Genomic DNA, 49,307 nt, shown 5'->3' with positions numbered 1-49,307 from the left:
CCCCTCCTGGGCCATCCGACACGGCTGGGCAGGACGCTCATAGCCCCAGCACAACACCCCACAACCCACCCATCCCAACCCCTGAAAAAGCACACATTTTGTCACTTAAGTCGACACGCCGAGAAAAGCACACATTTTGTCGCTTAACCCGTGGTGCGCGGGTCCCAAGCCCACCTGAGCAACGCGAAACCCCGCCGCGAAAGCGGCGGGGTTTTCATTGGTCGGGATAACAGGATTTGAACCTGCGACCTCTTCGTCCCGAACGAAGCGCGCTACCAAGCTGCGCCATATCCCGTGGGCACCTGGTTACTTTACTCCTGTGCCCGCGAAAAACAAAAGCCGTGGTCAGGACCGCTCCGTGATGTGGAGGAGCGCTGCGGATGGCGGGCAGAAGATCCGTACGGGGGCGTACTTGGAGGTGCCCAGCCCGTTGGAGACTTCCATCCACATGCGGCCGAAGCGGTGGAGGCCGGAGGCGCGCTCGCGGTCGATGTCGGCGTTGGTGACGATGGCGCGCTCGCCAGGTAGGCAGATCTGGCCGCCGTGGGTGTGGCCGGACAGCGCCAGTTGGTAGCCGTCGCGCTCGAAGGCGTCGAGGACTTCCCGGTAGGGGGCGTGGAGAAGCGCGATGGAGAGGTCGGCGTCGGGGTTGGGGGCGCCGGCGATGGTGGAGTAGTCGTGCAGGTTGTGGTGTGGGTCGTCGACGCCTGCGAGGGCGAGGCGGACGTCGTTAATTTTGAACTCGAGCCTGCGGTGTGTGGCGTCGTGCCAGCCGTGCTCCTGGAATGCGGCGCGCATGCCTTCCCAGGGGAGGTCGACGTAGGAGGGCTCGCGCTTCGTGCCGAGGAGGTATTTGAAGGGGTTGACGGGGCGGGGTGCCCAGTAGTCGTTGGTGCCGAAGACGAAGGCGCCCGGGATGTCGAGGAGCGGGCCGAGGGCCTGGAAGACCCAAGGCACGCCCTTGGGGTCGGAGAGGTTGTCGCCGGTGTTGATCACCAGGTCGGGTCGGAGTTCGGCGAGGCTGGAGACCCAGGCGACTTTTGCGCGTTGGCCTGGGATCATGTGGAGGTCGCTGACGTGGAGGATGTCGAAGGAGTCGCGTCCGTTGAGGGTGCCGGGCGGGAGGAGGGGGAGGGTGTATTCCTTCAGTCGGTAGTTGTTGAGTTGGCTCACGCCGTACGCGGCGGTGGCCATGCCGGTCGCAGCGATGACGCCGGCGGCACGCGTGAGGCGTTTGAGGGAAGTATTCACGCGTCCTAGCGTACAGATGGACTACGCTTTCCCACATGAGTGAATTGAAAGCACAGCTGCGCGCAGACCTGAAAACCGCGATGAAGGCGAAGGAGAAGGAACGCACCGGCACGATCCGTATGTTGCTGGCCGCCATCCAGACCGCTGAGACCGAGGGTACGAAGCACGAGGTGGATGATGCGGAGATCCTGAAGATCATTGCCCGCGAGGTGAAGAAGCGCCGCGAGTCCGCGGAGATTTACGCCACGAACGGCCGCCAAGAGCTTGCCGACGCCGAACTCCACGAAGCCGAAATCCTCGAAGCGTACCAGCCTGCCCAGCTCACGGACGAGGAGGTTGACGCCCTGGTGGAGGAGGCCGTCGCCGAGGTCGGCGCTGAGTCCATGGCGCAGATGGGGCAGGTCATGAAGGCTGCGAACGCGAAAGCCGCCGGCCGTGTTGACGGCAAGCGGCTCTCCACGGCGGTCAAGGCTCGCTTGAGCTAGGGATGAACTAGGAACCAGCCTTATTGGAAGACGTTCGTGAGCGCATCGCGGGCGTCGTTCAGCGACTGCTGGATGCCGTCGAAGTCGACGGCGGGGGCCTGCGTGCTCGTTGGTGGCGGGGTGGACGCCGACGGCGACGCAGTAGGGGAGGCGGCGCTGCCGTCGGACACGTTGAGGGTCACCATGGTGCCCTGCGTGAGCGCGGGGTTGGCGGGGATCGCTGCGATGACGTTGCCGGCGGGTGCCCCGTTGCCGAAGACGGTTTGGGTGGTCACGTTGAACCCTTGCGCCTGGAGCTGCTGCTTCGCGGTGGCGGCCGGGAGGCCGACGACGGCGTCGAGCGCCGACTGCTTCGTGCCGCGCGTGTAGGTCGCGTTCGTCGGCGGCAGGCCTGCTGCCGCGGCGCCTGGGACGCCGTGGGCGGCTTGGAACCAGGTGCGCGCGGCCTCGTTGCCGCCGAACAGGTTGCCTGCGGAGCACTGGCGCACCGGGCCGGTGCACAGCGGGGTGGTCTGGGTGCCGTCATTGAAGATGTATGGCGCGCCGGCCATTCCGCGGGTGAACCCGAGGAACGCGGAGGACTGGTGGGACTCCGTGGTGCCGGTCTTGGCCGCGACGGGTGCGGTCCACCGGGAGGCGGCGGCTGCGTCCTTGGCGGTGCCGTCGATAGTGTCGTGTGACATGCCGAGGGCGAGCGCGCCTGCGATGTCCGGGTCGATGACCTGCTCGCACGGCGGGCGCTGGATGAACACTTCCTGCCCGTGCTTATCCACGACGCTCTTGATCGGGTTCGGCTCGCACCAGCGGCCGCCGGCGGCGAGCGTGGCGCCCACGTTGGACAGTTCGAGCGGGTTCACAGCCGTGGGGCCGAGCACGAAGGAGCCCATGTTCTCTTCCTTCGCGGCTTGGGCGACGGAGCGGCCGTCGCCAAACGTATTGGGTTCGGTGTAGGAGCGAAGGCCCAGGCGCACCGCCATATCCACTGTTGGGGTGACGCCGACGCTCTGGATGAGCTCGATGAACGAGGTGTTCGGGGACTGAGCTAAGGCGTCGCGTAGCGTCATCTGCGGCGGGTAGACGCCGGCGTTCTCCACGCAGTAGGCGCCCGGCGGGCAGCCGGCGGCACCGCCCTTGCCCATGCCGTAGACCACGGAGCGCGCCGGGGTGTTCAGCATGGAGTCGAGGCCGTAGCCCTGCTCGAGCGCTGCAGCCGCCGTGAAAATCTTGAACACGGAACCGGCGCCGTTGCCCACCATGGAGGTCGGCTGCGGCATGATCGTCTGGTGCTTCTCCAGCTCGAGGCCGTAGTAGCGCGAGGATGCCATCGCGAGGATGTCGCGGGAGTCCGTGCCAGGCCGGATCACGTTGAGGACCTCGGCCACGCCGTGGGTGGCTGGGTTGACGTTGTTACGCACCGCCTGCACCGTCGAGGCCTGCACCGCCGGGTCGAGGGTGGTGGTGATGGTGTAGGAGCCGCGCTCGATCTCGTCGAGGCTCAGGCCCTTGCTTTCCAGGTACTGCAGGGCGTAGTCGCACATAAAGCCTGCGTCACCGGCGGTGATGCAGCCGTCCGGCAAACCCTTCGGCTTGTCCACCACGCCCAGTGGGGTCGCCGCGTAGCGGTCCGCTTCCGCCTGCGTGAGGTGGCCTTCGTTCACCATGTTCTGCAGCACGGTGTTGCGGCGCTGCGTCGCGCCCTCCGGGTTCGTGTACGGGTTCAGGTACTCCACGGACTGCAGCAGCCCCACCAGCAGCGCCGCCTGTGGCGGGTTCAGTTCAGCGGCCGGGATGTCGAAGTAGATGCGGGCTGCGGCTTCGATGCCGTAGGCGTGGTTCCCGAAGGAAACTAGGTTGAGGTAGCGGGTGAGGATCTCGTCCTTCGTCAGCGTCTTGTCCAGGTCGGAGGCCATGCGCATTTCGCGCAGCTTCCTCGGGATCGACTGCTCGGTCGCCGCCTGCGCCTCCTCGTCGTTACCGGCCTCGACGAGCCACAGGTAGTTCTTCACGTACTGCTGATTAATTGTCGACGCCCCCTGCTCGACACCACCCGCGAGCACATTGGTCACCATGGCCCTCGCGAAGCCCTGCATATCAACGCCGTCGTGCATATAAAAGCGTCGATCCTCTGTGGAAACCAGCGCATGTTTTACATGCGCTGAAATTTTTTCGCTTGGAACCTCGTATCTACGCTGTTTGTATAACCACGCAATGGGGGTGCCGTTGACGTCCGTAACGGTCGTGACACCGGGGACATCGCCGTGTGTCAGGTCGAGCAGATTCGACTGCATTGTATTCGCGGTGCGCGCAATCGCGAGGCCCGTCAGGCCTGCGACCGGCGCCAAACACAGGGCAATCGCCAGCGCAACGGCGCAAAGGCCGAGCAAAAGGTTTCCAAAGGAACGAAGTGCAGTCACACCGTTACCTTAAATGAAACGCGGGGGAGAGTGAATAGGACGCCCCCACCTTTCATGTGATGCATTTTACAAGGTGCATACCCTGTGAATACACTTACAAGCGCTTAATGGGTCTAAGTATTATACTTTGCCTCCGCTTGAAAGGAGACCGATTCATGACTGCCACTCTTGGAACCGCGACGTACGAGGACACCCGCGCCATTCCGCGCCGTGTGAACTCTGCTGGGGATCTTGTGTTTGATCGTGGGGAGTGGATTACTCGTGCAATCTGTCGCACAGGTGACCCAGACGCTCTCTTCGTGCAAGGTGCCGAGCAGCGCAAGGCCGCAGAAATTTGTCGACGCTGCCCCGTCCAACTCGAGTGCCTCGCCGAGGCCCTCGAAAACCGGGTCGAGTTCGGCGTGTGGGGCGGCCTGACCGAGCGTCAGCGCCGCGCCGTCCTGCGCAAGAACCCACAGGTCAACGACTGGGGCGAGCACCTCGTCGCCGGCCGCGAGATTATCGGCCTCTAGAATTCGTCTAGGGTAGTGGCCATGACGAAATGGGAATACGCAACGGTTCCGTTGCTCACACACGCCACGAAGCAAATCCTGGACTCCTGGGGCGAGGACGGCTGGGAACTGGTCACCGTCACCCCAGGGCCGACGCCGGACAGCGTCGTCGCTTACATGAAGCGCCCGCTGGAGTAGGCCATGGCACACACTGATTGGGCCGCGCGCCTTACCGAACTCGGCATCACCCTGCCCGCCGTCGCCGCGCCCGTCGCGGCCTACGTTCCCGCGGTGCAGACCGGCAACTACGTGCACACCTCCGGGCAGCTCCCATTTATCGACGGCACCCTGCCCGCCACCGGCAAAGTCGGCGCGGACGTCTCCGCCGAGGACGCCTACGGCTACGCCCGGCAGGCCGCCCTCAACGCGTTAGCTGCCGTCGATAATTTGGTGGGCCTCGAGCGCATCAAGCGCGTGGTGAAAGTTGTGGGCTTCGTCGCCTCCGACCCGGCCTTCACCGGCCAGCCCGGCGTGATCAACGGCGCCTCCGATGTCATCGGCGACATTTTTGGCGATGCCGGCGCCCACGCCCGCTCCGCCGTCGGCGTTGCCGTGCTGCCGCTCGACAGCCCAGTCGAAGTGGAGATCATCGTCGAGCTGCAGTGATACCGCGCGGTGCCCCTAAGCGGGGGAATCGCGTTGTTTCGCAGCAAATTCCGCGCGCAAGGCGGTAGGGTGGGTGGCATGCAGCATCCCGCTTATAGTCAGTTGCGTCCTGTAACGGCATCCGTCGCGGTCGTTCTTGCGCCCAATCCAAGCTACGCGGCGCTCGAAGGCACAAACTCCTGGGTTGTGCGCGACCCCGAAGATGAATACAGCATCGTCGTCGACCCGGGTCCAGAAGACGAAGGCCACCTCAACGTCCTGCAGTCCAAAGCGGACAAGGTTGCCCTCATCCTCCTGACTCACCGCCACCACGACCACGCCGACGGCGCCCGCCGCTTCTCGCAGCTCACCGGCGCCCCAATCCGCGCTCTTGACGCCCGCTACACCCACGGCGCCGAACCGCTCACCGATGGCGAAATCATCTCCATCGAAGGCGTCTCCCCCAAGATCCAGGTCGTTGCGACCCCGGGCCACACCGCGGACTCTACCTGCTTCTTCGTCTACACCCACGACGTCGAAGACGACCAGCTCGAAGGTATCATCACTGGCGACACCATCGCCGGCCGCCACACCACCATGATCTCCGAAACCGACGGCGACCTCGCCAAATACCTGGAGACGCTCTCCATGCTGGAGCGTCGCGGCAAGAACATCCCACTGCTGCCAGGCCACGGACCTGATGCCCCGGACCTCTCCGCGTTCGCCCGCAAGTACATCGACCGCCGCGAGCAGCGCCTCGACCAAATCCGCGAGGCCTTGAAGAAGTACGGTGAGGACGTAGACATCAACACCCTCGTCGACGCCATTTACGACGACGTTGACCCCGTCCTCCGCGGCGCCGCCGAACAGTCCACGCGCGTCGCCCTGCGTTACCTGAAGGAACACTAGTTGTTGGTGTTTTGAGTTCTAGAGCCCTAGTTGCCTTAGTTGTGGATGCTGGCAACTAGGGCTTTTGTGTTGCCTTTGGTGCTTGGCTCAATCTGCTCGGCACCAGATTCCCGGTTTTGGGCAGGCCGGTCTGCAAAGGCCCAGGTCGCTGAAACCGAGTGTGGGAATTTGGTGCACACTCCCAGGGCTCCAGTACCAAGGGACGCAATCCAGAAGAAACTAGACATTCAAACAGCCTGGTAGTAAAAGGTCTACCTAAAAGAGGGTGCGTCCTTTGGCACTGACGGTGAAGGAGAACTTCACAAGTGCAGAAGAAAACCCCGGGGAAGGCCCGGGGGCTCACAAAACAGGCAAAAACTAGAAAAGCAGCCTACCGCGCGCGGCGGGCGAGGTGCTCCGTGTTTACGATGACCACGGACTTGCCTTCGAGGCGGATCCAGTCGCGGTGGGCGAAGGTTGCCAGGGCTTTGTTGACGGTCTCGCGGGAGGCGCCGACAAGCTGGGCGATTTCTTCCTGGGTGAGGTCGTGGTTGACGCGGAGGACGCCGCCTTCCTGGGTGCCGAACCGGTTGGCCAGCTGGAGGAGGGTTTTGGCAACGCGGCCGGGGACGTCGGTGAAGATGAGGTCGGCGAGGGACGCGTTGGTGCGGCGGAGGCGGCGGGCCAGGACGCGGAGGAGCTGCTGGGAGATTTCAGGGTGGTTGTCGATCCACTTCTTCAGCAGCGTGGAGTCCATGGTGGCCGCGGTGACTTCGGTGACGCACACTGCGGAGGAGGTGCGTGGTCCTGGGTCGAAGATGGACAGTTCGCCGAACATGTCGGAGGGGCCCATGACGGAGAGGAGGTTTTCGCGTCCGTCGGGGGCGTGGCGCGCGAGTTTCACTTTGCCGCTGATGATGATGTAGAGGCGGTTGCCGGGTTCACCTTCGTCGAAAATAGTGGTGCCGCGGTTGAATGTGACTGTTTCCATGTCTTGGATCAGTGCTGCGACGGCCGCGGGATCCACGCCTTGAAATATGCCCGCGCGGGCGAGAATTTCGTGTGCGCCTTCCATGAATCCTCCTTGTGGACGGGTGTGACAGTCCGTGTCGGTTGTCACGTTAGCTCTTGAAGTGTGCGTGAGTCACACCACACTGGAACTGTACCACTAGTCGACGACTGCGGACTCTAGGTGTTCCATTCCTATGGTGAACAGCCCGAGAATGAGGGGAATCGCGACGACTAAGAGTACTGCCATGCGTCCATCGTATCGCTTACCCCGTTAAGGTGAGAAAGCATGTCTGGTTCGTTGACGCCGCAGCAGCGGCGGGTCCCTGGTAAGCATCCGGTGTTGAAGGGGGAGGAGTCGCCGTTGGCGCGGAAGCGTCGTGCGCGGAGGATTAATCGTACGCTGGCGAAAGCGTTCCCTGATGCCCATGCGGAGTTGGATTTTTCGAACCCGCTGGAGCTGCTGGTGGCGACGGTGTTGTCGGCGCAGACGACGGATGTGCGGGTGAATCAGGTCACCCCCGCGCTGTTCCGGGCGTACCCGACGGCGGCGGATTATGCGGCGGCGGCGCAGGCGGAGGTAGAGGAGATCATTCGCCCGACGGGCTTCTTCCGCGCGAAGGCTGCGAACTTGATTGGGTTGGGGCAGAAGTTGGTGTCGGATTTTGGGGGTGAGGTGCCGGTCGCGTTGGAGGACTTGGTGAGCTTGCCGGGTGTGGGGCGCAAGACGGCGCACGTTGTGCGGGGGAATGCGTTTGGGAGGCCGGGGCTGACCGTCGATACGCATTTTCAGCGTTTGATGCACAGGCTGAAGCTTATCGACGCCTCCTTGGGCTCGAACGCGGTGAAGATTGAGCATGCTGTGGCGGAGTTGATTGAGCCTTCGGAGTGGACGATGTTTTCGCATCGGATCATTTTTGAGGGCCGGAGGGTGTGTCATGCCAAGTCGCCGGCGTGTGGTGTCTGCCCTATCGCGTACGATTGTCCCAGCTTTGGTCTGGAGGGTCCGACGGATCCTGCTGAGGCGGCGAAACGTGTCAAGGGCGAGATGGAGCAGGTGTGAGCGCGAGTAGGTCGGTGGTTGCGAGCGTCGCTGCGATTGTGGTGGTGTCGGCGCTGGTGGTTGGGGGTGCGTGGCAGTTGTTGCGCCCTGGGGAACCGGCGCAGCCGGATAACCAGCCCGCCACGACGGCGCAGGTGGCGCAGCGCCCGGATTGTCCTGGGCCGACTGTGGCTGGTGTCGCGTTGCCGTGTTTGGGTGGGGAGTCGGGCCAGGAGTCGGAGTCGGGCTTGACGGTGGTGAACGTGTGGGCGTGGTGGTGCGAGCCGTGCCGCGCGGAGTTGCCGTTGTTTGACGCGCTGGCGAAGGCGCACCCGGACGTGCGCGTGGTGGGTGTGCACGCGGATGGCAACGCTGCGAATGGGGCGGCGTTGTTGGGGGATCTGGGTGTCGATGTGCCGAGTTACCAGGACGGTGAGAATGCGTTCGCGGGCGCGTTGGGGCTGCCTGCGGTGGTGCCGTTGACGTTGGTGTTGCGCGATGGGCGGCAGGTGGGGTTGTTCCCGAAGGAGTTCCACTCGCTGGAGGAGCTTGAGGAAGCGGTGGGGCTCTAGTGCTTATCGACGTCCTCATCCTCATCATCGTGCTCGCCGCCTGTGTGAGTGGTTGGCGGCGCGGTGCGTTTTCGGCGGTGCTGTCGGCCCTGGGGATCGTGGCTGGCCTGACGCTCGCGGTGGTGGGGGTGCCGCCGTTGATTCAGCGCGCGGAAGCGCAGTGGGTGCGCGTGGCGGTGCTTATTGTGGTGGTTGTGCTGGTGGTCTGCCTGGGGTCCTTCGCGGGATCGACGGTGGGTGACTGGGTGCATGACCGGTTCCGACGGAAGGCGGCGCAGCGTCTCGATTCGCTGTTCGGTGCCCTGTTCCAGGGGGCCGTGGCGGTGGCGTTGGTGTGGTGCGTGTGTATGCCGTTGGCGGCGTCGTTGCCGGGTGCGTGGGCGAAGCACTTGCAGAGCTCGCGGGTGCTCACGCAGATTGATGCTGCGATGCCGGCGGCGGGCAAGCAGTTGCCGTCGCAGGTGGCGGCGGTGCTGGCGGATTCGGGTCTGCCGCCGCTGATTTCCCCGTTTGCCTCGGATGGGCATGCGGAGGTCGACGCCCCGGACCCGTCGGTTGCGCGCCCCGAGCTTGTCGACGCCGTCCGCGCCTCCGTGGTGCACGTGATGGGGGACGCGGAGTCCTGCAGTCGGCGGCTGATGGGCTCCGGATTCGTGATCGAGGACGGCTACGTGCTCACCAACGCGCACGTGGTGGCGGGTACGGAGACGGTGTCCTTGGACACGGTGCTTGGGGTGAAGAAGGCCAAAGTGGTCTTCTACGACTCGGAGGCGGACATCGCGGTGCTGCACGCGGAGGCGCTGGGGATCGCGCCGCTGCGCTGGGCCGAGGGCACGCTGCGCACCGGCGACAGCGCCCTGGTGATGGGTTTCCCGGAGTCCGGCCCGTTTGAGGCGATGCCGGTGCGGGTGCGCAACCAAGTCAGCCTGTCTGGCCCCGATATTTACGCGAAGCGGCACGTGCAACGCCAGGTGTATACGATCCGCGGCAATATCCGTCAGGGCAACTCGGGTGGGCCGATGCTGACCCCGTCCGGCGGTGTCGCGGGCATGGTGTTCGGTGCCTCTGTGGACGCCACGGAGACCGGTTACGTGCTCACCGCGCAGCAGATCCTGGAGCGTACGGGCGAGATCGCTGGGCTGCGTGAGCAGGTTGGTACGGGGGCGTGCGTCGGGCGCTAGCTACATGCGGGCTTCGATGCGCGCGAGCTCCAGAATGTAGGGCAGCGCGTTGGTGATGTGGGTGCCGTCCCGGCGCAGGCGCAGGTGGTCGGCGGTGGCGTCCTCGGGCTGATTACGCAGCAGGTCACGCAGCCACAGCTGGTCAAAGAGGGCCGGGAAGTGGCGGTAGAGGGGCGTCGGCAAGAAAGCGGCTTTGCTGCCGGTCCATGGTGCTGAGGTGTGGCACGTGACCAGGTGCGGGGAGCGCTCCCGCAGCGTGTTCGTGATCACGGTGGAGGCGCCCGCGCTGATCACCTCCGCGGAGTCGTGGCCCAGCGTGTGGATCGCGCCCTTCAGGTCACCGGCGTGCAGCAGGAGGGCGTCGCCGCTGCGGCGCACCGGCTTGTCGGACAGGCCGCAGCCACGCAGGTCGAGGGCTGCAACGTGGTAGCCGGAATCGGCAAAGTCGGCGATGCGGTTGCGGTAGTCGTACCAGCCGCCGAACGCGCTGTGCAGCAGCAACAGCAGCGGATTCGTAGGGTCGCCTGCGACGGCCGCATGCAGACGCAACCCACGAGTGTGCAACCACTCGTGGGTGAAGGGACCAGGTAGGTCGATGGCCGAAGGGGACGTCGAAAAGTGTGGCACGCCCTAGTTCGAGCCGGTGTAGAGCCCGGAGCTGTCCTTGGCAAGGTTCTTCTGTGCCTGGCCTGGGCGCAGGTTCTTCAGCTCGTTGACGGAATCGATGGTCTTCTTCGGCGCGCGGATCTTCTTCAGGCTCTTCACGCCGACCAGTGCCAGGATGCCCGCCAGGGCGATCATGATGGCGAAGACAATCAGGAACGCCCAACCCCGGTGCATCCAGGAGGACAGCATCTCGGCGAATGCGAAGAAGAGGAAGAAGGAGGAGTACAGGGCGATAACCCCTGCGACGCCCAGCAGGCCGCCGCCAACAGCGCCCTTCTTGGCCTCGCCGATGACCTCGGCCTTGGCCAGCTCAATCTCGCCGCGAACAAGCGTGGAAACCTGCTCGGAGGCGTTCGAAATCAACGTACCGATGGAGTCCTTGCCCGGGTGGGTGACATCGGTGTCGTGCAAAGGAATCGAGTTAACCTTTGCGGACACTCCGGACGTTCCACTGGTGTACAGACCTTCGTTGCTCACTGTATTTTCAACCTTCCTGCGATTATTGAATGCACTCAACCCTAGCAACCATTGATGGGATTTGTCGCACACCCTCAGGGTCTAGGCAGACTTATCTTTCTTAATGGCCTTCGCCAGCAGCGTCCCTGCCACGGCCAACGCGGTCACGCCCGCGATGACGGACGCCCCGATACCGACCTCTTTCGCGTTCGGCATCTGGATCAGCGGCTCCGGGTTCTTGAACGTCTGCACGTCCCAGCCCTCCGCCTGCGCGTGCTTGCGCAGCGCCCGGTCCGGGTTGACGGCGACGGGGTTGCCCACCAGCTCCAGCATTGGGATGTCGGTGGCGGAGTCGGAGTAGGCGTAGCTTCGCTCCAGGTCGTAGCCGTGTTCGGCGACGAATTCGCGGATGGCTTCGGCTTTAGCGTCGCCTTTGAGGTAGCGGGTGATGCGGCCGGTGAGGGTGCCGTCGACAACCTCGACCTCGCTGGCGACAATCATGTCGATGCCCAGCTCCTTCGCAATCGGCGCCACCAGAATATTTGCCGACGCCGAAATAATAATGACGTCGTGGCCGAGCTCGCGGTGCGCCTCGATGAGTTCGCGGGCCTCCGAGTAGATCGCCGGGGTGATCACGTTGTGCATGGTCTCGGTGGTCACAGCGGTGACATCCTCGACGCTCCAGCCGGTGATCATGTTGGCCAGGTTGTCGCGGGTGGTGTCCATCTTTTCGCTGCTCTGCCCGATGAGCATGTAGGCGGCTTTGGTCAGGTAGAGGTCCAGCGCTTCCTGGCGCGTGATCATGCCGTTGTTCAGGAACTCTTTGCCGAAGGCGAACACGGACGACGTGGCGATGATCGTCTTATCCAGATCAAAAAACGCCGCTACCGGTGCCGAGTTCGAAGCCATGAGGCACATTCTAACGCCACATACACGAACGCGTTGGGCTGTGCAGAATGTTATCCACAAATCAGGGTCGAGCGTTCAGGGAACAGCGGAGTTATCCACAGGCGCGTTCCAAATCGTTGTAGGGCGGTTGTGGCGTGGGTGATGCTCGAAGCCATGAGCACGCACAACATCACCATCGCCGTCAACGACGCGGCACTGCACCCCGAGGCCATGCACCTCGCGGCGGCAACAGGTATGCCCGTCACCGACCTCAGTGGCACCGAGCCGGCGGAGGTCGCCCGCCGCTGTGAGCAGGCCTTCGCCATACTTATCGACGCCCACTTCGCCACCCACCTGCCACCCGCAGTGCTGCGCCGCCCGAATTGTTTCGAGCTCGGCCAGCAGCGTGGCGCCTACGACGTCCCGGACCAGTCCGGGCAGCTGCTGCGCGCGATTGGGGCGCTGCGGACACCGAAGGAACGCGGCAGGGTCATCGGCGTGGTGGGCGCGTCCGGCGGCGTGGGCGCCTCGACGTTTGCGGCGGCGTGCGCCAGGGCCGCGGCGCCCTCGACCCTGGTTGATGGGCACGCGCACTCCGGCGGGCTGGACTTGCTGCTCGGTATTGAGGAGGAGATCGGCGCGCGGTGGGGCGAGATCGCGATCGGGGAGGGCGCGGTCGCCCGCGAGGACGTGCGCCGCGCGCTGCCCGCCACCCCGGACGGCGTGGCGGTGATGACGTGTAGCAGGGAGGTCTCCGGCGCTGGTTTCGGGGCTGATGTGGGAGATCTTGAGGCGCTGGTGGAGGTGCTCGGCACCGGCGGGGTGACCGTGGTGGACGCCCCGTGCGCGCAGCTGCCCGCGCGCTGCGACGTAGTGGCGATCCTGGTCGCCCCGCAGGTCAGGGCGGTATCGGCGGCGGCGCAGCTGGTCGCCGAGTGCGAACGAGCAGGGCTGCGGCACGTGCTGGTGGTCAGGGACATCGGGTGGGCCGGCATCGGGGTGGACGAGATCGCCGCCATTGCGGGCTCGCGCGTGGTGGCCACCATCGGCCAGGTCCGCGGGCTGACGAAGCGCGTTGAGCAGCGTGGCCTACCGTCGCGCTTGCCTACTGGGCTTGCGAAGGCGGCGAAGGCTGTGCTCGAGGAGGTGGCCTCATGAGCTTCATCGACCGCGACTTGCTGCTACGCGTGCAGCGTCGCATGGCCGACGAGCCCGGGGAGATCGATGCCACCCGGCTTGCGGCGCTAATCCGCGAAGAGGCCGTCGTCATCAGTGACGTGGACGTGCTGGCCGCGATGCGCCAACTTCGCGACGACACCTCCGGCGCCGGGCCCCTGGAACCGCTGCTCGCCGGCGGGGAGGTGACCGACATCTGCGTCAACGCCCCCGACCGCGTGTTCGTGGACCGCGGGCACGGCCTCGAGCGCAGCGAGATCCGCTTCGACTCCGAGGAGTCCGTGCGCCGCCTGGCCACGCGCCTGGCGCTGCGCTGCGGGCGCCGCCTTGACGACGCCCAACCCTACTGCGACGGCCATTTCCGCAGGCCGGACGGCTCGATTATCCGCTTCCACGCGGTGCTGGCACCCACGGCCGTGGCAGGCACGTGCCTGTCGCTGCGCGTGCTGCGCACCACCACCGCCACCCTCGACGAGCTGGTGGCTAGCGGCACGATGGACGAGGAACGCGCCGAGATGCTGCGCGAAATCGTGCGGGCCCGGCGCGCCTTCGTCATCGTGGGCGGGACCGGGTCGGGCAAGACGACGTTGCTCTCCGCGATGCTCGCAGAGGTGGCGCCGCACGAGCGGATCCTGGCGATCGAGGACACCCTGGAGCTGACCCCGAACCACCCGCACGTGCTGAACCTGAATACGCGGGCGGTGAACACGGAGGGTGCCGGCCAGGTGACGATCGCGGACCTGGTGCGCCAGTCGTTGCGGATGCGCCCGGACCGGATCGTGGTGGGGGAGATCCGCGGGGCGGAGGTGACGGACCTCCTCGCGGCGCTGAACACCGGTCACGAGGGCGGCGCTGGCACCTTGCATGCCAACGCGATCGAGGAGGTCCCGGCCAGGTTTGAGGCGCTCGCTGCGCTCGGCGGGATGGGGCGCGACGCCCTGCACGCGCAGCTCGCGCCAGCCCTGGACACGGTGATTGTGATGCAGCGCCGCCCCGACGGCCGCCGCGTCCTGCACCAGATCGGCGTCTTGGAGGGCAACCCGGTGACCACGCGAGTGATTTGGCAGCGGCCATGACGTACCTGTTCGCATTCGCGGCCTGTGTGGCCTGGACGGGAGGGGTGCCCGCGCATCGGATTCGCCCGCGCGTGGTGTCGTGGGGGTGGGCGCCGCCGGTGACGCTCGCGGTGGCGCTGCTGGTCATCGTGACGGATCGCGCGGCGGTGGTCATCGCTGCGGCGCTCGTCGGGGCGACGGTGCTCTACGCCTACTCGCGGCGCCGCGCCGGGCAGGTGCTGGTGCGGCGCCAAGAGGCGGCCTCGCAGTTCTTGGGGCACATCAGCGCCAGCTTGCAGGCAGGTTCCTCGCTTCTCGACGCCACGCTGCGCGCCACCGACCAACTCCCCGACACCACCCCCACCGACCTGCGTGCTGACGCCTCCCTGTTCTGCCACGTGCTACGCACCGGCGACGCCGCGGGGCTTCGCACCCCGGAGCTGTCCCGGGTGGAGGCCCTGTGGCGGGTCGGGGTGCAACGCGGCGTGCCGATCGCCTCCTTGGTCACCGCCGCACGCGAGGAGATCGACGCTGCGCTGCGCCACCGCGCCACCACCGCTGCGGCGCTGGCTGGGCCGAAGACGAGCGCGGTGGTGCTCTCCCTGCTCCCGCTGGCCGGGATCGGGATGGGCGCCGCGATGGGGGCGCGCCCGCTGCACTTTTTGACCGGCACCAACTTGGGCGGGGTGCTGCTCATTGCCGGCACCGCGCTGGTGGGGGCCGGTTTCTGTACGTCACAACACATCATTGAAAGGGCAACCCAATGAGTACGTTTGTTACCGCTTTGTGCGTCGCTGGCGCGATGGCCGTCGCCGGGCACAGCCCGCGCGGCCGGGTGGGGCGCGACGTGACCCGTGCGCCGAAGACCCCGCGGGACGGGCCGTCGCCAAGCCCCGGCAGGAGCGCAACCGACATCCGGCTCTTCGCGGCGTGCTGCCGCGCAGGCCTGCCGGTTGCCGCTGCCGCGGGCGCAGTGGCCGACACCCACGGCGAGGACCCAAGCCCCTGGCACACCGTGGCGGCGCTCAGCGCGCTCGGGGCCGATCCGGCACGCGCCTGGGCGGAACTGCACACAGTGCCGGGCGGTGAGGAGCTCGCGCACCTGGTGGCCTTATCTAACGCCACGGGTGCAACCCTCGCCGCGGGTTGCGAGCGCATCGCGGTCAGCTTGACCGCAGACGCCGCCGACCACGCCACCGCCCGCGCCGAGCGCGCCGGGGTGCTCATCGCACTCCCGCTGACCGCCTTCTTCCTGCCGGCGTTCTTCGTCCTCGGCCTGGCGCCCGTGGTGGTCAGCCTCGGCCAAACCCTGTTTTAAAACACCAACAACTAATAAGGAGAATGAAATGTCTACCAACTTTATCCACGCTGCCGCTGCCCGCATTACCGCCCATATGCAGGCGAAACTATCCAACGACGACGGCTTGTCCACCATCGAATACGCCTTTGGTACGTTGGCGGCCGCCGCCCTTGCCGGGGTGCTCTACATGGTGGTCACCAGCAACGGCGTCTCCGACGCCATCGAAGGCGTGATCACCGACGCGCTGACCAATAAGCCGGGCTAGCCATGAACACCATCGAGGCAGCGCTCTCCCTGAGTGCCCTGGTGGTCGTTGCCGGTGCGATCGTCGCGGCGCTGGCCACGATGGGCGCCTACATCTCGGCGGTCGACATCGCCGGGGCCGCAGCCCGCGCGCACGCCATCGGCCTGGACTACGACCCGCCCGCCGGGCGCGTCACCACCCAGGAACGCGGCGGCATGGTCACCGTGACTGCCCGCGTGCGCGGCATGGAGGCCACCGCCGTCTTCCCAACCGAGTTCGGGGGCTAGCCATGCTTGGTCAACTCCGAAACGACGAGGGCTCCGCATCTGTCACCACTGCCGGCATCATCGCCGCGGTGACCGCGCTGGCGATTGCGGTTGCGGCGGTGGTCTCCGGAGTGGCGAACACCCATCGGGCGCGCGTCGCTGCCGACCTCGCAGCCGTCGCCGCGGCCACCGCCCTCTACCAAGGTGTCGACGCCTGCTCCGCCGCCAACGACACCGCCCAAGCCAACGGTGGAAGCGTCGACACGTGCGAAGTCGACGAGTCGGACGTGCAGGTCAGCGTGCGCGTCGGCCGGGCCGTGCAGGCGGCGCGCGCCGGGCCGGTCTAGCGTTGCGAGTGCCGTCTCGTCGTGAGCATCTCAGTGCGTGTGTGGTCTGTGCGCCAGTTAGACGGACGCGAGTTTTTGATTGACTAGTGCGTTGAGAGAAATTCCCTCTGTTTTAGCGGCGATAACCAACCGCCGATGCAGCGACGGAGACGTGCGCACATTGAACTTCCCCGAATAGTTACGACTGCCCAATGGCACGGGAACCGCCTCGCCGGAGGCCTCCATGTCTTCGACAACCTCAGTCACAAGATCAATCAAACCGCGCTCGGCCTGGTGCCGATCTGCATCCAGCCAAGACAATGAGGGGAACTCAGCCACGGTCGCCACGTACTCCTGATCTTCTTCCGACCAGGAGACTTGATAGGTGTACTTATTGATGTCCATGCTGGCTACTCCGATTCACTCTTCTGCGTGCCTAGTTTCTCAATTGCTTCGAGAACCTGGTTCACTTGATATGGCTTGGCCTTGCCCTTCGCATTTTGAATATTGACACGAGGGTCACCCGGCCACGGGGTCTTGTAGGTTTGATCATCGATTATTTTATGAGGAAAAGCATATATCGGCGCGGGTAAGAAGCCCTTGAACTTATTTAGGTTTTGGTTCGCAATATTTGTCCCAGACGGCGCGATCCACAATTCTTCATTATTCCCGACATTCCTTGATGGACACGTACCCTTCCCGTTCGTCCCCGGGAAGGCATAGTGGCTGCTTTCCGAAATTCTCTCTTCGCTCATTGATGGAAAAACAAATTGCGAAAACCGGGGAATGATCTGCGTCGATGGGAATGAATCTCTCAAGGCGTACGTGATATCCCAGCCCGCGTCATACCATTGAAATCTATCGAATTGGTCTTTCCAGCGCGGGCGCTGATGAAAGCTATCGGGTTTCTCGAGAAAATTATCCTGAAATTCCCTCGTCCACTCAAGGATTTCGTTTCCTAAAGCTGGCTTAATCCCTATCTCCTCAGGAAGATAGAACCCTAGGTTTTTAGGCTCAGAGATTACTAGTTCTTTAGACGGCCATAAAGAGCTTGGATGGCTATACTCTGGACGAAGCAGAATTTTTCGAGAGGACATAAACTACAGTATCCCAGCTTTACCGCCAGAGAAGCGGAAGATCTGTGATACACCCTGCTCAATCTGGTCAGGCGCCGTTCTAACCAGTGAGCAGCACTCCAAGCGCCGCGAGCGCCGCCAGGACGCACGGCACAACCTCCGCCTTGCCGATGTCCTTGGCAGTCCACCGCTTTCCGCGACGCGCGCTCAGTGGGAAGTACACCGCGCGGGCCAGTGCCAACACCAGTACCGCGACCATCCACCAACCGAACCCAACAAGGAGGGCATATACGACCATCACCACGATTGCCACCACGTGGTAGCCGATACTGAACGCCAACATGGCGCTGCTGCCGCGGTCACGCACCATCGTCTTGACCAGCGGGACTGTCCCGGTGAAGTAGAGCGCCAAAAATGTTGTTGCCGCCATCGCCGGGCTGGACCAGCCAGTCGGTAACCCGGCTAGGTGCGCGATTACCGCGACCAGTAGTGCGGAGGCGACCGTCGTCGCCGCGCCACTGGCCAGCGAGCGCGGCCTGCGTTGCAGCGTTTCCCACACCGCGATCCAGACCAGCGGCGCGTAACGCCACGCCCACTCGAGCACCGACGGATCCTGCACGACCACGATCGTCACCGCGACCAGGGAGATCGCTCCGTAGGTGAGTACTGGCGGCATGTACTGGCGGCGACGCTCCACGGTGCGCGCCCGCGCTGCCTGTCCAAATGCGAAGAACGCGCAATATCCAATTAACCACGCAATCAACAACCACACGATCGCGGCCGGGAAGCGCTCTGCACCGAACGCGACGCCGAGGGTCCCCACAATGGCGGGGGTGAGCGCCATCGCCCACGCGCCGTGCTGGTTCGGGATCCACATGCGGAGTGTGCGTTTATCCATGCTCAGCAGTGTATCAATCAAAAAGACTACGATTAAGCTGAAAAATCAATAACCCCGGCGATTTACTCCTACTTTCGTAGTGCAGGGATCGTTCCGGGGCTTTCGAGGTAAAGGATAGCATTTCCGTTCGCTAGGGGCTGTGATGGGATTTGGTGCGTGCTGCAACAAGGTGTGCACCAAAATCCCGCTTTTCGGGATGGCGCCGTGGCGTTTCCCCAGGTCGCGACCCCTGCGCAAAGGGATTTGGTGTCACCCCAGCAGAACCGAGTGACAAAGGACGCAACCCACTTTTTGCGACCTGGGCTTTTGCCGGATTCGGCCGACCGGATTGCGTCCTTTGTCACTCGCTCCCCGATCTATGCACCAAATTCCCGGTTTTCCGCGTCCACGGACGACACCTTACTCAGGAGCGCCAACACCTTCAGCGCTGCCTGCTTGTCCAGTGGCTGGTTCCCGTTGCCGCACTTTGGCGACTGGATACAGGACGGGCAGCCGTGCTCGCACGGGCAGGACTCCACCGCGCCGTAGGTGGCGGTGATCCACGTGTGGAAGCGGGCGAAGCCTTCGTCGCTCATGCCGGCGCCGCCGGGGTGGCCGTCGTATACGAATACTGTGGGCAGCAGTGTGTCTTGGTGGAGGGCCGTCGATACGCCGCCGATGTCCCAGCGGTCGCACGTCGCGATGAGGGGCAGCAGCCCGATTGCTGCGTGCTCCGCCGCGTGTAGCGCGCCGGGCACTTCGCCCGCGCTGATGCCCAGGGAGTCCAGGACCAGCGGGTCGATCGTGTATGCGACCGCGCGGGTTTCCAGGTGTTGCGCGGGCAGGTCCAGTGGGATGTGTTCGCTGACCGAGCCGTCCGCCAGGCGGACAACGTAGCCGGTGACGCGGTCGGTGACCTCGACGTCCACGCTGGCCACCCACACGCCCTTCGCAAGCTGGCGGGTCTCGTGGGCCTCGCCCAGGATGCGGATGTCCGTCGTGGAGCGGGCGCGGGTGGTGTAGTCGGGTTGCGCGGGCTCCACGAGCGCAACGTAGTCGTCTAGGTTGAGTTCCTGCACCACGAAGTGCTCGCCCTGGTGTACGTACACGGCGCCTTCGTGGACCTGGGTGAGTGCGCGGGCGGCATCGACGGTGCCCAGCAGGCGGCCGTCGCTGACGTCGACGATCATCACCTCGGCACCTGCGCCGCCGCGGATAGAGACGGTCACATCGGCGTCGGGCGCCGGGAACCAGCCGCGGGGACGCTTGCGCAGCAGGCCCTCCTCGCACATCTGCTCCACCACGTCGTGGGCGCCGAAATCGTCGACGTCCTTCGAGGTCAGCGGGCGCTCAAGTGCTGCGTGGTAGAGGTGGCCGCGCAGGATATACGGGTTCGACGGGTTGAACACGCTGCGCTCCACCGGGCGTCCCAGCAGCGCCTCGGGGTGGTGCACCAGGAAGGCATCCATCGGCTCGTCGCGGGCAACCAGCACCACCAGCGATCCCTGCCCGCGGCGCCCCGCCCGGCCCGCCTGCTGCCGAAACGACGCCACCGTCCCCGGGTAGCCCGCCATCACCACGGCGTCGAGCCCGCCGACGTCGATACCTAGCTCGAGCGCGTTCGTCGTGGCCATGCCCAGGATCTCGCCCTCGTCCAGGGCGCGCTCCAGCGCGCGACGGTCTTCCGCCAGGTAGCCCGCCCGATACGCCGCGATCCGCCGCGCGAAATCCGGCCGCCCCGCAGCACTCAAGTCCTCCTGCGCGCGCATCGCCACAATCTCCGCCGCCGGCCGCGAGCGTACAAACGTCAAGGTCCGCGCCCCCTCACGCACCAACCACCCCATTATCGACGCCGCCTCCGTCGTCGCTGCGTACCTCACCGGGGCACCGTGCTCACCCTCCGCGCCCTCGATGAAACCCGGCTCCCACAACACCACGGTGCGCTCACCTGTCGGCGCCGTATCCACATCCACCTCCCGCACCGGCCTGCCGCACAGTAGCTCGGCGTGCTCCGCCGGGGCCGCCGACGTCGCCGACGCAAACACCAACGTCGGCTCCGAACCGTACGCGCGGGCGAGGCGAAGCAGGCGTCGAAAAACGAGGGACACATTGGCGCCGAACACCCCTCGATAGGTGTGCGACTCATCCACCACGATGAAGCGCAGGTGGCGCAACAGGCGCGCCCACCGCTCGTGCGAACCAAGGATGCTCGCGTGCAACATGTCCGGATTCGTGAACACAAACCGCGACTGATCCCGAATCGCGCGCCGCGCATCAACCGGCGTATCCCCGTCATACGGCGCCGGCGTAATCCCAGGCAGATCCTTCGTCAAGGCAAGTGTCGCCTGCAACTGATCTGACCCCAGCGCCTTCGTCGGCGTGATATACAGCGCGCACGCCCGCTCGTCCGCCGCCAGCGCAGACAGCACCGGCAGCTGATACCCCAACGACTTACCTGACGACGTCCCCGTCGCCACCACAACGTCCTCACCCCGCCAGGCCGCCTCGGCGCACTGCTGCTGATGGCGAAACAGCCGCTGCACACCGCGCTCCTCCAGCGCGTGACGCAGCGCCGGATGCACCCACTCGGGCCACTCGCCGTACTCCGCCGGGTGCGCCGGAATCTCCTCCACGTGCGTGATCGTGGAGTGGGGGAACTGCTTGCGAAGCCCGCGAACGAGCTCGCCCCCAAAAGAACAAAAATCCTGCTTCATGACACAGCAAAGTATGCCAGTTTGTGGCACACTGGTTGGCAGTAACAAATTTTGTGCGCGCCTTCAACGGTGCTCGCGAGGGATTGTTTACGCGGGCGCCAGGACATCAGCCCTGGTGGACGGCTTCATTTATCCATCTTTTGAAAGGGAACACACCAATGGCTACAGGCATCGTGAAGTGGTTTAACGCAGAAAAGGGCTTCGGCTTCATCGCTCCCGACGACGGCTCCGCCGACGTCTTCGTCCACTACTCCGAGATCCAGGGCAGTGGCTTCCGCACCCTCGAGGAGAACCAGAAGGTCGAGTTCGAAATCGGCGAGGGCGCCAAGGGCCCACAGGCCCAGCAGGTCACCGCTCTCTAATCTATATAGGTGCACACCCCGGCTCCGGCCGGGGTTTTTGCTTTTGAGTTCCATTCACGTGCCAGTGCCAATAGACGCAATTCCTTCCGGGGGGTTCGAGAAAAGCCCAGGTCGTGAAAAGTGGGGTGCGTCCTTTGGCACTCGGCCCATGATGCACCCCAGAATTCGGCGTTATACTTGCGCGCATGAAACTTAGCGCACGTAATCAGCTCAAGGGAACCATCACCGCTATCGAAGAGGGCGCAGTCAACGCGATTGTGCACATCGAGGTTGCAGGCGGTTTGACCATTACTTCCGATATCACCAAGGCGTCTGTTGAAAACCTTGGCCTCAAGGTAGGCCAGGAGGCATATGCCGTGATCAAGGCGTCCGATGTGATGGTAGGCGTCGAGTAGGACGGTTTACTGAGCAAGCAGCCTCGGCTTCGGCCGGGGTTTTTGCTTTTGAGTTCCATTCACGTGCCAGTGCCAATAGACACAATTCCTTCCGGGGGATTCGAGAAAAGCCCAGGTCGTGAAAAGTGGGGTGCGTCCTTTGGCACTGGCTCCTGTTTACTAGCACCAAATTCCCTCGCCGAAATTAGCCACCTGGGAAGCACGCGCCGCCAGCACAGCCAAGACCTACACGGCGGAGACGCCGCGCCGGACGTCGAAAAGTTCGAAGATGTAGGACTGGATGCGCTGCATGATCCAGCCGACGAGGGCGCCGAGGGCGATGCCGACGATCATGCCGAGGAGGGGGAAGTCGGAAAGGAGGGAGCCGCCGGCGTAGCCGAGGCCGACGGAGAGGCAGGCCCAGATGATGACGCCGATGGTGTCGTAGAGGAAGAAGGCGAACCAGTTGTAGCGCACGCTGCCCAGCACGATGGTGGCAACCCAGCGTGCCCAGGGTAGGAACCTGGCGACGAGGACGGTGATGCCGGCGCCGCGGTTCATGTTGCGGCGCACCCAGTCGATGGCTTGGCCGGCTTTGGAGTTGGGGTCGAGGCGGTCGACGACGTGGATGAGGCGTCCGCCGAGGAGGAAGCAGATGTTGTCACCGATGATGCCGCCGATGATGGCGGCGGCGATGATGCCCCACGCGTTGGGGACGCCTTGGGATGCGGAGAAGGCGCCGGAGAGGTTGAGGACGGTTTCGGAGGGGATGAGGGGGATGAGTGCGTCGCCGAGGATGAGGAGTATGACGAGTGGGTAGAAGAGGGGTGTGCCCATCAGGGTGTGGAGGAAGCCGATGAGGGAGTCGATCATCTGGGGTTTTACCTCCTTGGGTGCCCGATGGTGCTCATGGGGGTTCAGTGTAGTTGGTGGGGGTGAAAACGAGGAGTTGTAGGGTTGCTATTCATATTGTCTGATACAACTTATGTGAGTTAACGAACATAGTTCTTGAAGTGAGGTGTCACGAAGCGTGGCTGAAGACGGCAAGACCCTCGTCATCGTGGAGTCCGCGACGAAGGCGAAGAAGATCCAGAAGTATCTGGGGAGCGACTACATTGTGGAAGCTTCCGTGGGGCACATTCGTGATCTTCCGGGCCGCGCTGCTGACATCCCTGCGAAGTACAAGAAGGAACCGTGGGCGAAGTTGGGTGTGAATCCGGAGTCTGGGTTTGCACCTATATATGTTGTCAGTCCTGACAAGAAGAAGAAGGTCGCTGACCTGAAGGCGAAGTTGAAGCAGGCGGACAGGCTGCTGCTGGCGACAGACCCGGACCGTGAGGGTGAGGCGATCGCGTGGCACTTGCTGGAGACGTTGAAGCCGAAGGTGCCGGTGGAGCGCATGGTGTTCAACGAGATTACGGAGTCGGCGATTCGGGAGGCTGCGGAGAATACCCGCGAGCTGGATATGGATCTTGTCGACGCCCAGGAGACCCGTCGCATTCTGGACCGGTTGTATGGCTACGAGGTTTCTCCGGTGTTGTGGAAGAAGGTCATGCCGAGGCTGTCGGCGGGTCGTGTGCAGTCGGTGGCGACGCGTGTGATTGTGGAGCGTGAGCGCGAGCGCATGGCGTTTATCCCGGCGGAGTATTGGGATGTGACTGCGACGTACGGTGGGGGTACGGCGTTTGATGCGAAGCTTGTTGCGATTAATGGTTCGCGGATTGCGCAGGGCAAGGACTTTGATGATCGCGGTCGGCTGAAGGGGTCGGCTGAGGGGGTTGTGGTCGTCGATAAGCAGGTGGCGGAGGAGCTTGCTGGGGCGCTGAAGGGCACCTCGATGACGGTGAGCAGCGTGGAGGAAAAGCCGTACAGCCGCAAGCCGTACGCACCCTTTATGACGTCCACCCTGCAGCAGGAGGCCGGGCGGAAGTTGCGGTTTACGTCGGCGCGAACGATGCGTATTGCGCAGCGCCTGTACGAGAACGGCCACATTACCTATATGCGTACGGATTCGACGTCGCTGTCGCAGCAGGGCCTGTCGGCGGCGCGGGCTGCCGCGACGGAGCTCTACGGTGCGGAGTACGTGGCGGACAAGCCGCGTATCTACGACCGGAAGGTGAAGAACTCGCAGGAGGCGCACGAGGCGATCCGCCCTGCTGGTGAGCGTTTTCCTACGCCGGGGCAGTTGTCGAAGGTGCTTGATGCGGAGGAGTTCAAGCTTTACGAGCTGATTTGGCAGCGCACGGTGGCGTCCCAGATGGAGAACGCCCGCGGGAACTCCACGAAGGTGACCGTTGCGGGCGACTTCGATACCGAGTTCGCTGCGACCGGCCGCACGATCACGTTCCCGGGTTGGCTGCGCGCCTACTCGGATACGCGTGATAGTGAGACGCACTTGCCGCAGCTCACCGCGGGCGACGAGCTGCCCACCACCGCGATTTCGGCGGATGGACACTCCACGAACCCGCCGGCGCGCTACACGGAGGCGAGCCTGGTGAAGAAGATGGAGGACCTTGGGATTGGGCGTCCGTCGACGTATGCGTCGATTATTAAGACGATCCAGGACCGCGGCTACGTGTTCTCCCGCGGCAACGCGCTGGTGCCTAGCTGGGTGGCGTTTTCCGTGGTGGGGCTGTTGGAGAATAACTTCGACGCCCTGGTGGACTACGACTTCACGTCCTCGATGGAGGACGAGCTCGATGAGATCGCGCACGGCAACGAGGACCGCACCCGCTGGCTGACTAGCTTCTACTTCGGCGACGCCGACGCCAGCGACAACACCGCCGAGGCGATTGCGCGCCGCGGTGGCCTCAAGCACATCATCGAGGACAACCTCGAGCGTATCGACGCCCGCCAGGTCAACTCCCTGAAACTCTTCGACGACGCGGAGGGCCGCGCCGTCAACGTGCGCGTGGGCCGCTACGGGCCGTACATGGAACGCCAGGTGGGTGTCACCGCCGAGGGCGAGCCGGAGTACCAGCGCGCCAACATCCCGGAGGCGACCACGCCTGATGAAGTCACCCTGGAGCTGGCGGAGAAACTGTTCGCTACCCCGCAGTCCGGCCGTGAGCTGGGCGTGAACCCGGCCAACGGGCGCACGGTGGTGGCCAAGGAGGGCCGCTTCGGCCCCTACGTCACCGAGAAACTCGGCGACGACGAGCTGGAGAAGGCGCAAGCCCACGCCGAGGAAGTCATCGCCGAGGAGCGCGCCGCCGAGGACAAGCAGCGCGCCGAAGAGGGCAAGCGGAAGAAGAACTGGGACACCAAGACTGCCGCGAAGCAAAAAGAAAAGCGCATGACCGAACTTGTCGACGAGCAGCTCAAGCCCGCGACGGCGTCCCTGTTCCAGTCGATGGACCCGGCCTCTGTCACGCTTGAGCAGGCGCTGCAGCTGCTGAGCCTGCCGCGCGAGGTGGGCGTCGACGATGGGGAAGTGATCACCGCACAGAACGGCCGTTACGGCCCGTACCTGAAGAAGGGCTCCGACTCGCGCTCCCTGGCCAGCGAGGAGCAGATCTTCAGCATCACGCTGGAGGAGGCACGCCGTATCTACGCGGAGCCGAAGCGCCGCGGACGCGGGGCAGCGAAGGCGCCGCTGAAGCTGCTCGGGGACAACGACGTCTCCGGCAAGCCGATGTCCATTAAGGACGGCCGCTTCGGACCGTACGTCACCGACGGCACCACCAACGCGTCCCTCCAGCGTGGCGATACCCCGGAGACCATGACGGACGAGCGCGCAAACGAGCTGCTGTCTGCGCGCCGGGCCCGCGAGGCGGAGAACCCGAAGCCAGCCAAGAAGGCCGCGCGTAAGGCCACGCGGAAGAAGGCGACGAAGAAGACGACGCGCAAGAAGGCGACGAAGAAGGCCACCAAGAGCTAGTAGCGGCTAGTAGCGGTCCGCCAGGGTGGAACGCACCGGGCGGGCCAGCTGTGTCATGCGGTTGCGCCCGCGCAGCTCCACGGACTTCATCAGCGTCCAGCGCTGCTGCTCGACCTCGTTGGCGGCGCGCAGTGTTGCGGCGTTGGTGAGCACGCAGCCCGGGGTGTCCTTGGCCAGCTCGGTGAGGCGGGCGGCGGCGTTGACGGCGTCGCCGATCACAGTGTATTCGAAGCGGTCAGAGCCGCCGATGTGGCCGGCGACCACGTGCCCGGAGGCCACCCCGATGCCTGCCTGCAGTTCCAGGCCCGCCAGCTCGCGGCGGAGTTCGCGGGCGGCCTGGAGAGCGTGGGAGGCGGCGTCGTGGATGGAGACGGGCGCGCCGAACACGGCCAGGGCGGCGTCGCCCTGGAACTTGTTGATCACGCCCTTATTGCGGTGCACCACCTCAACGACGATCTCGAAGAAGTTGTTCAGCGCGGCCACGACCTGCTCCGGGGTGTGGTTGACGGCGAAGGTGGTGGAGCCGATCACGTCGATGAATACGACGGCCACTCGGCGGTCCTCCCCGCCGAGCTCCGGCTTCTCCTCGAGCGCCTTCTGGGCGACCTCGGTGCCGACGTAGCGGCCGAAGATGTCTCGGACGCGCTGGCGCTCGTTGAGGCCGCGCATCATCTCGTTGAACCCGGCTTGTAGTACGCCGATTTCGGAGCCGTCGTAAATGTCGACCTGGGTGTTACGCTCCCCGCGGCGCACCTTATTGATGGCTTCCTGCAGCTCCTTGATGGGGTCCACCACGCTCATGATGGCGAACGCAGTGCCGATGAAGCCGGTGGCCAGTGCGGTGAGCGTCAGCGCGAGCACGGCAGGCATGAGCTCGCCGGGGCGGTTGTAGAAGAAGCCGTGGCGCTGCGCGAAGAACAGGGCGAGCACTCCGAACATTGGCACGGCGGAGGTGGTGAACCACGTCAGGTATAGGCGGTGCTTGATCGGCGGCTCCAGGGTGGAGTCCTCGAAGCGCCGCGCGAGTGCCGACGCCGCCACCGGCCGCACCAGGCGCTCTGCCTGCAGATATGTCATCACGGCAGTGACGAAGCACGCCAGCGACGTAGACCCTAAGGTCACGATTGCCAGCTGGTGGTCGATGCGCCAGGCGGCCACAGTGATGATCATGATGCCGATGGCCCACACCCCGACCACGATCACGGTCTGCAGCACCGGGATGCGCATGACCAGGTTGCGCACCATGTTTGGGTCGTGGTCATCGGGACTGAGCTGCCACTCCAGCACCGGCCGGAACAGGAAGAAGGTGACCACGATGCCCACGAAGATGGCAAAGCAGAAGTAGGCCGCGCCGAGGAAGCCGAGGCTTTCGTCGTGAATGTTGAGTTGCTGCACCTCCCGCATGGGGATGAGGAAGCGCACGAACAGCATGATCAGCACGGCGCCGAGCACGTTGGTTCCGAGCACAGTTGCGGCGTAGAGGGGCCACGAGGTGCCCCACAGCCATTTGAAACTGCGCCAGAATCGTTCCATGCTGTAACACTTTAGCGGGTTTTCGCCCTGCTGTACGCTTGGGGCTTGTGCCTACCGTGAGTCAATTACTTGCCGACGCCCCCTCCGTCCAGCAGGTCATCATGAACGCTGCCGCGGCCGCCCGGGGGATCGGCGATGCCCGCGCGATGACGCACTCCTGGCTGTTCACGGGGCCTCCCGGTTCGGGGCGTTCCAACGCGGCGCTCGCGTTCGCGGCTGCGCTGGTGTGCACGGACCCTGACGAGATCGGCTGCGGGCGCTGCAAAGGCTGCCGCGACGCGCTGTCCTCCCAGCACACCGACGTCATGCACGTGGTGCCCAAGGAACTCACGATTAAGGTGAAGGAGACCCGCGAGTACATCGCGCAGGCCGCCCGCATGCCGACGGTCGCCCCCTGGCGCGTCCTCATCATCGAGAACGCCGACCGCCTCGGCCAGGACGCCTCCGACGCGCTGCTGAAAACGGTGGAGGAGCCCCCAGCCCACACCGTGATTATCCTGTGCGCGCCGTCGACGGACCCGGAGGACTTCTCCCAGACGCTGCGCTCCCGCTGCCGGCACCTCTATATCCCCGCGCCCTCCGAGGACGAGGTGGTGCGCATCCTCATGCAGGAGGAAGGCGCCACGGAGTCTGACGCCCGCCTCGCCGCCGCCACCACCCTGCGACACGTGGGCCGGGCGCGACGAATGGTCAACGACAAGTCCGTGCAGATCCGCCGCGCCCAGGCGATCAACCTTGCCGAGCTGGTCTTCCACGGCGCCCAGGCCTTTCAGGCCGTGGCCTCCCTGGTAAAGGCCACGGAGAAAACTGCCGTCGAGGACTACGCCGAGGAGGACGCCGAGGAGCGCGCCAAACTCGAGCAGGCCCTCGGTGTCGGCGCGAAGGGCAGGGGAGCGGCGAAGGCGCTGCGCGGGGCGTCCGCCTCCGTCAAAGCGCTCGAGGCGAGCCAGAAAGCGCGCGGCACCCGCCGCAAGCGCGATGTCTTCGACCTCATCCTCGTGGACCTCGCCGGCATCTACCGTGATGCCCTCGCCGTCCAATCCGACGCTAAGGTCTCGCTGACCCACCCCGATTTCCAGCCACTCGCCGCCGAACTCGCCGAGAAGGTCCGCCCCGAAGGACTCGTGGCGTGCCTCGACGCCATCGCCCAGTGCCGACTGCGCCTCCAACAGCAAGTGAGCCCCGTCGTGGCGTTCAACGGGATGCTCGGCCACATCCGCCTCGCCTGCGAAGCCCGCTGACCTGGTAGTTTCGTGGATTCTTGGCGGTGCTGTAATATTGTGCAGCGTTGCCACCTTAGCTCAGTCGGCAGAGCGTCTCACTCGTAATGAGAAGGTCGCGAGTTCGATTCTCGCAGGTGGCTCAGGGAAAACCCCAGCTAGAACACGGTTTTAGCTGGGGTTTTGTTATGCGCGGGTGTCAAAGCCCATCGTCTCCCGTACCAGCGCGTTCGTTGGAATTATTTCAGATGACCACTTCGACGACTTGGTACAACGTTACGAGAAAGCGCAGAAAGCCTGGGCCGGGACCAAAATAGTTCGCGGAACCGGGAACCTTTTGCAGTCGAACCGGTCAGCGACAGCGTGCCCTGCTACGAAACCTTAGCGTGACTTATATTCATAGGTATAGGGCACATTTAGCGTGCTTTCTGGTGTGTGGTAGGTCTCGCCCATGTATCGCCGCCCTCTTTGCTCACTCCCTGTTTCCACCACTGCAGATGCCAGTCTGGCGAGAAAAACAAACGCACCCCCGCCCGTACGGAAAATGCGAATACGCGGGGTGTTTTTCTGGTTTCATGGACGTTCGCGGTGGGGGTGCTGTGAATTCTATATCGACATCCGTTATACCTATTCACTAGAATAGATAGCTATCTACTGCTGGAAATACCATGTCAGTGGCACTTTTACACCAGATTCAGGAAGCTGGTTGTTTTTATCAGTTTCTTCTGAAGCAATTATGAGGAGTAAATTAATGGCCGAATCATCTCGGCGTTTACGTAAGTCAACGTCTACTGGCATCGCGGCGACATCCGCGATCGCGCTCGCACTCGGAGGCTTGAGCGTCGTCGCCCCTGGCCCGCTGGCGCCGCACGCTGTGGCCGCCACCATGTCCGGCGGTATCCGCGAGAAGTCCGGCGCGGTGGAGAAGGACGCCCAGAAGGCCTCCGACCTGCCGGCCGGCTCGTGTGTTATCGAAAGTGTCGAGCCGGATGGCAGTCAGGCTGGTTTCAGCTGGAACACCCTGGAACCAAGCGGGAGCAGCCCCTCGAAAACCCGGTGGGGCTTGAGTGTCTCCTTCGATAACTCGAAGGACCGCACGTTCGCTGATTGGAGCTTTACCAATTCAGGGCTGTTGGGGGCAGTTCTCGATACTGGACAGGTTCCCTCTATGGGAGCCGGTCAGACCTTTCTTGGTAACAATGTCACTGACAAGGCTGACGAAAACCTCGCTATTACCGCTTCTAGGCAACAACGAAACCTGAACCTCACTGCGAAATTGACCGACGCGAAAGTCAAGCAGTTCGCTGAGGCCACTGCCGCGAACCCGGTACGTTATGCGTGGCAGAGTAACTACACGAAGGACAATCCTAATGGCCCCAAGGCCACCCAGGGTTCAAGTGCAACTTTCACGGCTGTCGTAAACCCCTGGCCGAGCGAGAACATCGAATGTAACCCGATCACGGTGTCGTGGGAGGATTTCGGACAGCACGTCATCGTCCCTGGTGATGAAACCAAGGTCGGTAAGATTAACATTCCGGATGTGGCCAACGGTGGCACGGATGACTCCATGGGCCGCATGGTCGTGGAGGCCTACGACGGCAACGGCAAGTTCATCGGCACCACGGACCCAGCGTCGTCCGGTGGTAAGCAGCTCCTGCGTATCGACGAAGCGACCGGAGAGATCTACTTCACCTGGCCTGAGTACCGTGGAACCGACCTGGCAACTGACAAGAACGTGAATTTCTCCGTTCTGGCAAAGCCGCGTAGCGTGGACCAGCTCCAGGCCGCTGGTGAGAACAACAATGAGTTTGGCACCACTCAAGTCTTCGACAGCTCCAATTCGCTGACCCGTTACAACAAGGCGAACGTCATCGACTCCAAGGCCTTCTCCTTGGATGACACGGAGTACCACTCTCCGAAGTACGACAAAACGGATGCTTCGATCATCTCCGGCGTTGATAGCGCGACCGGTCCGCTGGCTACCGAGCCGCAGAAGGTCACCTTCACCCAGACCCCTGACCTGATTAAGGACCTGGCGAAGAAGAAGGGTGAAAAGGGGTACGAGGCCAAGGTCGAGCTTGACGAGAAGTACATTTTCGACGGCTGGACCGTCGAGATGGACGACGACTACAACGTCACCGTCACCGCTCCGGAGAACCCGAAGCCGGGTAGCTTGCGCAGCCAAAAATCACTGTCGAGTACTCGAACGGCTCCACAGACGTACTCCAACTCATGGTGGTCGTTGACCCGAACAACACCCAGGTCACCGACCTGGTACGCCCAGGCCTGACCAAGGGCAAAATCGGTGAGGATCTTACCGCTCAGGTGGGCACCAAGTCCATCATGAAGGGCCACAAGCCAGTCCACCCGGCCAAGTTTGAGATCGACCAATCCACTGTTCCTGAGGGCTGGACTGTTACCGTCGATGAGACAGGCAAGGTCACCGCAAAGGCGGATGACTCTGTTGCACCGGGGACCGTCATCACCCCGAAGGTCAAAGCGACCTACCCAGACCAGACCACGGATGAGATCGAGACTCAGTTCCAGGCGATCGTGGACATCAAGATCCCGACCTACGACACGGTGACAGGTCAGCCAAATGCGAGCGTCAGCCTTACTCCTGAGATCCCAGAGCGCGGCCTGAGCGGTAACACGAACGACGAGGCCCCGACGCGCTACACCTTCGAGGACGGCACCAACCAGACCACCCTGACCAGCAAGGATGGCAAGACCTGGACCGTCTACGTTGACGAGAAGACTGGCGAGATCACGACCACGATTCCGAAGGGTGCGCAGGAAGGCGACATCCTGAACGTTCCGGTTAAGGCTCATTACAGCGATGAAGGCAAGCAGAAACCGCAGACGGTTGTCGGCACTGTCGTCGTCATCAAGGGAGACCTTGAGGCGAACTACAACGTTCAGGTCACTGCTCCGGGCCAGGAAGTGAAGCACCAGGTTGCGGACACGCCGGACGGCTCCACATTCTCCTTCGGAACCAAGAATGGTAAGCCGGTCCTGACCCAGGAAGTCAATGGCTGGAAGTACACCATTAACCCGACGACCGGTGAAGTTTCCTCCACCCCGCCGGCGGATGCCAAGCCAGGTGACAAGAACACCGTCACGGTGACGGTAAATGCCCCAGGTGGTTTGACCACCCAGACCCCGGTAACCACCGTCGTGAAGCTGACCAACAGCTGGGAGTCTGAGCCGGTTGTTCCGTCGCAGACGGTCTACCCGGGTGGTACGGCTACCTCGCCGATTGGCGTCGAGAAGCCTGCAGACGTCAATCTTGCTGCGGACAAGCCATTCACCATCAACCCGGCAGGCAAGGGCCTTGAAGCCACCGGTGAGAACAACGAGTTCGGTAACCCGACGTACAAGGTGAAGACGGCAAACGGCGACTGGATCGTCGGCCTGGATGACAAGGGCAACGTCGTCTCCACAGCTCCGGAGACCGCGAAGCCGGGTGACAAGATCGATGTTCCGATCATCGTGACCTACGAGGACGGCTCGAAGGACAACACCACTGCGACGGTCAACGTCATCGACGTTCCGAAGCGCGAGGTTCCGTTCAAGGTCGAGTACAAGTACGACGACTCCATCCGTGCCGGCACCTACAAGGTTGAGACCACGGGTGAGCCGGGCAAGGAAAAGATGACCAAGGACGGCGAATGGGAACGCACCCAAGAGCCGAAGAACGAGGTCGTCGTCATCGGCACGAAGCCTGCAGAGAGCTCCAAGGACGTCAAGTGGACGTTCCCGATTCCGTACCCGACCGAGGTTCGCGAGAACCCGGCTCTCAAGCCTGGCGAGATGAAGACCGTCCAGGAAGGTGAGAACGGCGAGAAGACTTACACCGCTAAGTTCACCTCCAAGGGCTCTGAGGCTCAGGTTGCTGAGGAAGAGACCACCAAGGAACCGGTCACTCGCATCATCGAGGTCGGCCCGGGCATCCCTGATCAGGAACTGACGAGCAAGAAGACCCAAGAGGTCCCGTTCGAGATCGAGTACGTCTACGACGACACCCTCGAGTCCGGCAAGCAAGTTGTCGACGAAGAGGGCGTCCCGGGTGAGCAGACGATTACCTCCACCCAGAAGATCAAGGACGGCAAGCCGGACGGCGAGCCGAGCATCAACATCGAGCAGACCAAGGCCCCGAAGAAGGCCAAGATCCGCATCGGCACCAAGACCACTGGTGAGAACACCGAGACTTACAAGGCTGAGGCGCCGTACAAGGTCGTCGTCAAGTACGACCCGAACATGCCTGCCGGTGAGTCCAAGGTGACCACCAAGGGTGAGCCGGGCGAGAAGACGGTGACGATCAAGCGTGACATCACCAACTCCAAGCCGGGCGAACCGCAGATCACCGAGGAGATCACCAAGAAGCCTGTTGACGAGGTCATCACCGTTGGCACCAAGCCGTCCGAGACCTCCGAAAAGGTCACCTGGACTGCTCAGGTTCCGTTCGACGTTGAGACCCGTCCGAACCCGGAGTTGAAGCCGGGTGAGATCAAGGTCGTCCAGAAGGGCGCGCCAGGCGAAAAGACCTACACCGCTGACTTCTCTGCCAAGGGTGAACAGGCAACTGTGACCCCTGAGGAGAAGCAGACCAAGGATCCGGTTAGCCAGATCATCGAGTACGGTCCTGCGGCCGAGGACACCTCTGTGGTGACCAAGACCGAGAAACCGGTTCCGTTCGAGACCGAGATTGTCTTCGACAACACCCTTAAGGAGGGTGAGCAGGTCGTCGATGAGCAGGGCGAACTGGGCACCGAGGTGGTTACCTCGACTCAGAAGATCAAGGACGGTAAGCCGGACGGCGAGCCGACCGTGACCACTGAGCAGACCAAGGCGCCGAAGAACGCCAAGATCCGCGTTGGCACTAAGACCACCGGTTCTACTACCGAGACCGTGGAGTCTCCAGTTCCATTCGGTGTGAAGATCGAGTTCGATCCGAACCTGCCTGCTGGCACCTCTGAGACGGTCACTGAAGGTAAGCCGGGTAAGAAGAAGGTGACGATCGAACGCGACATCACCAACTCCAAGCCAGGTGACCCGAAGGTTTCCGAGGAGATCACCGAAAAGCCGGTTGACCAGGTGATCAAGGTCGGCACCAAGCCAGCCGAAGCGCCTGAGGTCACCAAGAAGGTCACCTGGAAGGCGCCGCTTCCGTTCGACGTTGAGACCCGTCCGAACTTGGCGCTGAAGCCGGGCGAGATCAAGGTCGTCCAGAAGGGCAAGCCGGGTGAGACAACCTACACGGCTGACTTCACCGCAAAGGGCGACCAGGCTTCCGTGAAGCCTGAAGAGAAGCAGACCAAGGATCCGGTCAAGGAGATCATCGAGTACGGTCCGGGTCTCAAGGACGGAGATCTGATCAACCGGGTGAAGAAGCCGGTTCCGTTCGAGACCGAGGTCATCCTCGACGACACCCTTGAGTACGGCACGCAAAAGGTTGACCAGCAGGGCGAGCTTGGTGAAGATGTTGAGACCTCCACCCAGAAGATCGTCGATGGTAAGCCTTCCGGGGATCCAAAGGTCACCACTGAGCGCACCAAGGAGCCGGTCAAGCAGATCATCCGCGTTGGTACGAAGAAGACGCCGACTGATCCGGAACCGTCGATTGAAGCAAAGGAAGTCAAGCTTCCGTTCACCACGAAGATCATCTACGACGAGACGCTTGAACCAGGCGAGGAAGTCGAGGATCAGAAGGGTGAAGACGGCAAGGTTGAGGTGACCGTCGAAAAGGGTCAGCCTTCCGTGAAGACGACCAAGGAGCCGGTCCAGCGCATCGTCCGTGTTGGCACCAAGCCGCCGGCTGGTCAGGAGTGGAAGGAGCGGATCCCGTTCGAGGTGAAGGTCAAGTTCGACCCGACCATTGAGGCCGGAAAGCACAAGGTTGAGCAGGAAGGCAAGCCTGGCCTGGTTCACCACAAGTCTGACGGCACCGAAGAAACGCTCGTAGAGAAGCAAGATCACGTCATCCTCATCGGCACCAAGAAGCCGGCCGACCCGACTGACCCGGAGAACCCGGATCAGCCTGAGCAGCCGACGCCTGGTGGCGAGCTGGACATCAAGGTCCGCTACACCACCCGGATTGTCTACGACCCGAGCCTGAAGCCAGGCGAGGAAGTCGAAGACGTTGCGGGTAAGGACGGCCGCTACACCATCAAGGTTGTCGACGGCAGCCCCGTCGCCGAGATGGTGGAGAAGCCAGTTGAGCGCGTTGTTCGCGTTGGCACCAAGCCACCGGCGGGCACCAGCTGGACTGAGGAGGTCGCCTACGACTACGAGGTCGTTGAGGACCCGAACCTCGAATCGGGCAAGCACGAGGTTGTGCAGCCGGGTAAGCCTGGTCAGCGCATCCATAAGGAAGACGGCAGTGTCGTCGAGGTTGCTCCGCAGAAGCTGATCATCAAGGTCGGCACGAAGAAGAACCCGACTGACCCGAGCGAGCCTTCGAATCCGAACGAGCCTTCGACTCCTGCAGAGCCAGGCGCCAACGCCTCGTCCGAGAAGGCGAAGCGCTGCGCTGCGAACGCGTTCGCGGTCAACAGTCCGCTGCTGTGGCTGCTGCCAATCGGTCTGCTTGCTGGTATCGGCTACGGCGTGAACGAAGCGTTCGGCCCGCAGCTGCAGCAGGCTGGTGCTGAGCTGAACGCCCGCTTCCAGGAGTCCATGCCAAAGCATGACTGGGGCCACGGTCAGCAGGGTCGTCGCCACGAAGACCCGGAGTGGGTCCGTGAGTTGCGTGCGAAGGCAGACGCCGTGAACCGTCAGTTCGCTGGCTACGGCGAGCAGCTGCGCCCGCTGGGTATCGCGCTTGGCGCGATTGCCGCGGTCAGCATGCTGGGTGTTCTGATCGCCCAGGCCTGTGAGGAGGACGGCTTCAATAACGGCCTGACCATCCTCGGCTCGTCGAAGGGCGACACGCCTGCCGACAACGCCAAGCCTGGTTCTTCTGAGCAGAAGTAAACCGCGCAGAGCCGAATGAAAGGCGCCACCCACACCGGGTGGCGCCTTTTGGCGTTCCGCGCACTTGGAGGGTTTGCTCAGCGTTCACCCAAAATTGCGCCAACCATAACCGGAATGTCTCCGGAAACTCACATTGCTTTCGCAGAATCGATACGTCGCCAACCCGGCGAGCAACATCAAACACTGATTCTGTGAAGGAAACTCATGGCTTTTACCAACCCACGTGTCGCCGCTGCAGCAACGTCCGCAGTGGTGGCGCTCGCTGTCGTCGCAACGCCTGCGCACGCCGCTGAACCGAAGGCGCCGAAGAACATCATCTACATGGTCGGCGACGGCATGGGCTACAACCACGTCGCAGCAGCCAACCTGTGGCAGACTGGCCAGTCCAAGTGGATGCTCAACGGCGAAAACAGCATCAACAGCATCTCCAACGTCGACGGCAAACCAGTCCAGACCTTCGAGCAGGAGGACAAGGGCTGGAAGCACACCTCCATGACCACCTTCCAGTACGGCAACGAGTACGACGAAATCAAGGCGTGGAGCGACCGCGACTGGATCAACAAGAACTTCACCGACTCCGCCGCAGCTGCCACCGCCATGGGCACCGGCGTCAAGACGGACAACGGCAAGATCGGCGTCGACCACAAGGGTGAGAAACTGGAGAACACCTCCCAGCGCGCCGTGAAGCAGGGCAAGGCCGCCGGCGTCGTGTCCACTGTGCCGTTCAACCACGCCACCCCGGCAGGCTGGGGCGGCCACAACGAGAACCGCAGCAACTACACCCAGCTCGCCGACGAAATGCTCGGGCCCGACAGCCCACTGTCCGTCATCATGGGCGCCGGCCACCCGCTCTACGACGACAACGCCCAAAAAACCGGCAAGTTCAACCCCAAGTACATCACCGAGGAGACCTACAACAAGGTCGCCAACGGCGAAACCGACTGGAGCCTCGTCACCGACCAGGCGGACTTCGAGTCCCTCGCCAAGGCAGCCAACAAGGACGCCAAGAAGGTCTTCGGCCTCGCCCCCGTGGCCAACACGCTGCAGCAGGGCCGCGCAGGCTCCGACGGCGAAGACAAGGCGAACGTCGGCCCGTACCTGACCGAGTTCAACAAGGGCGTGCCAACCCTGGCCACCATGTCGCTCGGCGCCCTGAACACCCTCAACCAGGACGAAGACGGCTTCCACCTCATGATTGAAGGCGGCGCCATCGACTGGACCGGCCACGCCAACACCATCGGCCGCTCCATCGAAGAGACCATCGACTTCTTTGACGCGGTAGAGGCCGTCGAAAAGTGGGTCGAGGAGAACTCCTCCTGGGAGGACACCCTGCTCATCGTCACCGCCGACCACGAAACCGGCTACCTCGCAGGCCCGCAGGATACCGACAAGTACAGCGAGCTCAGCGGCGCCAAGGGTGCCAAGCCGGAGCACACCTACAACTCCGACAACCACACCAACCAGCTCGTCGGCTTCTGGTACAAGGGCGCAGGTGCCGACGACATCTACGAAGCATCCACCAAGCACACTGACAAGATCCGCGGCTCCTACATCGACAACACCACCGTCGCCCGCCTCACCCTGGACAAGTGGTGGAACGGCGAAAAGCCAGCAGACGACAAGAAGCCTGCCGACGGCTCCTCCGCCGACTCCCCGTGGCTCATCGCCATCCTGTCCATCCTCGGAGTCGCCGGTCTACTGGCTGTGATCGCACAGGCAGCACCATCCCTGGTGGACAACCTGCGCACGCAACTGCCTAAGTTCTAGCAGCTACTACCTGTCTACATAGGAAGCATCGGCAACTTCACGCCGAGCTTCGGCAACGCGGCAATCAGGCCAATGATCGCGAGCACCGCCGCGATCACGCCGCCAACAATCGCCGCCACGTTCAGCTCTGGCTCCGCCGTCGGGTACGCAACATCCGCCTGAGCGCCTTTCGCGCAGGCAGCGGCCGCGGCGGAGTCGGCGTCGTCAAGCATTGCCTGCTTCTCGGCGACCTTCCCAGCTGGCGTGGCGGCCCACGCCTTATACAGCGCCTCATCACTCTTCTCGACGCCAAACGGCACCTCAGCGCGCTTCATCTCCGGACCGACCTGGCGCTTGGCCGGGTCGATGCCCTCGAGCGTGCGTTCCTTCGTCGGCTTCGTCTCCTTCACCGTCTTCTGTGCCTCGGCGTACTTCTCGGCGAGCTTGGTTGGGCGCTTCGTGGCGTCCGGGTAAGCAGTATCCACGGCGGCCACGAAGTCGCGTGCCTGCTCATGCAGCCCAATCGCCTTCGACGCTTCGAACCAGGAGACAACGAAGCGCTGCTCGTCGGCCGAGAGTTGCACCGTGCACATGCCGTCCTTGTCCTTCACGTTCACCGTCGCGGCGTGGGCGGGTGCGGCAATGGTGCCGAGCGCGATCGCAGTGGCAGCAGCGCAGGTAACGATACGTTTCATGGTGTCCTCCTTGAGGTCGAGTGGGTGTACCAGGTGTACGCGATTAGTTTCCGACACCGCATGTTGCGACAGCGTTAACGTGGGAATTCGGGGGTAGGTGGGGGTGGTTTGCGGCTGGTCTCTGGGCGGTTCTCGCTCCGGTCGAGGTGTTCAAGGAGTGCGATGCAGGTCGCCCATTTTCTCCAAGCCCGTCTGATTTTCGGCGACCAGCATCGCACGCTTCTAAGACCTCGACCGGAACGATTCGGAGCGTCTCATGTGAGGCTGCTACGTACCAACCCGCGCGCCGAATGCCCGCTACAGCTCCCGCGGCACCACTTTTCCGGTGGCGTTGCGCGGCAGCGCGTCGACGAAGTGGACGTCGCGGGGGATGGAGTGGTCGGCGAGGTGGTCGCGGACCCAAGCCTGGACGCTGGCAGCCGTCAACGCCTGGCCGGCGGGATCGTCAGTGCGGACGATCCAGACGGCGACGCGTTTGAACGTGTCGGGGTCGTCGACGCTGCCGACGTAGAGGTCGTCGATACCTGGCATGCGTTCGAGGACCGCCTGGACGGATTGGGGGTGCACGTTTTCGCCGCCGACGATGATCATGTCGTCGCTGCGGGACACGACGTGCAGGAGGCCCTGGTTGTCGAAGTACCCGAGGTCGCCCATTTCGATGAGGCCGTCGATAGTGACCATGGGCGTGTCGGAGTTGGTGTAGCCACGCAGGGCGGTTTCGTTGTTGAGGAAGATGCGCCCGACGGTGCCGGTGGGGACTTCGCGTCCGGCGTCGTCGTAGATGCGCAGGGTGGTGCCGGGTGGGACGCGGCCGACGCAGGTTGGGTCGTTGGCGACGGTGGTGGCGTCGGCGGCTGCGGCGAGGGCGAGTTCGGTGGAGCCGTAAATGTTGGCGACGATGGGGCCAAAACGGTCGATGAGTCGCTCGGCGAGCAGTGGGGTCAGGGCGTTGCCGGCGGTGCCGATGAAGCGCAGGCGCGATGTGTCGTAGTGTTCATCCAGGTCAAGCATGTGCTTGAGGAAGATAGGGGAGGAGATGAGGCCGTCACAACGGAAGTGCTCGAGTTGGCGGAAGGCGTTGGCAGGGTCGAAGACACGCTGCGTAACGATGGTGCCGCCGACCCCGAGCGTGATGTTGAGCGCCGACCAGCCCCAGGTGTGGAACATGGAGGCGGTCATCTGGACGGTGTCGCCGGCGCGGAAGGGGATCGCCTCGAGGTAGCCGGTGACCACGAAGGGGAGGGCGGGCTCGGCGCGCAGGATGCCCTTGGGGATGCCGGAGGTGCCTGAGCTCATGAGCACGATGTCGCCGTGCTTCGGGAACAGCGGCAGCGTGGCGTCGCCCCCGCCCATACTTATCGACGCCAACTTCGCCCCATCAACCACCACCATGGCGGTGCCCATGTCTGGGATGCGGGGTAGGAATTCGTCGTCGGTGAAGAGGATGTTGATGTCGTTTTCCTCGATGCAGCCGCGGAGTTGTTCGGTGGAGGAGCCGACGTTGAGGAGGAAGATGGAGCCGCCGGTGTAGCCTTTAGCGCCGAGTGGCAGGATGATGCCGCGGCCATTGCGGGCGATGACGCCGATGCGCGGCTGGTCGGTGACGCTGAGGATCCAGCGGGCCACGTTGCGCGCTTGGGTGCGGAGGTCGCGGTAGGTGAGGAGGCCGGCGTCGTCGATAAGGGCGGTGCGCTCGGGGGCGGCGAGGTAGCCCTGTTCGATAGCGCGGGCGGTGGTGAAGCGGAAGCGGAGCAGATTTGGTATAACCCCTAGCGCTGCTTTCGGGCTGTTGCCGAGGCTGATCATTCCGGCGCGGTGGGTGGCCCTGAGAAAGCGGAGAAACATTGCTCTATTCTATGACATCTGGCAAAGTAGGCGTAGTTCTTGTTGTAGATGTGAAAGAAGTGCACTTGTGTTTCGTAAGTTGACGGCGGCGATCGTCGCGACCGCGCTGGCCATTGTGCCAGCGCAGGCCACCGCGCAGCCGCGTAACATGGTGGTTTTCGGCGATTCAGTCATTGCCGACCCAACAGTCCACGACTGGGCGGCAGGAAAAATCGGCGCCACGCCACAAGGCTCCTCGGATGCGAAGGTCTGGTGCCCAACCGGTGCGAGGAATTGGGGCAAGCAGGCGGCTGCGCGCCTCGGGTTGCGGGCAATGGACTACTCCTGTGCCGGCACCGTTTCAACTCGCGTTGGCCCCTATTTCTCCCTGCAGGTTGACCGCGCGTTGCGCGACCGCGCCCTGAACTCGGCAACGGCCCGCGTCATCATCTCGACCGGCTTCAATGACACCTATTCGACCGGCGGCCGGTCCCCGGAGCAGGTGCGTCGCGCCTTCGTCGACGCGATGGTGCCGCAGGTGAACCGTATCCGGGCGGCGGCGCCGAACGCGCGCATCCAGATTGTCGGCTACCCGAAGATCACGCAGGGCGACCGCGTGTGCCTGTTTCAGCTGGGCAACAACATGCACGACGCCACCCCGATGCCCTTCGTGCAAGCGTGGGAGGACACCGCGCAGTGGATGCAGGTGGACCTGGCGCGCGCAGCGGGTGTCGAATTTTTGGACCTGAAGCCGTCCACGTGGAACAACAACATGTGTGCCCCGGACCACATCCGGATGTGGGCCGGGCTGGTCGATTTCGGCCCTTCGCCACGCAACATGCCGCTGCACGTGAACCAGCGCGGCCACGCCCACGTCGCGGACGTCATCGCGCATTCCTAGAAACTAGCTACTTGGCCAGCGCGTCCTCGATGGCCTGCTCGAAGGCCTCGTAAGGCTGCGCGCCGATGATTTCCTGGCCATTGACCAGGAAGGACGGGGTGGAGTTAAAGCCTGCACGCTGCGCTAGGTTGTTGGCGTCCTGCAGGGCGGCGTCGTACTTGTCGCTGGCGGCGTCGGCCTTGAACTTCTCCATGTCCGGCATGCCTGCGGCTTCAGCGAAGCGGACGAAGTCCTCCATGTCGAAGTCGGGGTGGCCTTTGGCCTTGATGGCCTCTGCCATGTAGGCGTCCTGGTACTCGAAGAATTTGCCTTGGTCGGCGGCAGCGCGGCCGGCGCGGGCTGCTTCGACGGCGGCCTGGCCGTTAACTACGAAGTCGTTGAACTCGATGCGCACCTTGCCCTCATCGACGTAGTTCTTGATGATCTGCGGCATGATCTCAACGTTGGCCTTGATGCAGAATGGGCAGTCCCAGTCGGAGAACTCGGAGAGGACGACGGGGGCGTCGACATCGCCGAGGGCCATTGGGTCGTTGGCGTCGCGGCGCTCGATCTCGGCGGCGGCCTCGTTCATAGTCGGTTCGGCGGCCTGAGACGGTGCAGTCTGGGCGGTCTCCGTGGCGGGTGTCGCGGAGTTTGCGCCGATGACGTAGCCACCCACCCCGGTGCCGACCGCCAATACTGCCGTAAATGCCCACATCAGTGGTGGGATCTTGGTATCACTCATGGTGCTCCTTTGGTTGTTCTGCGTTTTGTAATGCTACCGCCCGCGCCAAACGAGCGTAGCGCAGCTCCTGCTCACGGAACCGGGTCCAGGTCGAGATGGTGGTGAAGAAGAACGCGATGATCAGCACGTACAGCATCAGGTCCGTGCCGCGGGCAACACCCAACCAGTTGGCAAGGATGGTGACGTCGTCGGGGCGCAGGATCGCCCAGATGGCGGCGATGAACATCGCGCCGAAGCCGATCTTCACCCACGCTTTCGCGTTCGCCTTTCGGCGGTTAGCAAAAAAGTAGAGCGCTAACAGGACGGTGGCGCAGATCAGCGCGAATTGGATCATGGGAGCCTCCCTGCCACGATGTTGTCGGCCAGGATGTTGACCCCGTTGATCAGCGACTGGCCCTTGCTCATCGAGTACTCGGTGTACAGGATCTCCACTGGTTCCTCGGCGACGCGCCACTTGCGCTGGTCGATCAGGGCGACGATCTCGGATGCGTGCGACATCCCGTTCATCCGCAGGTTCATCTCGTTGGCCACTTTGAGGTTGAAGGCGCGTAGGCCGTTGTGGGCGTCGCTCAGCCCGAGGCGACGAGTGCGCGGCGAGAGCATCACCACCGTGCGCAGCACCACGCGTTTGATCCACGGGACCTGCGAGCTATCTTGGCCGGCGAAGCGGGTGCCCACCACGATGTCGAGCGGCTCCGTGCGCAGGCGCTGCACCATGCGCTGCACGTCCTTGACCTGGTGCTGGCCATCGGCGTCGAAGGTGACAAAGTACTTCGCCCCCGGCTGAGCCCGCGCGTACTCCACCCCGGTCTGGATCGCGGCGCCCTGCCCCAGGTTCACCGGGTGGTTGACCAAGTGGGCCCCGGCGGCGCGGATGGCGTCGGCGGAGTTGTCGCGGGAGCCGTCGTTGACGGCCACGATGTTCGGGAACGTTTCCCGCGCATGCTCAATGACCTGCTGGATAACGGGGCCCTCGTTATAGCAGGGGATGATGAGCCAAGTGTCGTCGTTCATGTTGACGCAGATGTTACCCGGCGCGGTGGAAAAGTCGCGCATAAACGCGCTTCAGCAGAGGCTTCGGCAGCAGGCGGTAGAGGGTGCGCACTGCGACGTTCACCATCGCGCGTGTGCGGCCGATCAGGCCGTAGCGCACCAGACGGATCTGCATGTCTACCTCGGAGGTGAACATGTCGCTGCCGGTGCGGCGGTCGAACTGCTCGTCGGTGACGCGGAAGTAGGTGAGTGGCTCCTGCATGTTGTAGAGCGTGTAGCCCTCGGCGATGAGGCGCGCGAAGAGGTCGTAGTCCTCCATGAGGTGCACGTCCTGGTACCCGCCCACCGCCTTGACGTCCGCCGTGCGGTACATCACGGAAGGGTGGTTCATTGGCGAGTTCATCTTGGCGTAGTGTGCGGGGTGCTCGGGCAGGCGTCGGATGCCGCCGGTGCGCTCGCCGTCGAACTCCTGCACCGCAGTTCCCACCACGGACACCTCGGGGTGCTGCTGCAGGAATTCGAGTTGTCGCTCGATGCGCTGGGGGAACGCCTTGTCGTCGGAGTCGAGCTGGGCCACGAACTCGCTGTCGATCGTCTCTAGGGCCGCCTGCAGCGCGGGGCCAGCACCGCGGTTTTCGGCACAGCGCACCACGCGCGCCCCATACTTCTCGACGACCCCCTCGACCCCATCCGCCACCGGCCCATCAAAGACGACCACGACCTCGTCCGCGGGGCGGGTCTGCTCAGCGAGGGACTGTAGCGCCTCAGCGAGCTGGTCAGGAACGGTGCCGTGGTAGGTAGAAAGGAGCGCAGTAACGGTGGACATGGATACCGATACTAGTTGCGTGCGGCGTCGAGAAGAAATGTGCCGTAGCCCGACTTCACCATGGACTCACCCAGGCTGACCAGCCTGTCCACAGAGATGAACCCCTGCTCGTAGGCGGCGACCTCCGGCGAGCCAATCACCAGGCCGGTGCGCTTCTGCAGCACCTCCACGTAGGCGGAGGCCTCCGCCATCGAGTCGATCGTGCCGGTGTCCAGCCACACGTCACCCCTGTTCAGGCGGTGTACCCGCAGCTGGTTCGCCTTCAGGTACGCCTCGTTCACGCTGGTGATCTCCAGCTCGCCGCGGGCGCTCGGGGTGATCGTCTTCGCGATGTCCACGACCTGGTTGTCGTAAAAGTACAGGCCGACGACGGCGAAGTTGGACTTCGGGTGCTCCGGTTTCTCCTCAATCGAGGTGGCCACGCCGTTCGCGTCGAAGTCCACCACGCCGTAGCGGTGCGGGTCGGAGACCTCGTAGGCGAAGATGGTACCGCCGGTGCCGTCGTGGCTTAAGTCCAGGGCGCCGTCGAAAATGTTGTCACCCAGCACGAGCGCCACCGAGTCATCCCCGATGAAGTCCTCGGCGATCAGGAACGCCTGGGCAAGCCCATCGGGGGAGGGTTGGATGCCGTAGTGGAGCATGATGCCCCAGTCGGAACCATCACCGAGGAGACGCCGGAACGCGGGCGCGTCCTCCGGCGTGGTGATCACCATGATCTCCCGGATACCAGCGTTGATCAGCGTGGTCAGCGGGTAATAGATCATGGGCTTGTCATAAATCGGCATCAACTGCTTCGAAATACCCTTCGTAATCGGGTAGAGCCGGGTGCCGGACCCGCCGGCCAGAATGATGCCCTTCATCGACTTAGCGCTTCGGCAGGATCTGGTCCAGCGGCAGCTTCTCAATCACGGTCAGCACCGTGGTCAGAATGCCCATGATGAACAGGACGAGCGCCGGGGTGGACACGTTCGACGTGTCGCCCGCGGACAGCGCCATCGCAGGGTCCGTCGGGGCGGTGTTCGTCGTCGTTGGTGCAACCGTCGGGGTGACCGTCGCCGTCACCGTCGGGGTGACGGTGACCGTGGTGGTTGCCGGGGCCGAAGGGGTAGAAGTTTGGGTGGAAGCGAACGCCGGGGTTGCCACCACCAGTGCCCCCGCCACCGCGAGAGCTGCAAGAGAAGTGCGATTCATGCAGTACAACCTACCCAAGATAGAGCGCCAACGCAGCTCTCCAGTTCATGAGGGCAAAGCCCGTCGCCTTGATCTTGTCCAGCGCCAGCGTCGATTCCGCAGGCCGTGGCGCCTTGTCCCCGTACTCCTCCGAAGTTACCGGGTGTACCTGCGCGGGGTCCTTGCCCATCCCGATGAATACCGCCATCGCGATCTCGTCGCGGCCCACCGAATCCCCATCCGAAGTGATGTTGTACACCCCGTACGCAGCCTCGTTGGCCAGCAGGTGGCGGATGCCCTTCGCCAGGTCCTCCGCCGACGTCGGCCGCCCGCGCTGGTCCTTCACCACCCGCGGCTTTGCGCCGGCCTCCGCGAGGGAGCGCATCGTCGCCATGAAGTTCGCGCCGTCCCCGAACACCCAGGACGTCCGAACCACGTAGTGCCTGCGCGCCACCTGCGCCGCCGTCTCCCCGGCAGCCTTCGACGCCCCGTAGCGGCTCAGCGGGCTCGGCAGCTCCTCCTCCGTGTGCACCTGGTGGGTGCCGTCGAAGATGTAATCGCTGGACACGTGCACCAACACCAGGTCGTGCTCGTTGGCCGCCCGCGCTAGCTGCGCCGGGGCCTCCGCGTTCACGCGCCACGCGCCCGCCGGGTCGTCCTCCGCACCGTTGACGTCGTTGTACGCCGCGCAGTTGATCACCGCCCAGTACTTCGACCAGTCCACCCCCTCCAGCTTCGTGATGTCCAACTGCTCCCGCGTACAGAACTCCGCCTCATCCGGCCCGTAGAGCTCCTGCAGTGCCCGGCCCAGCTGGCCGTTCGCGCCCGTCACGAGGATTCTGCGCTGGGGGACTGGGGTGGCGTCGACAAGCATGGGGTGGGTGAGGTCAGCCTGCGAAAGCTCCGTGGGCTCCAGCGGCCACTCGACCTCCCTGTAGGAGCAGTAGGCGTAGCGCGCGCCGGGCTGGTAACGCTCGTTGACCAGGTAAATGTACGTCGTGCCGTCCTCGAGCGCCTGAAAGCCGTTGGCCACCCCGCGCGGCACGAACACCGCCGTCTCCGGGCCGATCTCGCAGCTGAACGTCTCCCCGAACGTCTCCGATCCCTCTCGCATGTCCACCCACGCCCCGAACACGCGGCCCGACGCCACCGACACCCACTTATCCCACGGCTCCGCGTGCATGCCGCGAGTCGCCCCGCGCCGCGCGTTGAAACTCACATTCTGCTGCACCGGCACCAGCTTCTGCCCGGCCCAGTTCTCCTTGAACCAGCCGCGGTTATCGCGGTGCACCGCAAGCTCGTGGACTTCCAACCCAGCAATCATTACTGTCCTCTCGCTTCGTATCGCTTCTCGACGTCCCCCTTCGCCCCTTCCCACCACCAGCGGTTCTCGCGATACCACTCGATGGTTTGCTCCAGCCCATCGCGCAGATCTTCCGTGTAGCGCGGCCGCCACCCAAGCTCCGTGGTGAGCTTCGTGGAGTCCATCGCGTAGCGCTGGTCGTGGCCGGGGCGGTCGTTGACGTGCTCGTACTCGCCGCCCATCAGCTCACAGATCATCTCGATGACCTGTTTGTTCGTGGTGTGGTCATTATTCGCGCCGATGTTGTACGTCTCGCCCAGCTTCCCGCGCTCCAGGATGGTCAGCACGGCGTCGTTGTGGTCGTCGACGTGGATCCAGTCGCGCACCTGCGCGCCCGTGCCGTACAGCTTCGCGGGCTGCCCGCACAGGATGTTCGTGATCTGGCGCGGGATGAACTTCTCCACGTGCTGGTACGGCCCATAGTTGTTGGAGCAGTTCGAAATCGTCGCCTTGATACCGAAGCTGCGGATCCAGGCCCGCACCAAGTGGTCTGAGCCGGCCTTCGTCGCCGAATACGGACTCGACGGCTTATACGGCGTCGCCTCCGTGAACTCCTCGTTGCCCGTCAGCGGCAGGTCTCCGAACACCTCGTCCGTGGAAATGTGGTGCAGCCGCGCCCCGTGCCTGCGCACTGCCTCCAGCAACACATACGTGCCGATCAAATTCGAATGAATAAACGGCGACGGGTCCTCCAACGAATTATCGTTATGCGACTCCGCCGCGAAATGCACCACCACATCCGACGCCCCCACCAAGTCACCCACCAGCGCCTCATTCGCGACGTCCCCCTCCACCAACTCCACGTCCAACCCCCGCAGATTCGCCGGGTTGCCCGCATACGTCAGCTTGTCCAGGACCGTGACCTTGTAGTCAGTGCGCTCGGTGACCATCCGCACGAAATTCGCGCCGATGAAGCCCGCACCACCAGTGACCAGCATTGTTCCCATGGGCCTCTACCTTAGCCGGAGCGCCACCAAATGTACCGCCGCCCCCGCCAGCGGGCCCGCGAACAAGGCCGTGACCACGACGGAGTGGACGTCGACACCCACGAGCCGCGGCATCACCCCCAGCACCGCGAACGCCACCGCCGTCGCCGTCAGCCACCCCGCGACGTACCAGCCGTGCCGCTCCAGCGACAGCACCGCCACCCCCGTAATAATCAGCGCGCCCATAAACGCCGACGCGAACGTGAGCACCCCAAGCGTCAACCCATCGACGTAAAACTCCGGGTCAAACGCCAGTTTTAGAATCCACGGGCCCACCGCCCACGCCGCGGCGAAGCCCACAACACCTAGGCCCAGCACGGCAGCGACCGGCTGCACCAACGCCGCAAACAACGCTTCTCGACGCTCCACAAACCTCACCACCAGCGCCGACTGGAACCGCTGCAACGGCACCAACACCGGCGCCCGCGTCAAAATCACTGCGTTCATAATCGCCGCCACCGACGCCTGTGGGAACGCCGCGTTCACCGCCGTCGGGAAGCCCGTGATCAGCGCCGCCGACGCCCCCGACGCCACCATCGCCGTCAACACCCGGCGCACGAACACCCCACGATGCACATCCAGCGGCACCCGCAAATGCTCCCGGCGCAACACCACCAGCCAGCTCAACGCGCCGACCACCGTAATCACCAAAAACGCAGGCAGGCCCCACCCCAGCGCCCACGCCAGAAGCGCCAACACCAGCCGCACACCCGAATCCAGCGCCACCAGCGCCGCGTAGCGCTCCCACAACTGCGCCCCCGACAGCACCCCGCCCAGCACCGCCTGGAACACGTACATCACCAGGCCAACCTGCAGCAGGGCAGTGGCCGTCAGCGTACTTCCGGGAACAACGGTGCCAATGAACAGTGCGCCCGCGACCGTTGCCGCGACGACCACCACCAGCGCCGTCCACGCCCCCAACCGCCACGGATTCGCCGAACCCCGCCGGCCATCCTCGCGCGCCGCCGCGACGGCACGCGTGGTCTCGTGGGTGAGGCCGTCGATAAGCCCGGTGGACGCGAAGAACAACCCCCAGTACGCAGCGAAGTAGCGGTAGGCCGAGTCGGCGTCGAGTGCTTTCGACGCCACCCACAACACCACAAAGCCACTGACCGCCGCGAACAGCGTGGCAAAAGAAAGGTGCTTCACCTGGCGTTACATCGCCTTACATTCCGAACGACGGCGCGATCGTCGTAAACCACGCCTTGTGCAGATCCTCGCGCCAGTACGGCCACGAGTGCGTCCCCGCATTCCGGAACTCATACTGCGCCGGAATATTCAAGCCTTCCAGCTTCGCGCGCAAATCATGCGAACACTTATTAATCGCAGCCTCAATCACGCCGCCCTCAACCTGCAGAATCGCCGAACCGACACTCGCCGCAGGCTGCGGAAGCCCCTGGCCAACCAAGTAACTCACCTGATCCTGGCGGCCCGCCAGGCCCGTGCCCGTCGAAATATACAAGCGGGTCCCGCGCAGCTTCTCCGCATTCACAAGCGCATCGTTATAGCGGTTATTCGGGCTACCCATCGGCCCCCACATCATCTCCGGCGTCACCGTCCGGTAATCCAACGTTCCCGACGCCCGGTTCACCGTAATCCGGCCAAACTGGTACGCCTCAGGCGTCGACGTCGCCGCACACCCCGAGAAGGACGCCGCAGACTTATAGAACCCGGGGTAGTGCGTCGGCAACACCAGAGACGTGGTCCCCGACATCGAGAATCCCACAATCGAACGGCGATTCTTGTCCGCCCCCAGCAGCCCCTCAATCGGCCCCGGCAACTCCTTGACCAGGAACGTCTCCCACTTCTGTGGGCCGTTAATGTAGCGCGAGCGCACATTGTCACTCACCCAGTCCGTGTAGTACGAAAACGCGCCCTCCTGCGGAATCACAACATTGACGCCCTTGCCTGCGAAGAACTCGCGAGCATCACTCATGCTCAACCAGTCCTGGTGCTGCTCCGCACCACCAGCGCCGTTGAGCAGGTAGATCGTCGGCGCGTTCTGTACGCGCTGCCCCGCAGTATTCGTCGCAGGCAACACCGCCACCGGGATATCCCGGCGCATCGACGGCGAATACACCAAGAAGCTCAACACCTGCTTATGGTCAACCTTCTCGACCCACTTCTGCGGCTTCCCGTCCGTCTTCGCCAACGGTGGATTCGCAATTGCGTTCCAGGGCTTCACCGTACCCACGGGCTGGGCCGATGCTGTTGGCGTAACTGCTGGGATCGCCTGGAGTGCCGACAAAGGAATGGCCACAGCCATCGCTGTAGCCACAACCGAACGAGTGATGCGCTTCAACATGGAAGCCATCCTACTTTACAGATGTGGCAATTGGGGCTTCTGGTGTCACTTTGTTCGGCGTTTCGTGCAAGAATGTGGGAAGTATTTCGTTCTTACAGAATTTCTCTTTGAAAGAAGGTAGTTGCAATGAACCCGATCGAGTCCATGCAGGTCGCCATCAATAACGTCCTCGGTGAGCTGATCCACTTCGGCTCCTCGACGTCTTCCACCATCGCATACGGCATGGGCCTGTTCTAGAGGCTCGGCCCGCTTGAACCCGTCGCGCCACCTGTTGTTGGGTGGGCGGCGGGTTTTTGTGGTTCGTGCAGGGCGCTGCGCACCAAATTCCTTAATTTCCCTTAGTGCCAGGATGGTTGTGAACGTCAATCCATAGGAGGTTTTGTTCATGACCGACCCACAGTTACCTGAG

General features: G+C 63.6%; 47 protein-coding genes and 2 tRNA genes. 24 read left to right on the top strand and 25 right to left on the bottom strand.

Annotation, left to right across the window (positions count from 1 at the left end):
- Window positions 1-218: 218 nt before the first annotated feature.
- Both KBX14_RS09875 and KBX14_RS09870 read right to left on the bottom strand, forming a co-directional pair.
- Window positions 219-295 (bottom strand) — tRNA-Pro (locus KBX14_RS09875).
- 50 nt (window positions 296-345) lie between these two features.
- Window positions 346-1,194 carry a metallophosphoesterase gene (locus KBX14_RS09870; RefSeq protein WP_256042447.1) on the bottom strand — a complete coding sequence of 283 codons (849 nt, stop codon included), beginning with the start codon at window positions 1,192-1,194 and terminating at the stop codon, window positions 346-348.
- Window positions 1,195-1,286: 92 nt separating this feature from the next.
- Between KBX14_RS09870 and KBX14_RS09865 the strand changes: the two genes are divergently transcribed.
- Window positions 1,287-1,736: a GatB/YqeY domain-containing protein gene (locus tag KBX14_RS09865; RefSeq protein WP_070975162.1), complete on the top strand. Its 450-nt coding sequence runs from the start codon at window positions 1,287-1,289 to the stop codon at window positions 1,734-1,736.
- Window positions 1,737-1,756: 20 nt separating this feature from the next.
- Here KBX14_RS09865 and KBX14_RS09860 read toward each other — a convergent pair whose 3' ends face one another.
- Window positions 1,757-4,150, bottom strand: coding sequence for a transglycosylase domain-containing protein (locus KBX14_RS09860; RefSeq protein WP_370687095.1), 2,394 nt, complete (start codon window positions 4,148-4,150; stop codon window positions 1,757-1,759).
- Window positions 4,151-4,305: 155 nt separating this feature from the next.
- Between KBX14_RS09860 and KBX14_RS09855 the strand changes: the two genes are divergently transcribed.
- The 4 genes from KBX14_RS09855 (at window position 4,306) to KBX14_RS09840 (ending at window position 6,195) form a co-directional block, all read left to right on the top strand.
- On the top strand, window positions 4,306-4,662 hold the full coding sequence (locus KBX14_RS09855) for a WhiB family transcriptional regulator (protein WP_083329365.1): 357 nt from the start codon (window positions 4,306-4,308) through the stop codon (window positions 4,660-4,662).
- 21 nt (window positions 4,663-4,683) lie between these two features.
- The gene (locus KBX14_RS09850) at window positions 4,684-4,839 is read left to right on the top strand and encodes a DUF4177 domain-containing protein (RefSeq protein ID WP_145945277.1); all 156 of its coding nucleotides are present in this window, start codon (window positions 4,684-4,686) and stop codon (window positions 4,837-4,839) included.
- 3 nt (window positions 4,840-4,842) lie between these two features.
- On the top strand, window positions 4,843-5,307 hold the full coding sequence (locus KBX14_RS09845; protein ID WP_256042445.1) for a RidA family protein: 465 nt from the start codon (window positions 4,843-4,845) through the stop codon (window positions 5,305-5,307).
- A 78-nt stretch (window positions 5,308-5,385) separates the two neighbouring features.
- Complete coding sequence (locus KBX14_RS09840; protein WP_256042444.1) at window positions 5,386-6,195, top strand: MBL fold metallo-hydrolase; 810 nt, start codon at window positions 5,386-5,388, stop codon at window positions 6,193-6,195.
- A gap of 370 nt (window positions 6,196-6,565) precedes the next feature.
- Here KBX14_RS09840 and glxR read toward each other — a convergent pair whose 3' ends face one another.
- Complete coding sequence (glxR, locus tag KBX14_RS09835; RefSeq protein ID WP_070363256.1) at window positions 6,566-7,249, bottom strand: CRP-like cAMP-activated global transcriptional regulator GlxR; 684 nt, start codon at window positions 7,247-7,249, stop codon at window positions 6,566-6,568.
- A 222-nt stretch (window positions 7,250-7,471) separates the two neighbouring features.
- Between glxR and nth the strand changes: the two genes are divergently transcribed.
- The 3 genes from nth to KBX14_RS09820 are packed head-to-tail and all read left to right on the top strand — an operon-like array spanning window position 7,472 to window position 9,977.
- Window positions 7,472-8,245, top strand: a complete 774-nt coding sequence (gene nth / locus KBX14_RS09830) for an endonuclease III (protein ID WP_256042443.1) — start codon at window positions 7,472-7,474, stop codon at window positions 8,243-8,245.
- Window positions 8,242-8,796 (top strand): TlpA disulfide reductase family protein, encoded by a 555-nt coding sequence (locus KBX14_RS09825; RefSeq protein ID WP_256000678.1) that lies wholly within the window; start codon window positions 8,242-8,244, stop codon window positions 8,794-8,796. The genes nth and KBX14_RS09825 overlap by 4 nt, the downstream gene beginning before the upstream one ends.
- Window positions 8,796-9,977 carry a MarP family serine protease gene (locus KBX14_RS09820; RefSeq protein ID WP_070477313.1) on the top strand — a complete coding sequence of 394 codons (1,182 nt, stop codon included), beginning with the start codon at window positions 8,796-8,798 and terminating at the stop codon, window positions 9,975-9,977. The genes KBX14_RS09825 and KBX14_RS09820 overlap by 1 nt, the downstream gene beginning before the upstream one ends.
- On the opposite strand, the gene KBX14_RS09815 is transcribed toward KBX14_RS09820, so the two are convergent.
- The 3 genes from KBX14_RS09815 to KBX14_RS09805 all read right to left on the bottom strand — a co-directional run bounded on the left by KBX14_RS09815 (window position 9,978) and on the right by KBX14_RS09805 (window position 12,008).
- The gene (locus KBX14_RS09815) at window positions 9,978-10,526 is read right to left on the bottom strand and encodes an alpha/beta fold hydrolase (protein WP_256000679.1); all 549 of its coding nucleotides are present in this window, start codon (window positions 10,524-10,526) and stop codon (window positions 9,978-9,980) included. It lies immediately after the preceding gene.
- A gap of 81 nt (window positions 10,527-10,607) precedes the next feature.
- Complete coding sequence (locus KBX14_RS09810; protein ID WP_256000681.1) at window positions 10,608-11,120, bottom strand: phage holin family protein; 513 nt, start codon at window positions 11,118-11,120, stop codon at window positions 10,608-10,610.
- An 81-nt stretch (window positions 11,121-11,201) separates the two neighbouring features.
- A complete protein-coding gene (locus tag KBX14_RS09805; RefSeq protein ID WP_070477314.1) occupies window positions 11,202-12,008 on the bottom strand; it encodes an HAD family phosphatase in 807 nt (268 codons plus the stop codon).
- Window positions 12,009-12,161: 153 nt separating this feature from the next.
- On the opposite strand from KBX14_RS09805, the gene KBX14_RS09800 reads away from it, so the two are divergent.
- The 7 genes from KBX14_RS09800 to KBX14_RS09770 all read left to right on the top strand — a co-directional run bounded on the left by KBX14_RS09800 (window position 12,162) and on the right by KBX14_RS09770 (window position 16,375).
- The gene (locus KBX14_RS09800; RefSeq protein WP_256000682.1) at window positions 12,162-13,145 is read left to right on the top strand and encodes a hypothetical protein; all 984 of its coding nucleotides are present in this window, start codon (window positions 12,162-12,164) and stop codon (window positions 13,143-13,145) included.
- Complete coding sequence (locus KBX14_RS09795) at window positions 13,142-14,239, top strand: TadA family conjugal transfer-associated ATPase (protein ID WP_256000683.1); 1,098 nt, start codon at window positions 13,142-13,144, stop codon at window positions 14,237-14,239. The genes KBX14_RS09800 and KBX14_RS09795 overlap by 4 nt, the downstream gene beginning before the upstream one ends.
- Entirely contained in the window at window positions 14,236-14,985 is a 750-nt protein-coding gene (locus tag KBX14_RS09790; protein WP_256008213.1) for a type II secretion system F family protein, read from the top strand. The genes KBX14_RS09795 and KBX14_RS09790 overlap by 4 nt, the downstream gene beginning before the upstream one ends.
- The gene (locus KBX14_RS09785; RefSeq protein WP_071569544.1) at window positions 14,982-15,536 is read left to right on the top strand and encodes a type II secretion system F family protein; all 555 of its coding nucleotides are present in this window, start codon (window positions 14,982-14,984) and stop codon (window positions 15,534-15,536) included. Before KBX14_RS09790 ends, KBX14_RS09785 begins: the two co-directional genes overlap by 4 nt.
- Window positions 15,537-15,612: 76 nt before the next feature.
- Window positions 15,613-15,783 carry a DUF4244 domain-containing protein gene (locus KBX14_RS09780; RefSeq protein WP_083290824.1) on the top strand — a complete coding sequence of 57 codons (171 nt, stop codon included), beginning with the start codon at window positions 15,613-15,615 and terminating at the stop codon, window positions 15,781-15,783.
- A gap of 2 nt (window positions 15,784-15,785) precedes the next feature.
- Window positions 15,786-16,049, top strand: a complete 264-nt coding sequence (locus tag KBX14_RS09775; RefSeq protein ID WP_070975122.1) for a hypothetical protein — start codon at window positions 15,786-15,788, stop codon at window positions 16,047-16,049.
- 2 nt (window positions 16,050-16,051) lie between these two features.
- Window positions 16,052-16,375 (top strand): Rv3654c family TadE-like protein, encoded by a 324-nt coding sequence (locus KBX14_RS09770; RefSeq protein WP_256042442.1) that lies wholly within the window; start codon window positions 16,052-16,054, stop codon window positions 16,373-16,375.
- A 57-nt stretch (window positions 16,376-16,432) separates the two neighbouring features.
- Here the strand turns inward: KBX14_RS09770 and KBX14_RS09765 are convergent, their stop codons facing one another.
- The 4 genes from KBX14_RS09765 to KBX14_RS09750 form a co-directional block, all read right to left on the bottom strand.
- Entirely contained in the window at window positions 16,433-16,759 is a 327-nt protein-coding gene (locus KBX14_RS09765) for a type II toxin-antitoxin system HicB family antitoxin (protein ID WP_070975172.1), read from the bottom strand.
- A gap of 5 nt (window positions 16,760-16,764) precedes the next feature.
- Window positions 16,765-17,451: a hypothetical protein gene (locus KBX14_RS11340; protein WP_370687096.1), complete on the bottom strand. Its 687-nt coding sequence runs from the start codon at window positions 17,449-17,451 to the stop codon at window positions 16,765-16,767.
- Window positions 17,452-17,530: 79 nt separating this feature from the next.
- Window positions 17,531-18,328 (bottom strand): YwiC-like family protein, encoded by a 798-nt coding sequence (locus tag KBX14_RS09755; RefSeq protein WP_070975173.1) that lies wholly within the window; start codon window positions 18,326-18,328, stop codon window positions 17,531-17,533.
- A gap of 356 nt (window positions 18,329-18,684) precedes the next feature.
- On the bottom strand, window positions 18,685-21,021 hold the full coding sequence (locus KBX14_RS09750) for a DEAD/DEAH box helicase (RefSeq protein ID WP_256042441.1): 2,337 nt from the start codon (window positions 21,019-21,021) through the stop codon (window positions 18,685-18,687).
- Between the two features lie 158 nt (window positions 21,022-21,179).
- Here KBX14_RS09750 and KBX14_RS09745 point away from each other — a divergent pair, with 158 nt between their 5' ends.
- Window positions 21,180-21,383: a cold-shock protein gene (locus KBX14_RS09745; protein ID WP_070363240.1), complete on the top strand. Its 204-nt coding sequence runs from the start codon at window positions 21,180-21,182 to the stop codon at window positions 21,381-21,383.
- A gap of 185 nt (window positions 21,384-21,568) precedes the next feature.
- Window positions 21,569-21,778: a molybdopterin-binding protein gene (locus tag KBX14_RS09740; protein ID WP_256042440.1), complete on the top strand. Its 210-nt coding sequence runs from the start codon at window positions 21,569-21,571 to the stop codon at window positions 21,776-21,778.
- A gap of 225 nt (window positions 21,779-22,003) precedes the next feature.
- Here the strand turns inward: KBX14_RS09740 and KBX14_RS09735 are convergent, their stop codons facing one another.
- Complete coding sequence (locus KBX14_RS09735) at window positions 22,004-22,630, bottom strand: DedA family protein (protein ID WP_070477320.1); 627 nt, start codon at window positions 22,628-22,630, stop codon at window positions 22,004-22,006.
- Between the two features lie 157 nt (window positions 22,631-22,787).
- Here KBX14_RS09735 and topA point away from each other — a divergent pair, with 157 nt between their 5' ends.
- On the top strand, window positions 22,788-25,637 hold the full coding sequence (gene topA / locus KBX14_RS09730; protein ID WP_256042439.1) for a type I DNA topoisomerase: 2,850 nt from the start codon (window positions 22,788-22,790) through the stop codon (window positions 25,635-25,637).
- Between the two features lie 6 nt (window positions 25,638-25,643).
- Here the strand turns inward: topA and KBX14_RS09725 are convergent, their stop codons facing one another.
- Window positions 25,644-27,170, bottom strand: a complete 1,527-nt coding sequence (locus tag KBX14_RS09725) for an adenylate/guanylate cyclase domain-containing protein (RefSeq protein ID WP_070975175.1) — start codon at window positions 27,168-27,170, stop codon at window positions 25,644-25,646.
- A 47-nt stretch (window positions 27,171-27,217) separates the two neighbouring features.
- On the opposite strand from KBX14_RS09725, the gene KBX14_RS09720 reads away from it, so the two are divergent.
- The 5 genes from KBX14_RS09720 (at window position 27,218) to KBX14_RS09700 (ending at window position 37,132) form a co-directional block, all read left to right on the top strand.
- Window positions 27,218-28,411, top strand: coding sequence for a DNA polymerase III subunit delta' (locus tag KBX14_RS09720; RefSeq protein WP_255365833.1), 1,194 nt, complete (start codon window positions 27,218-27,220; stop codon window positions 28,409-28,411).
- 49 nt (window positions 28,412-28,460) lie between these two features.
- Window positions 28,461-28,533: transfer RNA gene (locus tag KBX14_RS09715), tRNA-Thr, on the top strand.
- A gap of 608 nt (window positions 28,534-29,141) precedes the next feature.
- Window positions 29,142-30,680 (top strand): adhesin domain containing protein, encoded by a 1,539-nt coding sequence (locus KBX14_RS09710; RefSeq protein WP_256042438.1) that lies wholly within the window; start codon window positions 29,142-29,144, stop codon window positions 30,678-30,680.
- Window positions 30,623-35,365, top strand: a complete 4,743-nt coding sequence (locus KBX14_RS09705) for a G5 domain-containing protein (RefSeq protein ID WP_256042437.1) — start codon at window positions 30,623-30,625, stop codon at window positions 35,363-35,365. Before KBX14_RS09710 ends, KBX14_RS09705 begins: the two co-directional genes overlap by 58 nt.
- Window positions 35,366-35,569: 204 nt before the next feature.
- Window positions 35,570-37,132, top strand: a complete 1,563-nt coding sequence (locus KBX14_RS09700; protein WP_256042436.1) for an alkaline phosphatase — start codon at window positions 35,570-35,572, stop codon at window positions 37,130-37,132.
- 14 nt (window positions 37,133-37,146) lie between these two features.
- Here the strand turns inward: KBX14_RS09700 and KBX14_RS09695 are convergent, their stop codons facing one another.
- Both KBX14_RS09695 and KBX14_RS09690 read right to left on the bottom strand, forming a co-directional pair.
- Window positions 37,147-37,806, bottom strand: a complete 660-nt coding sequence (locus KBX14_RS09695) for a hypothetical protein (protein ID WP_070477328.1) — start codon at window positions 37,804-37,806, stop codon at window positions 37,147-37,149.
- 297 nt (window positions 37,807-38,103) lie between these two features.
- Window positions 38,104-39,651 carry an AMP-binding protein gene (locus KBX14_RS09690; RefSeq protein WP_070477330.1) on the bottom strand — a complete coding sequence of 516 codons (1,548 nt, stop codon included), beginning with the start codon at window positions 39,649-39,651 and terminating at the stop codon, window positions 38,104-38,106.
- A gap of 67 nt (window positions 39,652-39,718) precedes the next feature.
- Between KBX14_RS09690 and KBX14_RS09685 the strand changes: the two genes are divergently transcribed.
- The gene (locus KBX14_RS09685) at window positions 39,719-40,531 is read left to right on the top strand and encodes a GDSL-type esterase/lipase family protein (protein WP_256042435.1); all 813 of its coding nucleotides are present in this window, start codon (window positions 39,719-39,721) and stop codon (window positions 40,529-40,531) included.
- A 7-nt stretch (window positions 40,532-40,538) separates the two neighbouring features.
- On the opposite strand, the gene KBX14_RS09680 is transcribed toward KBX14_RS09685, so the two are convergent.
- The 10 genes from KBX14_RS09680 to KBX14_RS09635 are packed head-to-tail and all read right to left on the bottom strand — an operon-like array spanning window position 40,539 to window position 48,898.
- Window positions 40,539-41,255: a thioredoxin domain-containing protein gene (locus tag KBX14_RS09680; RefSeq protein WP_256042434.1), complete on the bottom strand. Its 717-nt coding sequence runs from the start codon at window positions 41,253-41,255 to the stop codon at window positions 40,539-40,541.
- The gene (locus KBX14_RS09675) at window positions 41,248-41,589 is read right to left on the bottom strand and encodes a DUF2304 domain-containing protein (RefSeq protein ID WP_070477332.1); all 342 of its coding nucleotides are present in this window, start codon (window positions 41,587-41,589) and stop codon (window positions 41,248-41,250) included. Before KBX14_RS09675 ends, KBX14_RS09680 begins: the two co-directional genes overlap by 8 nt.
- Window positions 41,586-42,269 (bottom strand): glycosyltransferase family 2 protein, encoded by a 684-nt coding sequence (locus tag KBX14_RS09670; protein ID WP_256042433.1) that lies wholly within the window; start codon window positions 42,267-42,269, stop codon window positions 41,586-41,588. Before KBX14_RS09670 ends, KBX14_RS09675 begins: the two co-directional genes overlap by 4 nt.
- Before the next feature lie 13 nt (window positions 42,270-42,282).
- The gene (locus KBX14_RS09665) at window positions 42,283-43,074 is read right to left on the bottom strand and encodes a glycosyltransferase (protein ID WP_256042432.1); all 792 of its coding nucleotides are present in this window, start codon (window positions 43,072-43,074) and stop codon (window positions 42,283-42,285) included.
- An 11-nt stretch (window positions 43,075-43,085) separates the two neighbouring features.
- On the bottom strand, window positions 43,086-43,934 hold the full coding sequence (gene rfbA, locus KBX14_RS09660) for a glucose-1-phosphate thymidylyltransferase RfbA (RefSeq protein WP_256042431.1): 849 nt from the start codon (window positions 43,932-43,934) through the stop codon (window positions 43,086-43,088).
- A 4-nt stretch (window positions 43,935-43,938) separates the two neighbouring features.
- Entirely contained in the window at window positions 43,939-44,265 is a 327-nt protein-coding gene (locus KBX14_RS09655; protein ID WP_070363227.1) for a hypothetical protein, read from the bottom strand.
- A gap of 10 nt (window positions 44,266-44,275) precedes the next feature.
- Window positions 44,276-45,568: a dTDP-4-dehydrorhamnose reductase gene (gene rfbD, locus KBX14_RS09650; protein ID WP_256042430.1), complete on the bottom strand. Its 1,293-nt coding sequence runs from the start codon at window positions 45,566-45,568 to the stop codon at window positions 44,276-44,278.
- Window positions 45,568-46,554, bottom strand: a complete 987-nt coding sequence (gene rfbB / locus KBX14_RS09645) for a dTDP-glucose 4,6-dehydratase (protein WP_256042429.1) — start codon at window positions 46,552-46,554, stop codon at window positions 45,568-45,570. The genes rfbD and rfbB overlap by 1 nt, the downstream gene beginning before the upstream one ends.
- 6 nt (window positions 46,555-46,560) lie before the next feature.
- A complete protein-coding gene (locus KBX14_RS09640; protein ID WP_070477344.1) occupies window positions 46,561-47,742 on the bottom strand; it encodes a hypothetical protein in 1,182 nt (393 codons plus the stop codon).
- A 16-nt stretch (window positions 47,743-47,758) separates the two neighbouring features.
- Complete coding sequence (locus KBX14_RS09635; protein WP_246814887.1) at window positions 47,759-48,898, bottom strand: alpha/beta hydrolase family protein; 1,140 nt, start codon at window positions 48,896-48,898, stop codon at window positions 47,759-47,761.
- Window positions 48,899-49,307: the final 409 nt, after the last annotated feature.

Origin of the sequence: Corynebacterium sp. CCUG 61414, from assembly GCF_024453945.1 — a bacterium.
Classification (GTDB): domain Bacteria; phylum Actinomycetota; class Actinomycetes; order Mycobacteriales; family Mycobacteriaceae; genus Corynebacterium; species Corynebacterium pseudogenitalium.
Note: the sequence above shows the minus strand (reverse complement) of the source record. Positions and strands in the feature narration are given on the sequence as shown.

Excerpts from the sequence above, each read along its gene's own strand:
- KBX14_RS09770 (WP_256042442.1), top strand. The coding sequence starts at position 16,052 with ATGCTTGGTCAACTCCGAAACGACGAGGGCTCCGCATCTGTCACCACT.
- rfbD (WP_256042430.1), bottom strand. The coding sequence starts at position 45,568 with ATGATTGCTGGGTTGGAAGTCCACGAGCTTGCGGTGCACCGCGATAAC.
- rfbA (WP_256042431.1), bottom strand. The coding sequence starts at position 43,934 with ATGAAGGGCATCATTCTGGCCGGCGGGTCCGGCACCCGGCTCTACCCG.
- KBX14_RS09710 (WP_256042438.1), top strand. The coding sequence starts at position 29,142 with ATGGCCGAATCATCTCGGCGTTTACGTAAGTCAACGTCTACTGGCATC.
- KBX14_RS09850 (WP_145945277.1), top strand. The coding sequence starts at position 4,684 with ATGACGAAATGGGAATACGCAACGGTTCCGTTGCTCACACACGCCACG.
- KBX14_RS09635 (WP_246814887.1), bottom strand. The coding sequence starts at position 48,898 with ATGTTGAAGCGCATCACTCGTTCGGTTGTGGCTACAGCGATGGCTGTG.
- rfbB (WP_256042429.1), bottom strand. The coding sequence starts at position 46,554 with ATGGGAACAATGCTGGTCACTGGTGGTGCGGGCTTCATCGGCGCGAAT.
- KBX14_RS09870 (WP_256042447.1), bottom strand. The coding sequence starts at position 1,194 with ATGGCCACCGCCGCGTACGGCGTGAGCCAACTCAACAACTACCGACTG.
- KBX14_RS09655 (WP_070363227.1), bottom strand. The coding sequence starts at position 44,265 with ATGAATCGCACTTCTCTTGCAGCTCTCGCGGTGGCGGGGGCACTGGTG.
- KBX14_RS09740 (WP_256042440.1), top strand. The coding sequence starts at position 21,569 with ATGAAACTTAGCGCACGTAATCAGCTCAAGGGAACCATCACCGCTATC.
- KBX14_RS09775 (WP_070975122.1), top strand. The coding sequence starts at position 15,786 with ATGAACACCATCGAGGCAGCGCTCTCCCTGAGTGCCCTGGTGGTCGTT.
- KBX14_RS09705 (WP_256042437.1), top strand. The coding sequence starts at position 30,623 with ATGGTGGTCGTTGACCCGAACAACACCCAGGTCACCGACCTGGTACGC.
- KBX14_RS09795 (WP_256000683.1), top strand. The coding sequence starts at position 13,142 with ATGAGCTTCATCGACCGCGACTTGCTGCTACGCGTGCAGCGTCGCATG.
- KBX14_RS09745 (WP_070363240.1), top strand. The coding sequence starts at position 21,180 with ATGGCTACAGGCATCGTGAAGTGGTTTAACGCAGAAAAGGGCTTCGGC.
- KBX14_RS09865 (WP_070975162.1), top strand. The coding sequence starts at position 1,287 with ATGAGTGAATTGAAAGCACAGCTGCGCGCAGACCTGAAAACCGCGATG.
- KBX14_RS09800 (WP_256000682.1), top strand. The coding sequence starts at position 12,162 with ATGAGCACGCACAACATCACCATCGCCGTCAACGACGCGGCACTGCAC.
- glxR (WP_070363256.1), bottom strand. The coding sequence starts at position 7,249 with ATGGAAGGCGCACACGAAATTCTCGCCCGCGCGGGCATATTTCAAGGC.
- KBX14_RS09665 (WP_256042432.1), bottom strand. The coding sequence starts at position 43,074 with ATGTCCACCGTTACTGCGCTCCTTTCTACCTACCACGGCACCGTTCCT.
- KBX14_RS09785 (WP_071569544.1), top strand. The coding sequence starts at position 14,982 with ATGAGTACGTTTGTTACCGCTTTGTGCGTCGCTGGCGCGATGGCCGTC.
- KBX14_RS09670 (WP_256042433.1), bottom strand. The coding sequence starts at position 42,269 with ATGAACGACGACACTTGGCTCATCATCCCCTGCTATAACGAGGGCCCC.
- KBX14_RS09695 (WP_070477328.1), bottom strand. The coding sequence starts at position 37,806 with ATGAAACGTATCGTTACCTGCGCTGCTGCCACTGCGATCGCGCTCGGC.
- KBX14_RS09805 (WP_070477314.1), bottom strand. The coding sequence starts at position 12,008 with ATGGCTTCGAACTCGGCACCGGTAGCGGCGTTTTTTGATCTGGATAAG.
- KBX14_RS09690 (WP_070477330.1), bottom strand. The coding sequence starts at position 39,651 with ATGTTTCTCCGCTTTCTCAGGGCCACCCACCGCGCCGGAATGATCAGC.
- nth (WP_256042443.1), top strand. The coding sequence starts at position 7,472 with ATGTCTGGTTCGTTGACGCCGCAGCAGCGGCGGGTCCCTGGTAAGCAT.
- KBX14_RS09755 (WP_070975173.1), bottom strand. The coding sequence starts at position 18,328 with ATGGATAAACGCACACTCCGCATGTGGATCCCGAACCAGCACGGCGCG.
- KBX14_RS09845 (WP_256042445.1), top strand. The coding sequence starts at position 4,843 with ATGGCACACACTGATTGGGCCGCGCGCCTTACCGAACTCGGCATCACC.
- KBX14_RS09700 (WP_256042436.1), top strand. The coding sequence starts at position 35,570 with ATGGCTTTTACCAACCCACGTGTCGCCGCTGCAGCAACGTCCGCAGTG.
- KBX14_RS09675 (WP_070477332.1), bottom strand. The coding sequence starts at position 41,589 with ATGATCCAATTCGCGCTGATCTGCGCCACCGTCCTGTTAGCGCTCTAC.
- KBX14_RS11340 (WP_370687096.1), bottom strand. The coding sequence starts at position 17,451 with ATGTCCTCTCGAAAAATTCTGCTTCGTCCAGAGTATAGCCATCCAAGC.
- KBX14_RS09780 (WP_083290824.1), top strand. The coding sequence starts at position 15,613 with ATGCAGGCGAAACTATCCAACGACGACGGCTTGTCCACCATCGAATAC.
- KBX14_RS09725 (WP_070975175.1), bottom strand. The coding sequence starts at position 27,170 with ATGGAACGATTCTGGCGCAGTTTCAAATGGCTGTGGGGCACCTCGTGG.
- KBX14_RS09735 (WP_070477320.1), bottom strand. The coding sequence starts at position 22,630 with ATGATCGACTCCCTCATCGGCTTCCTCCACACCCTGATGGGCACACCC.
- KBX14_RS09765 (WP_070975172.1), bottom strand. The coding sequence starts at position 16,759 with ATGGACATCAATAAGTACACCTATCAAGTCTCCTGGTCGGAAGAAGAT.
- KBX14_RS09790 (WP_256008213.1), top strand. The coding sequence starts at position 14,236 with ATGACGTACCTGTTCGCATTCGCGGCCTGTGTGGCCTGGACGGGAGGG.
- KBX14_RS09855 (WP_083329365.1), top strand. The coding sequence starts at position 4,306 with ATGACTGCCACTCTTGGAACCGCGACGTACGAGGACACCCGCGCCATT.
- KBX14_RS09840 (WP_256042444.1), top strand. The coding sequence starts at position 5,386 with ATGCAGCATCCCGCTTATAGTCAGTTGCGTCCTGTAACGGCATCCGTC.
- KBX14_RS09680 (WP_256042434.1), bottom strand. The coding sequence starts at position 41,255 with ATGAGTGATACCAAGATCCCACCACTGATGTGGGCATTTACGGCAGTA.
- KBX14_RS09750 (WP_256042441.1), bottom strand. The coding sequence starts at position 21,021 with ATGAAGCAGGATTTTTGTTCTTTTGGGGGCGAGCTCGTTCGCGGGCTT.